The 57671-nt window shown below is 54.8% G+C and carries 51 protein-coding genes and 1 pseudogene (1 of these 52 running past the window's edge); 25 read left to right on the top strand and 27 right to left on the bottom strand.

All coding sequences use genetic code 11. The annotated features are described in order from the left end of the window. Positions 1-145 precede the first annotated feature (145 nt). From AC3WWR_RS05945 to AC3WWR_RS05955, 3 genes are all read left to right on the top strand, one after another. Positions 146-1636, top strand: a complete 1491-nt coding sequence (locus AC3WWR_RS05945) for an aldehyde dehydrogenase (protein ID WP_020798444.1) — start codon at positions 146-148, stop codon at positions 1634-1636. Positions 1637-1692: 56 nt separating this feature from the next. Beyond that, positions 1693-2976: an NAD(P)/FAD-dependent oxidoreductase gene (locus AC3WWR_RS05950; RefSeq protein ID WP_020798445.1), complete on the top strand. Its 1284-nt coding sequence runs from the start codon at positions 1693-1695 to the stop codon at positions 2974-2976. Positions 2977-3250: 274 nt separating this feature from the next. Continuing rightward, on the top strand, positions 3251-3799 hold the full coding sequence (locus AC3WWR_RS05955; RefSeq protein ID WP_007895886.1) for a cupin domain-containing protein: 549 nt from the start codon (positions 3251-3253) through the stop codon (positions 3797-3799). Between the two features lie 30 nt (positions 3800-3829). Here AC3WWR_RS05955 and AC3WWR_RS05960 read toward each other — a convergent pair whose 3' ends face one another. Both AC3WWR_RS05960 and AC3WWR_RS05965 read right to left on the bottom strand, forming a co-directional pair. Next, complete coding sequence (locus AC3WWR_RS05960) at positions 3830-4024, bottom strand: PLDc N-terminal domain-containing protein (protein WP_020798446.1); 195 nt, start codon at positions 4022-4024, stop codon at positions 3830-3832. A 67-nt stretch (positions 4025-4091) separates the two neighbouring features. Beyond that, a complete protein-coding gene (locus AC3WWR_RS05965; protein ID WP_020798447.1) occupies positions 4092-4517 on the bottom strand; it encodes a hypothetical protein in 426 nt (141 codons plus the stop codon). 813 nt (positions 4518-5330) lie between these two features. Here AC3WWR_RS05965 and AC3WWR_RS05970 point away from each other — a divergent pair. The 3 genes from AC3WWR_RS05970 to AC3WWR_RS05980 are packed head-to-tail and all read left to right on the top strand — an operon-like array spanning position 5331 to position 7957. Beyond that, positions 5331-5933 (top strand): dimethylamine monooxygenase subunit DmmA family protein, encoded by a 603-nt coding sequence (locus AC3WWR_RS05970; RefSeq protein ID WP_083349282.1) that lies wholly within the window; start codon positions 5331-5333, stop codon positions 5931-5933. Further along, positions 5930-6898, top strand: coding sequence for a PDR/VanB family oxidoreductase (locus AC3WWR_RS05975; RefSeq protein WP_020801176.1), 969 nt, complete (start codon positions 5930-5932; stop codon positions 6896-6898). The genes AC3WWR_RS05970 and AC3WWR_RS05975 overlap by 4 nt, the downstream gene beginning before the upstream one ends. An 18-nt stretch (positions 6899-6916) precedes the next feature. Continuing rightward, positions 6917-7957 carry a heme-dependent oxidative N-demethylase family protein gene (locus AC3WWR_RS05980; RefSeq protein ID WP_020801175.1) on the top strand — a complete coding sequence of 347 codons (1041 nt, stop codon included), beginning with the start codon at positions 6917-6919 and terminating at the stop codon, positions 7955-7957. A 52-nt stretch (positions 7958-8009) separates the two neighbouring features. Here the strand turns inward: AC3WWR_RS05980 and AC3WWR_RS05985 are convergent, their stop codons facing one another. The 8 genes from AC3WWR_RS05985 to amaB form a co-directional block, all read right to left on the bottom strand. Then, a complete protein-coding gene (locus AC3WWR_RS05985; RefSeq protein WP_033042202.1) occupies positions 8010-8780 on the bottom strand; it encodes an SDR family oxidoreductase in 771 nt (256 codons plus the stop codon). A gap of 837 nt (positions 8781-9617) precedes the next feature. Then, positions 9618-10334, bottom strand: coding sequence for an ABC transporter ATP-binding protein (locus AC3WWR_RS05990; protein ID WP_020797616.1), 717 nt, complete (start codon positions 10332-10334; stop codon positions 9618-9620). After that, complete coding sequence (locus AC3WWR_RS05995) at positions 10331-11203, bottom strand: ABC transporter ATP-binding protein (RefSeq protein ID WP_020797617.1); 873 nt, start codon at positions 11201-11203, stop codon at positions 10331-10333. The genes AC3WWR_RS05990 and AC3WWR_RS05995 overlap by 4 nt, the downstream gene beginning before the upstream one ends. Next, the gene (livM, locus tag AC3WWR_RS06000; RefSeq protein ID WP_020797618.1) at positions 11200-12483 is read right to left on the bottom strand and encodes a high-affinity branched-chain amino acid ABC transporter permease LivM; all 1284 of its coding nucleotides are present in this window, start codon (positions 12481-12483) and stop codon (positions 11200-11202) included. The genes AC3WWR_RS05995 and livM overlap by 4 nt, the downstream gene beginning before the upstream one ends. 3 nt (positions 12484-12486) lie before the next feature. After that, a complete protein-coding gene (locus AC3WWR_RS06005; protein WP_008058951.1) occupies positions 12487-13401 on the bottom strand; it encodes an ABC transporter permease subunit in 915 nt (304 codons plus the stop codon). A 238-nt stretch (positions 13402-13639) separates the two neighbouring features. Beyond that, entirely contained in the window at positions 13640-14773 is a 1134-nt protein-coding gene (locus tag AC3WWR_RS06010) for a branched-chain amino acid ABC transporter substrate-binding protein (RefSeq protein ID WP_020797619.1), read from the bottom strand. Positions 14774-15135: 362 nt separating this feature from the next. Continuing rightward, the gene (gene amaA / locus AC3WWR_RS06015) at positions 15136-16419 is read right to left on the bottom strand and encodes an L-pipecolate oxidase (RefSeq protein ID WP_492598561.1); all 1284 of its coding nucleotides are present in this window, start codon (positions 16417-16419) and stop codon (positions 15136-15138) included. Between the two features lie 155 nt (positions 16420-16574). Further along, positions 16575-18065 carry an L-piperidine-6-carboxylate dehydrogenase gene (gene amaB, locus AC3WWR_RS06020; protein ID WP_020797621.1) on the bottom strand — a complete coding sequence of 497 codons (1491 nt, stop codon included), beginning with the start codon at positions 18063-18065 and terminating at the stop codon, positions 16575-16577. A gap of 175 nt (positions 18066-18240) precedes the next feature. Between amaB and AC3WWR_RS06025 the strand changes: the two genes are divergently transcribed. The 7 genes and pseudogenes from AC3WWR_RS06025 to AC3WWR_RS06055 all read left to right on the top strand — a co-directional run bounded on the left by AC3WWR_RS06025 (position 18241) and on the right by AC3WWR_RS06055 (position 27453). Continuing rightward, positions 18241-19128, top strand: coding sequence for a LysR family transcriptional regulator (locus AC3WWR_RS06025; protein WP_020797622.1), 888 nt, complete (start codon positions 18241-18243; stop codon positions 19126-19128). Between the two features lie 76 nt (positions 19129-19204). Beyond that, complete coding sequence (gene pncB / locus AC3WWR_RS06030) at positions 19205-20410, top strand: nicotinate phosphoribosyltransferase (RefSeq protein WP_020797623.1); 1206 nt, start codon at positions 19205-19207, stop codon at positions 20408-20410. Positions 20411-20424: 14 nt separating this feature from the next. Further along, a pseudogene (gene nadE, locus AC3WWR_RS06035) lies at positions 20425-20949 on the top strand (NAD(+) synthase); the annotation flags it as partial. Between the two features lie 114 nt (positions 20950-21063). After that, positions 21064-22356, top strand: a complete 1293-nt coding sequence (locus tag AC3WWR_RS06040; RefSeq protein ID WP_256586034.1) for a tyrosine-type recombinase/integrase — start codon at positions 21064-21066, stop codon at positions 22354-22356. After that, entirely contained in the window at positions 22353-24803 is a 2451-nt protein-coding gene (locus tag AC3WWR_RS06045; RefSeq protein ID WP_020797626.1) for a tyrosine-type recombinase/integrase, read from the top strand. The genes AC3WWR_RS06040 and AC3WWR_RS06045 overlap by 4 nt, the downstream gene beginning before the upstream one ends. Beyond that, complete coding sequence (locus AC3WWR_RS06050) at positions 24803-26941, top strand: site-specific integrase (RefSeq protein ID WP_020797627.1); 2139 nt, start codon at positions 24803-24805, stop codon at positions 26939-26941. The genes AC3WWR_RS06045 and AC3WWR_RS06050 overlap by 1 nt, the downstream gene beginning before the upstream one ends. Continuing rightward, a complete protein-coding gene (locus AC3WWR_RS06055) occupies positions 26938-27453 on the top strand; it encodes a hypothetical protein (protein ID WP_020797628.1) in 516 nt (171 codons plus the stop codon). Before AC3WWR_RS06050 ends, AC3WWR_RS06055 begins: the two co-directional genes overlap by 4 nt. Before the next feature lie 121 nt (positions 27454-27574). Here the strand turns inward: AC3WWR_RS06055 and AC3WWR_RS06060 are convergent, their stop codons facing one another. Then, positions 27575-28732: a hypothetical protein gene (locus AC3WWR_RS06060; protein ID WP_020797629.1), complete on the bottom strand. Its 1158-nt coding sequence runs from the start codon at positions 28730-28732 to the stop codon at positions 27575-27577. Between the two features lie 771 nt (positions 28733-29503). Between AC3WWR_RS06060 and AC3WWR_RS06065 the strand changes: the two genes are divergently transcribed. Both AC3WWR_RS06065 and AC3WWR_RS06070 read left to right on the top strand, forming a co-directional pair. Beyond that, the gene (locus tag AC3WWR_RS06065; RefSeq protein ID WP_020797630.1) at positions 29504-29674 is read left to right on the top strand and encodes a hypothetical protein; all 171 of its coding nucleotides are present in this window, start codon (positions 29504-29506) and stop codon (positions 29672-29674) included. Between the two features lies 1 nt (position 29675). After that, on the top strand, positions 29676-30350 hold the full coding sequence (locus tag AC3WWR_RS06070; RefSeq protein WP_256228281.1) for a hypothetical protein: 675 nt from the start codon (positions 29676-29678) through the stop codon (positions 30348-30350). A 29-nt stretch (positions 30351-30379) separates the two neighbouring features. Here AC3WWR_RS06070 and AC3WWR_RS06075 read toward each other — a convergent pair whose 3' ends face one another. After that, complete coding sequence (locus AC3WWR_RS06075) at positions 30380-31612, bottom strand: RES family NAD+ phosphorylase (RefSeq protein WP_219736431.1); 1233 nt, start codon at positions 31610-31612, stop codon at positions 30380-30382. A 197-nt stretch (positions 31613-31809) separates the two neighbouring features. On the opposite strand from AC3WWR_RS06075, the gene AC3WWR_RS06080 reads away from it, so the two are divergent. Together AC3WWR_RS06080 and AC3WWR_RS06085 are read left to right on the top strand one after the other, a co-directional pair. After that, entirely contained in the window at positions 31810-32532 is a 723-nt protein-coding gene (locus tag AC3WWR_RS06080) for a HEPN domain-containing protein (protein ID WP_020797633.1), read from the top strand. A gap of 121 nt (positions 32533-32653) precedes the next feature. Further along, a complete protein-coding gene (locus AC3WWR_RS06085; RefSeq protein ID WP_020797634.1) occupies positions 32654-34033 on the top strand; it encodes a DUF6035 family protein in 1380 nt (459 codons plus the stop codon). A gap of 450 nt (positions 34034-34483) precedes the next feature. Here AC3WWR_RS06085 and AC3WWR_RS06090 read toward each other — a convergent pair whose 3' ends face one another. The 5 genes from AC3WWR_RS06090 to AC3WWR_RS06110 all read right to left on the bottom strand — a co-directional run bounded on the left by AC3WWR_RS06090 (position 34484) and on the right by AC3WWR_RS06110 (position 40752). Beyond that, positions 34484-34981: a hypothetical protein gene (locus AC3WWR_RS06090; protein WP_256228284.1), complete on the bottom strand. Its 498-nt coding sequence runs from the start codon at positions 34979-34981 to the stop codon at positions 34484-34486. 168 nt (positions 34982-35149) lie between these two features. Continuing rightward, the gene (locus AC3WWR_RS06095; protein WP_020797636.1) at positions 35150-36535 is read right to left on the bottom strand and encodes a hypothetical protein; all 1386 of its coding nucleotides are present in this window, start codon (positions 36533-36535) and stop codon (positions 35150-35152) included. A 598-nt stretch (positions 36536-37133) separates the two neighbouring features. Further along, positions 37134-39128, bottom strand: a complete 1995-nt coding sequence (locus AC3WWR_RS06100) for a DUF3732 domain-containing protein (RefSeq protein ID WP_042955371.1) — start codon at positions 39126-39128, stop codon at positions 37134-37136. Continuing rightward, the gene (locus AC3WWR_RS06105) at positions 39125-39592 is read right to left on the bottom strand and encodes a three component ABC system middle component (protein WP_042955372.1); all 468 of its coding nucleotides are present in this window, start codon (positions 39590-39592) and stop codon (positions 39125-39127) included. The genes AC3WWR_RS06100 and AC3WWR_RS06105 overlap by 4 nt, the downstream gene beginning before the upstream one ends. Further along, the gene (locus tag AC3WWR_RS06110) at positions 39583-40752 is read right to left on the bottom strand and encodes a hypothetical protein (RefSeq protein WP_020797640.1); all 1170 of its coding nucleotides are present in this window, start codon (positions 40750-40752) and stop codon (positions 39583-39585) included. Before AC3WWR_RS06110 ends, AC3WWR_RS06105 begins: the two co-directional genes overlap by 10 nt. Before the next feature lie 440 nt (positions 40753-41192). On the opposite strand from AC3WWR_RS06110, the gene AC3WWR_RS06115 reads away from it, so the two are divergent. Next, on the top strand, positions 41193-42038 hold the full coding sequence (locus tag AC3WWR_RS06115) for an abortive infection family protein (RefSeq protein ID WP_042955373.1): 846 nt from the start codon (positions 41193-41195) through the stop codon (positions 42036-42038). 155 nt (positions 42039-42193) lie between these two features. On the opposite strand, the gene AC3WWR_RS06120 is transcribed toward AC3WWR_RS06115, so the two are convergent. Beyond that, complete coding sequence (locus AC3WWR_RS06120; protein WP_042955374.1) at positions 42194-42643, bottom strand: antitoxin Xre-like helix-turn-helix domain-containing protein; 450 nt, start codon at positions 42641-42643, stop codon at positions 42194-42196. A 140-nt stretch (positions 42644-42783) separates the two neighbouring features. On the opposite strand from AC3WWR_RS06120, the gene AC3WWR_RS06125 reads away from it, so the two are divergent. Both AC3WWR_RS06125 and AC3WWR_RS06130 read left to right on the top strand, forming a co-directional pair. Continuing rightward, positions 42784-43023, top strand: a complete 240-nt coding sequence (locus AC3WWR_RS06125) for a type II toxin-antitoxin system PrlF family antitoxin (protein ID WP_052024686.1) — start codon at positions 42784-42786, stop codon at positions 43021-43023. 159 nt (positions 43024-43182) lie between these two features. After that, complete coding sequence (locus AC3WWR_RS06130) at positions 43183-43944, top strand: Fic family protein (RefSeq protein WP_146023684.1); 762 nt, start codon at positions 43183-43185, stop codon at positions 43942-43944. A 64-nt stretch (positions 43945-44008) separates the two neighbouring features. Here the strand turns inward: AC3WWR_RS06130 and AC3WWR_RS06135 are convergent, their stop codons facing one another. The 5 genes from AC3WWR_RS06135 to AC3WWR_RS06155 all read right to left on the bottom strand — a co-directional run bounded on the left by AC3WWR_RS06135 (position 44009) and on the right by AC3WWR_RS06155 (position 48119). Then, positions 44009-44335 carry a hypothetical protein gene (locus AC3WWR_RS06135; protein WP_020797643.1) on the bottom strand — a complete coding sequence of 109 codons (327 nt, stop codon included), beginning with the start codon at positions 44333-44335 and terminating at the stop codon, positions 44009-44011. 118 nt (positions 44336-44453) lie between these two features. Then, positions 44454-45107 carry a GNAT family protein gene (locus tag AC3WWR_RS06140; protein WP_146023685.1) on the bottom strand — a complete coding sequence of 218 codons (654 nt, stop codon included), beginning with the start codon at positions 45105-45107 and terminating at the stop codon, positions 44454-44456. Between the two features lie 378 nt (positions 45108-45485). Beyond that, positions 45486-46262 carry a hypothetical protein gene (locus AC3WWR_RS06145; protein ID WP_020797645.1) on the bottom strand — a complete coding sequence of 259 codons (777 nt, stop codon included), beginning with the start codon at positions 46260-46262 and terminating at the stop codon, positions 45486-45488. Between the two features lie 583 nt (positions 46263-46845). Beyond that, complete coding sequence (locus AC3WWR_RS06150; protein WP_042955401.1) at positions 46846-47454, bottom strand: hypothetical protein; 609 nt, start codon at positions 47452-47454, stop codon at positions 46846-46848. A gap of 227 nt (positions 47455-47681) precedes the next feature. Beyond that, positions 47682-48119, bottom strand: a complete 438-nt coding sequence (locus tag AC3WWR_RS06155; RefSeq protein WP_256228286.1) for a GIY-YIG nuclease family protein — start codon at positions 48117-48119, stop codon at positions 47682-47684. 567 nt (positions 48120-48686) lie between these two features. On the opposite strand from AC3WWR_RS06155, the gene AC3WWR_RS06160 reads away from it, so the two are divergent. The 4 genes from AC3WWR_RS06160 to AC3WWR_RS06175 all read left to right on the top strand — a co-directional run bounded on the left by AC3WWR_RS06160 (position 48687) and on the right by AC3WWR_RS06175 (position 51671). Next, entirely contained in the window at positions 48687-49142 is a 456-nt protein-coding gene (locus AC3WWR_RS06160; protein WP_020797646.1) for a VOC family protein, read from the top strand. 293 nt (positions 49143-49435) lie between these two features. Then, on the top strand, positions 49436-49747 hold the full coding sequence (locus tag AC3WWR_RS06165) for a hypothetical protein (RefSeq protein WP_042955377.1): 312 nt from the start codon (positions 49436-49438) through the stop codon (positions 49745-49747). Between the two features lie 139 nt (positions 49748-49886). Continuing rightward, positions 49887-50504, top strand: coding sequence for a 3'-5' exonuclease (locus tag AC3WWR_RS06170; RefSeq protein WP_020797647.1), 618 nt, complete (start codon positions 49887-49889; stop codon positions 50502-50504). A gap of 942 nt (positions 50505-51446) precedes the next feature. After that, positions 51447-51671, top strand: a complete 225-nt coding sequence (locus AC3WWR_RS06175; RefSeq protein WP_146023686.1) for a hypothetical protein — start codon at positions 51447-51449, stop codon at positions 51669-51671. Positions 51672-51956: 285 nt separating this feature from the next. Here the strand turns inward: AC3WWR_RS06175 and AC3WWR_RS06180 are convergent, their stop codons facing one another. Beyond that, positions 51957-53282: an OprD family outer membrane porin gene (locus tag AC3WWR_RS06180; RefSeq protein WP_020797649.1), complete on the bottom strand. Its 1326-nt coding sequence runs from the start codon at positions 53280-53282 to the stop codon at positions 51957-51959. 452 nt (positions 53283-53734) lie between these two features. On the opposite strand from AC3WWR_RS06180, the gene AC3WWR_RS06185 reads away from it, so the two are divergent. Continuing rightward, complete coding sequence (locus AC3WWR_RS06185; protein WP_020797650.1) at positions 53735-55060, top strand: OprD family porin; 1326 nt, start codon at positions 53735-53737, stop codon at positions 55058-55060. A gap of 376 nt (positions 55061-55436) precedes the next feature. Here the strand turns inward: AC3WWR_RS06185 and AC3WWR_RS06190 are convergent, their stop codons facing one another. The 3 genes from AC3WWR_RS06190 to AC3WWR_RS06200 form a co-directional block, all read right to left on the bottom strand. After that, positions 55437-55769 (bottom strand): DUF2790 domain-containing protein, encoded by a 333-nt coding sequence (locus AC3WWR_RS06190; protein WP_042955381.1) that lies wholly within the window; start codon positions 55767-55769, stop codon positions 55437-55439. A 148-nt stretch (positions 55770-55917) separates the two neighbouring features. Continuing rightward, positions 55918-56118: a co-regulatory protein PtrA N-terminal domain-containing protein gene (locus AC3WWR_RS06195; RefSeq protein WP_102669259.1), complete on the bottom strand. Its 201-nt coding sequence runs from the start codon at positions 56116-56118 to the stop codon at positions 55918-55920. A 141-nt stretch (positions 56119-56259) separates the two neighbouring features. Further along, a protein-coding gene (locus tag AC3WWR_RS06200; RefSeq protein ID WP_020797652.1) for a CusA/CzcA family heavy metal efflux RND transporter crosses the window boundary here: on the bottom strand, positions 56260-57671 show its 3' end. 1756 nt of this gene lie beyond the right edge of the window; the window shows 1412 of its 3168 coding nt (coding positions 1757-3168); its start codon lies off the right edge, out of view; it ends in the stop codon at positions 56260-56262.

Genomic DNA, 57671 nt, shown 5'->3' on the forward strand with positions numbered 1-57671 from the left:
CCCCCCCCCCCCCCCCCCCCCCCCCCCCCCCCCCCCCCCCCCCCCCCCCCCCCCCCCCCCCCCCCCCCCCCACAGGGGAGCGTCTTTCAAATCCTTGGATGACCGGTCAGTTCGACTACATATTCCCCTGCGTCGAGTCACAACCATGACAATCACTCGCAGCGACTGGGAGCAACGCTTCCAGTCCCTCAACATCGAAAGCCGCGCCTTCATCGACGGCCAGTACTGCGCGGCCGCCAGCGGCGCCACGTTCGAATGCATCAGCCCGGTGGACGGTCGTTTCCTGGCGAATGTGGCCAGCACCGACGAAGCCGATGCCAACGCCGCCGTCGCCGTTGCCCGTCGCACCTTCGAATCCGGCGTCTGGGCCAGCCTGGCTCCGGCCGAGCGCAAGCGCGTGCTGATCCGCTTCGCCGACTTGATCCTGGCCAACCAGGAAGAGCTCGCGCTGCTTGAAACCCTCGACATGGGCAAGCCGATCAGCGACTCGATGAACGTCGACATTCCGGCGACCGCCAACGCGATTCGCTGGACCGCCGAAGCCATCGACAAGATCTACGACGAAGTCGCTGCCACGCCCCGCGATCAGCTTGGCCTGGTGACGCGCGAACCGGCCGGCGTGGTCGCGGCCATCGTGCCCTGGAACTTCCCGCTGATCATGGCCAGCTGGAAATTCGCCCCGGCCCTGGCGGCAGGTAACTCGTTCATCCTCAAGCCTTCGGAAAAGTCGCCGCTGACGGCCATTCGCATCGCGCAGCTGGCACTGGAAGCGGGCATCCCGAAAGGTGTTTTCAACGTCTTGCCGGGCTACGGTCACACCGTCGGCAAGGCGCTGGCGTTGCACATGGACGTCGACGTGCTGGCCTTCACCGGCTCCACGGCGATCGCCAAGCAACTGATGATCTACGCCGGGCAAAGCAACATGAAACGCGTCTGGGCAGAAGCGGGGGGCAAAAGCCCGAACGTGGTGTTCGCCGATGCACCGGACCTGCGCGCGGCGGCACAAGCGGCAGCCAGCGGCATTGCCTTCAATCAGGGCGAAGTCTGCACCGCCGGTTCGCGCTTGCTGGTGGAGCGTTCGATCCGCGAGCAGTTCTTGCCATTGTTGGTCGAAGCCCTGCAAGCCTGGAAGCCGGGGCATGCGCTTGATCCGTCGACCACCGTCGGCGCGGTCGTCGACCAGCGTCAACTGGACAACGTATTGCGCTACATCGATATCGGCAGGGAGCAGGGCGCCGAGTTGATCGCGGGCGGCCAGCGCACCCTCGAAGAAACCGGTGGCCTGTACGTGGAGCCGGCGGTTTTCGACGGCGTGACCAACGCCATGACCATCGCCCGGGAAGAAATTTTCGGCCCGGTGCTGTCGGTCATCACCTTCGACACCGCTGAAGAAGCCCTGGCGATCGCCAACGACAGCATCTTCGGCCTGGCCGCCGGCGTGTGGACCAGCAACCTGAGCAAGGCCCACACCTTCGCCCGTGGCCTGCGTGCCGGCAGCGTCTGGGTCAACCAGTATGACGGCGGCGACATGACCGCGCCGTTCGGCGGGTTCAAGCAGTCGGGTAACGGTCGGGACAAATCGCTGCACGCGTTCGACAAGTACACCGAACTCAAGGCGACCTGGATCAAGCTCTAAGACCTATAAAAAAGCGACGGTCACCGGCCTCTTGCCGGTGCCCATCGGAGAAACCTATGAAACAAGCACATGTTAATAGCTACTACGCCGCCACCCGCAACTTCACCGGCGATTTCCCGGTACTGGAAGGGGCGGTTGACTGCGACGTCTGCGTGATCGGCGCCGGCTACACCGGCCTGTCCTCGGCGCTGTTCCTCGCCGAAGCGGGCTATAGCGTCACCGTGCTCGAAGCGGCCAAGGTCGGCTTCGGCGCCAGCGGTCGCAACGGCGGGCAACTGGTCAACTCCTACAGCCGCGACGTCGATGTCATCGAAGAGCGTTACGGCGACAAGACCGCCGAAATCCTCGGCAGCATGATCTTCGAAGGTGCGGACATCATTCGTCAGCGCATACAGCACTACGACATCCAGTGCGACTACCGTCCCGGTGGCATCTTCGCGGCGATGAACAAAAAGCAACTCAAGGGCCTGGCCGAGCAGAAGAAGAGCTGGGAACGCTACGGCAACAAGAACCTGACAATGCTCGACGCTGCCGACATCAAGCGCGAAGTGGGTTCCAATGCCTACGTCGGTGGCCTGCTGGACATGCAGGGCGGCCACATTCACCCGCTGAACCTGGCCCTCGGCGAAGCCTCGGCGATCATCGGCCTGGGCGGCAAGATCTACGAGCAGTCGGCGGCGGTGGAAATCACCTACGGCGAGCCGATCACCGTGCGCACCGCCAAAGGCGTGGTAAAGGCCAAGTACCTGCTGATCGCTGGTAACGCCTACCTGCCGCAGGGCCTGGACAATCGCGTGACCAGCAAGAGCATGCCGTGCGGTTCGCAAATCGTCGTGACCGAGCCGCTGCCGGAAAAAGTTGCCCGCAGCCTGATCACCAACAATTACTGCGTCGAAGACTGCAACTACCTGCTCGACTACTACCGCCTGACCCGCGACAACCGCCTGCTCTACGGCGGTGGCGTGGTCTACGGCGCCCGTGAGCCGGACGACATCGAACAACTGATCCGCCCGAAGATCCTCAAGACCTTCCCGCAGTTGAAGGATGTGAAGATCGACTACCGCTGGACCGGCAACTTCCTGCTGACCATGTCGCGCATGCCGCAATTCGGCCGTATCGAGAAAAACGCCTACTACATGCAGGGCTACAGTGGTCACGGCGTTACGTGCTCGCACCTGGCCGGCAAGCTCATCTCGGAAATGATCCGTGGCGACGCCGAGCGTTTCGACGCGTTTGCATCCTTGCCGCACATGCCGATGATCGGCGGGCGCACCTTCTCGGCTCCGTTGACCGCCCTCGGCGCCGTGTACTACTCGCTGCGCGACCGTTTCGGCATCTAGACTTTACCTCACCGGCAGGCACCCCAATCAGGTACTGCCGGCTTTTTTACCTGAAACACCACGTACCCCTGTAGGAGCAGCCGCAGGCTGCGATCGTTTGATCTTGCTTTTGACGATCAAAGATCAAAAGATCGCAGCCTGCGGCAGCTCCTACAGCAACACCCACAAACGTGATTTAATAGCCGCCTTTCACGTTTCCGGGACCGGAAAACGGCGCGATCTACGCCTGCTCTCCACCCCCATTACCCTTGCGTACCAAGCACATAAGGCTGTCATGGACACGGGCTCACGACTCAAATTAGTACGCGAAAGCTACAAACTGTCCCAGCGCGAGCTGGCCCGGCGTAGCGGCGTCACCAATGCCACAATTTCCCTGATCGAACAGAATCGCGTCAGTCCTTCCGTCAGCTCGCTGAAAAAGCTGCTTGAAGGCATTCCCATGTCCCTGGCCGACTTCTTCACCTTCGATCAGCCACCGCGCGAGCATCAATACGTCTTTCGCGCCAACGAACAGCCGGACCTCGGCCGCCACGGCCTGCGGCTGCTGCTGATCGGTGCGTCCGTGCCGAGTCGGCAGATGCGTCTGTTGCGCGAACAATACGCGCCGGGTGCCAGTTCCGGCGAAGAGCCGATCGTGCACTCAGAAGGCGAGGAGTGCGGGCTGGTCACCCGTGGCACCGTCGAGCTGACGGTGGACGGGCAGATCAGCGTGCTCAATGCCGGTGACGGGTACTATTTCCCCACGACCTTGCCGCACCGGTTCAGGAACATCGGCGCGGATGAGGCGGAAATCATCAGTGCGAACACCCCGGCGAACTTCTGACGAACCGGCCCCAGGACGTCAATCGCCGCATTACGCCTGGGCAACGTGCTTGGGCCCCGCCAGGGCCCACAGTACCAGGCCAATCAACGGTACAAACACGATCAGCACCATCCATACCCCTTTGTTGCTGGCGTTCCCTGCGCTTTTGCGCACCCGGTTGATCGCCCACAGTTCAAGCGCCAGCAGCACTGCCGCCGATACGATCCATAGCGTTTCTATTTGCATGAGCCACCTCCTGATAGTCAGTCAGTTAGGTGGCCGTGCAATCGCGGGGTTCATTTAATTTTCGCCGCTACCTGGCTTTCCAGTGTCCGCCACCGGACTCGCAATCGATCCTGGCCTGGTCAATGTGCTGCGCATCGTAGTAATAGGTGGTGACCTTGGCGCTGTCGGGAATGTTCAGCGACGTGCTGTTCTTGTCCTTGCTGGTGGAATGTGGGTTGGCCAGGGATTCCTGGGTCAGCGTAGCGACGCAGGAGGCTTGATAGTGGTCGGCGCACTGTTCGACCTTTTTCTTGGTGCTGGCCAGCATGTCCTTGCTCTCATTGCTGCAGGACCAATCGATGGCATTGACCGGCATGCCTTCGTATTCATAACAGCTGTGGGTTTCGACCACGGGGACGGCAGCGCTTTGCGATCGCGTCAGCACGTCACAGCCTTCGGCAGCGGCCAGGCCGGGAACGAGGCTGGCAATCAGGAGCAGAAGTCGACGGTTCATCGGGATTTCCTCTGCAATGGCGCCTTTGCCTGATCGGGAAGTGGCGCCGATAGAGATTTGAAAACGCGATGAGGTACGGGGTTCCCTTCATTTCAAGGGACCCTGTAGGAGCGAGCATGCTCCGGGCGGCGTTCCGACGATGGACGTCAACGATAACGCGCCCTGTCTGGATGAACGCGTTGTCTGGATATTTTTCGCGAGCAGGCTCGCTCCTACAGAAGGATGAGTACATCCGCGAAATCAGGTCGGCTGTCAGGCCGCCTCGCTTTCGCGTTTGATCTTGATCTGGCTTTTGATTTTCTTGCCCCCTCGACAGGCCGAGTGGAGGTTCTGCGCAGTGGGTAAACCGGCAAGGATGCCGGTTTAGCCGCGCTGGGCCATGGATGGCCCATCGCGGCGACCCACGGAGCAGGACCGGAGCGAGGGTATGCCGAGCCTTAGCGAGGCACCGAACGCCAGGGGCAAGAGCCCTTGGTTACTTGGGGCTTTTCCAAGTGACTCGCTGTAAGAGCGAAACCATAGGTGGCCGTTACCGCAGGAATGGATATGTACGCAGTCAACAAAATTCCCATTGCCCGTCAGGACGCCATCGCCGGCAAGCCGGGCTCCTACAAAAAACCGCTGCAAAAACGCCTACAACCATAGTTATTTCTGCTTACACTTTTCCTCTCGAAAAACTCTTAACCTTTTAAAATCAACACCTTAAAGACTTGGCACGCCCTGTGCTCCTGCTATGCAACCCACCATCGTTGGGCTTTGCATCTGTGCCGACGTTTCACCCGTCGAGCCGATAGCCAGGAGGAATAACAAGAAATGTTGATCACCGGGATCAAAAGTCGACCGGTCTACGACCGGTTGCAACCTCTGCCAGGAGGTCTGCGGCACATCGTTGCCGGGCAAGGCAGTGGCGGGCGCGCCATGTTGCGTTTGCTCGACGAGTTGGCCGGGCTGAAGCGGCCCGTGACCTTGCTGTACTCCCAGGAGTCGTTTTCCGGGCAGGACTTCCTTGCCCAATTACAGCAGCGTCCAGGTCACGATCTACGTGTGTATGCCAGCAACCAGGCCTTGATCGACGCCCTTGATGACCTGCTCGGCAACGCGCGGATGGGCACCCGCCTCTACCTCGCCGGCTCTGAAAGCTTCCTCGGCAGCGCCATGCAGGTGGCCACCCGTTACGACCTCAATCGCGACGAAGTGCTTCGCGAACACTCCGGCACGCTGGTGCGTCGGGTCTGGTGCGTGCACTGCGACACCTACACCGAGAACGTCACCCAACGCGTCTACGAATGTCCCGGATGCAGCCTCACGCTGGTGGTGCGCGACCACTACTCCCGACGCCTGGCGGCTTTCCAGGCGGTCAAGGCCGATGCCGAAGTACCGGGCGAACTGCCCCCAGCCGAGGAGCTCGATACATGAGCCAGAACAATGGGACTTTGAACCTGCGCGTCGCTCGCATTGAAGAGGTGACGCCGGAAATCAGGCGCTTCACCCTGGTTTCGCCGACCGGCGAGCACCTGCCGGCGTTCTCCGGTGGCAGCCACGTGGTGGTACTCATCGCCAACCCGAACAATACGCTGCGCAACCCCTACTCGCTGCTGAGTTCGCCCTATGACACCAGCAGCTACCAGATCGCCGTGCGCCGGGTAGAAAGCGGCCGCGGTGGTTCGATCGCGCTGCACGACAATGTCCGTGAAGGCGACCTGATCGAGGTCACGCCACCGGTCAATCTGTTTCCGCTGATCAAGCAGGCGCGCCTGCACCTGTTCATTGCCGGCGGTGTCGGCATCACCCCGGTAATCTCCCAACTCGAAGAGTTGCGCCTGAGCAAGGTGCCCTTCGAACTGCATTACGCGGTTCGCGGCGATGAACACGCACAGCTGGGCAAAGAGTTGCAGGACACCTACGGCAAGCAGGTCCACCTGTATCGCAAAGGCATCGAAGCGCGCATGGACATCGGGCAGATTCTCGCCAATCGCCCGCTCGGCAGTCACGTTTACGCCTGCGGCCCGGACAGCATGATCGACGCCACCCTGGCCTGTGCCCGCGAGCTGGGCTGGACCGACAGTCACGTGCACTTCGAGCGCTTCCTCGAGCAAAGCAGCGGCGGCGAAGCCTTCAGCTTCACCCTGGGTCGCAGTGGCGCAACCATCGAGGTCTCGCCGGACCAGACCATGCTCGAAGCGGTCGAGGCCGCGGGCTACAGCATGCCTTACCTGTGTCGTGGCGGCGCCTGTGGCCATTGCGAAACCGAGGTCCTGGAGCTCGACGGCGAACTGCTGCACAGCGATGACTGGCTGTCGGACGACGACAAAGCCGCCCGCAAGAAAATCATGCCCTGCGTATCCCGCGCCAAATGCAATCGCCTGGTCATCGACCTCTGATCGACGGAAGACATAACAATGACTATCGAATTCAACCGCGACGAAACCTACCGCGACGACTACACCTTCGCCAACAGCCCGGAAACCATCGCCCGCGCGCCCTTCCCGTTCCCCGATGACGACTACATGTACTCGATGAACCTCGAGCCCCATGTCTCGGTCGGCGACGGCGCCTTCCGCGCAGCGTTCGATATCGACGAGCACTACATCAGCGAATGCCGGGACCGCGCCATCACCCTGGAGAAGGACCCGGGCATGCACTACGTCTCGGCGCCGCACATGATGGAGGCGCAGTGGGACTTGCTGGAACTGATCATGGAGTCCTACGCCCGCGACTACCCGCAGTACTTCACCCTGTCCCGTGAAGGCCGCCAATGGCACTGGACCAACCGCCTGCTGGACATCGACGATCACTTCATCTTCGGCGACCCGGCGACCCTGCCGTATGAGCCGATGGAATACGTGACCCGCCAGGCCCAGGGCGACTGGGTACTGCAGGAAGAACGCGACGGTACGCTGTATTGGGGCGCCGGGATCGCCACCCAACGCGCCGACTATTCGCTGCGCTTCAACCTGGGCATGAGCTGGGAGGAATTCCACGGCCCGGTGCCGCTGGTGAAGGAAATCGGCATGCTCGACCGCGCCCTGAAATTCCTCCTGCGCCTGCGCACCGGCCACCCGGTGCGTCGCCTTAACTGGTCGCTGACGGTCAACCCGCGCCTTGAAGTATCGGCCGAAAGCCTGCCCGAATGGGCACCAGACCGAACCATCGTGACGGCCGAAAACGCCGGCAAGCTGGTGTACCTGCGCATCGAGTTGCAACCGCTGCACCGCTTGCCGCGCAGTAACGCGATTGTCTTTCCGATCCGCACCTACCTGCTCAGCCTCGAAGACATCGCCACCAACCCGGCATGGGCGCGGCGCATGCATCGGGTGCTGCGTGATTTGAATCAGCAATTGGTCGATTACAAGGGATTCAGCCGGTATCGCGATGCTGCCGTGGAGTGGCTGTCGCAGTACGACGATGGGCGTGAGAGCGAGACAAAAAAACAAGCCTGAACCTTCAGTCCCTGTGGGAGCGAGCCTGCTCGCGAAGGGCCGTAACGCGGTCTTACGCCTTGCCACCACTGCGATCAATCGCAAACCCGGCCCAGGTCTGGCTCACCGGCATCAGCTCGACGCTGTTGATGTTGATGTGCGCCGGGGCATTGAGGACCCAGAAAATGGTCTCGGCAATGTCTTGCGGCTGGATCGGGTCGGCACCCGCATAGGTGGCGTTGTAACGCTCCTGGTCACCGGCAAAGCGCACCAGAGAGAACTCGCTTTCGCACAGGCCCGGTTCGATGTTGCTGACCCGCACGCCGGTGCCCTGGAGGTCACAGCGCAGGTTCAGGGAGAACTGTTTGACGAACGCCTTGCTCGCGCCATACACATGGCTGCCCGGGTAGGGGTAGTTGCCGGCAATGGAGCCGAGGTTGACGATACCGGCGCCGCGACCATGAGCGATCAGGCGTGGCAGCAGCAGGCGGGTGCTGTACATCAGGCCTTTGACGTTGGTATCGACCATGGTGTCCCAATCGTCCAGGTCGCATTTGGGCGCCGGATCGACCCCCAAGGCCAGGCCAGCATTGTTGATAAGTCCACGCAGCTTGGCGAAGGATGGCGGCAGGTTCGCAATGGCTTCTTCCATGGCCTGGCGGTCACGCACATCAAGCACCAGCCCGTGCACCTCGGTCTGCTTCGACAGTTCGGCGCACAGGGCGTTAAGGCGCTCTTCACGACGCCCTGTCAGCACCAGTTTCCAGCCAGCCTCGGCAAAACGACGGGCACAGGCTTCACCGAAACCGGAAGTCGCGCCGGTAATAAACAGGGTGTTGGACATGGTGTTCTCCTTGCTACGGCTGATCGGCAGCCATTGGAATAGAAAATCAGCAGGCAGCATGCCCGGCCTTGCGCACAGCGGCAACCGGCGCGCTATCTGTACAAAAAACGAACAAAACTTGCAACGCCTTGCCGGCCGTGGCTTGCAGCCATATGCACGCACCTTATCCACAGCCCCATCCACACATTCCGGGGGCAAGTGGAAAAGCTGAAAGCCGCTATCCACAAGGCTTTGCGGGCCGATTTGAAACTTTTTTGCTTGACCCCAATCGGCCTGCTGTGTAGCCCAGGGTCATTTTCCCGACCGCGCGGTCAATCCAGCGATGGCGCCAAGCCAGTAACTACGGCCCTCAGCCAAGTCTTTCCAGAGTTTAACCACAGACTTATCCACAGGCTTGTTCACTGCATTCAGGCGCTCTTTTCACCCTAAGAAAAAGGTTGACAACGCTGCCTTGAAGACAAGAAAAAGCGCCTGATCAAAAAACAACCATCGCGCTGCAAGCCACGGATTCAAAGGCGCTCAGCCAGCTACTCCCACGTTATTCACAGCCAGTTCCACAGCAAACGGGGACAAGTCAAAACCATGATAAAACAACAATTTGCAGCGGCTTTATGTCGCGCTTTCAGAGGTCGACAATTTTGTTTTCCACAATTTCACTTTACCTCACACCACCGCTCTTGTAGGAGCTGCCGCAGGCTGCGATCTTTTGATCTTGATTCTTAAAAAACAAGATCAAAAGGTCGCAGCCTCGTTTCACTCGACAGCTCCTACCAGCTTTTACAGGGGCGAAAAAAAACGCCCTGATCTCGTCAGGGCGTTTTCATTGGACGCTAAGGTTTAGTGCCCGCCAAGATAGGCGTTGCGCACATCCTCGTTGACCAACAACTCCTTCCCTGTACCGCTCATGCGAATCTCGCCGTTGACCATCACATAGGCTCGGTCCGACAGGCGCAGCGCGTGGTTGGCGTTCTGCTCGACCAGGAAAATGGTCATGCCGGTCTTGGCCAGCTCCCGCAGCGTCGCGAAGATCTGCTTGACCACAATGGGCGCCAACCCAAGGCTCGGCTCATCGAGCAACAGCAATTTCGGCCGGCTCATCAGGGCTCGTGCGATGGCCAGCATCTGCTGCTCGCCACCCGACATGGTCATCGCCCGCTGGGTGCGTCGCTCCTCAAGGCGCGGGAACAGCTTGAACATGCGTTGCATGTCTTCCTTGGCGTACTTGTCGCCGATGGGGATGGTGCCCATCAACAGGTTTTCCTCGACGGTCATGTCGGGGAACACCCGCCGTCCTTCCGGCGACTGGGCAATGCCGTTGGAGGCGATGTAGTGCGACGACTTGTGGGTGATGTCCACGCCCTGGTAAAGGATCTGTCCGTCCGCCGCGCGTGGCTGACCGAAGATCGACATCAGCAGGGTCGACTTGCCGGCGCCGTTGGAGCCAATCAGGCTGACGGTCTCCCCTTCGTTTATGTGCAGCGAGACATTCTTCAGGGCCTGGATGGGCCCGTAGAACACGTCCAGGTCCTTGAGTTCGAGGATGGGTTTGCTCATACCACCTCCTCTTCATCGGCACCCAGGTAGGCGGCAATCACTTTCGGGTCGTTGCGAATCGCATCGGGACCGCCCTCGGCGATCACGACGCCGTGGTCCAGCACCACAATGTGGTCGGAAATACTCATTACCATGCCCATGTCGTGTTCGATCAGCACTACGGTCAGATCATGCTCGTCGCGCAGCAGCCGGATCATCGCGCTCAGCGCTTCGGTTTCCTGAGGGTTGAGGCCGGCGGCCGGTTCGTCGAGGCAGATGATCTGCGGACGGGTGCACATGGCCCGGGCGATTTCCAGACGACGTTGCTGGCCGTAGGACAGCTCACCGGCCAGGCGGTTGGCGCAGTCCACCAGGTCCACCACTTCCAGCCAATAGAAGGCGTGGTCCAGCGCATCGCTTTCGGCCTTGCGGTAGCCCTTGGTGTTGAGGATGCCCGCCAGCAGATTGCGGTTGACCCACATGTGCTGGGCCACCAGCAGGTTTTCCAGCACCGACATTTCCTTGAACAGGCGAATGTTCTGGAACGTCCGCGCCAGCCCGGCGCGGTTCACCAGGTGGGTGCCGCCGAACATCTTGTAGCGCAGGCGACTGATAAAGCTTTTTGGCGAGACGAAATCGGTAGGCTTGAACGGTTCGCCGAGCATTTTGATGACGTTGGTTCGCTGCCCCCGCACGTTCAGTTCGATCTTGCCACCGGAGGCCTTGTAGAACCCGGTCAGGCAGTTGAACACTGTGGTCTTGCCGGCGCCGTTCGGGCCGATCAGGGCGAAGATCGAGTTGCGCTTGACCTTCAGGCTGACATCATTCAACGCCTTGATGCCGCCGAAGTGCATCATCAGCTTCTCTACGGAGAGTACGACTTCGCTCATGGCGCTACTCCTTTACGCGGGGTCACACCGGTACGGCTGATTCGAATCAGGCCGCGCGGTCGCCATATCATCATCAACACCATCAGGATGCCGAACAGCAACACGCGGTATTCGGCGAAGCCACGCAGCAGTTCCGGAGCAACGGTCAATACGAAGGCCGCAATCACCACGCCGATGGTCGAGCCCATGCCGCCGAGCACCACGATGGCGAGGATCAGGGCCGATTCGAAGAAGGTGAACGAGGTCGGGTTGACGAAGCCCTGGTAGGTGGCGAAGAACACGCCAGCCAGGCCGGCCGTCGATGCGCCGATGGTGAATGCCGAGAGCTTGACCAGCACGTGGTTCAGGCCCATGGAACGGCAGGCGATTTCATCCTCGCGCAGCGCTTCCCAGGCACGGCCGACGGGCATGCGGGTCAGGCGATGCTTGATGTACAACACAGCCAGTACCACCAGGAACAGTACCGCGTAGATGAAGTAGTACTTCACGTCCGGGTTGTAGGCGATGCCGAAGAACTCATGGAACGGCACGCCCCCGTCCTTCGCGCGCTTGCCGAATTCCAGTCCGAAGAAGGTCGGCAGTGGTGCCGGCATACCGTTCGGACCACCGGTCAGGGACAGCCAGTTGTTGAGGATCAGGCGAATGATTTCACCGAAGCCCAGGGTCACGATCGCCAGATAGTCGCCGTGCAGGCGCAGCACCGGGAAACCGAGGATGCAACCGGCCAGCCCAGCGGTGATCGCCGCCAGCGGCAGCACCGTCCAGAAGCCCAGCCCCAGGTACTGATAACCGAGCGCAAGGCCATAGGCGCCGATGGCGTAGAACGCCACGTAACCCAGGTCGAGCAAGCCGGCCAGGCCCACTACGATGTTCAGCCCAAGCCCCAACAGCACATAGATCAGCCCGAGAATGACCACGCCCAGCAGGTAGGAGTTGGAGAAAAACGGGAACACCACGGCGATGACGATCACCAACGGGATGATCCAGCGCAACCGCGATTTGTAATCCGGCGCCAGCACATGCACCCCGGAACCCGTGCTTTCAAAACCTTCGAGGATGCTCAAGCCCCTGGGGGTTTGCAGGAACATGCTCAAGGCAAAGCGACCGGCCATGACAATGGCGACAATCCACGCCACGCGGGTGGTTTCCAGGTTGAAGCCGTAGCCATCGAGAACGACACCGACAATCGGCCCGAACACGATCAGGGCAATGAGGCCGGCAAGAATCGCGTCAACCAGACTTTTTTTGATATCAATGGTTTTTTTAGTGGTTGAGGACATCGCTTACACCTTCGACACAAGAGGACGGCCGAGCAGGCCTTGGGGCCGAAAGACCAGAACGAGAACCAGCAGCGAGAAGCTGAAAACGTCTTTGTAGTCCGAGTTCACCAGGCCAGAGAACAGCGACTCGGAAATCCCGAGGATGATCCCGCCCAGCATGGCGCCTGGCAGTGAGCCGATCCCGCCGAGCACCGCGGCGGTGAACGCCTTGATGCCGATGATGAAGCCAGCATAGAAGTCGAACGTGCCATAGTTCATGGTGATCAGCACGCCGGCCAGGGCCGCCATCGCTGCACCGATGATGAACACATAGGAAATCACCCGGTCGGTGTTGATCCCCAGGATCGAAGCCATCTTGCGGTCTTGCTGGGTTGCACGGCACATGCGGCCGAGCTTGGTGTACTTGATGACGTAGGTCAGCAGGGCCATCCCGACAAACGCTGCGACCAGGATGAACACCTTGGTGTAGGTCAACTGCACGAAACCTGTGCCGACTTCCACGCGCCACGCCCCGCTGAGCAAGGTTGGAACACCTTGTTGCTTGGCGCCCTGGGCGATCTGCGCATAGTTTTGCAGGATCAGCGAAATACCGATGGCGCTGATCAGCGGTGCCAGTCGGGTGGAGTTACGCAGGGGTTTGTAGGCGACGCGCTCGATGACCCAGCCATACACCGCCGTGACGACGATGGTGAAGATCAGGGTGCCGAGCATCAGCAGAGGGAAGGATTCAATACCGAAGTATGCCAGCAGAGCCAGACTGATTGCCGCGAGGTAAGCGGAAATCATGTAAACCTCGCCGTGGGCGAAGTTGATCATGCCGATGATGCCATAGACCATTGTGTAGCCGATGGCGATCAGGCCATAGACCGACCCGAGGGTCAGGCCGTTGACCAGTTGCTGCAGGAAAATACCATCCATAACGCAATCTCACGCAATGAGAACCTGTCCACCTGCCGGTGCGGTTCTTCTAAGGAAAATACAGATATACGTCGGAGCAATGTCAGCCACGATCAGCCCGGCCCACACCGTCCCCTGTGGGAGCTGGCTTGCCAGCGATAGCGGTAGAACATTCGACAAAATTGTCTCCTGCAAGTCCGCCATCGCGGGCAAGCCCGCTCCCACGAGGATCTGTGGGTTCAGGTGATTGAGTCAGCCCTTACTTCTGTTTTTCCAGCTGGTGGTATTTGCCATCCTTGTCCCACTGGTAAACCACGTAGTCGGAGACTTTCAGGTCGCCCTTGCTGTCCCAGGTCTTCTCGCCCATGACGGTCTTGACCGGATTTTTCTTCAGCCACGCAGCCGCTTCTTCGCCCTTGTTGGATTTGGCGCCGTTGAAGGCAGCCGCCAGGGTCTGCACCGAAGCGTAGGCGTACAGGGTGTAGCCTTCAGGCTCGGTACCGGCCTTGCGGAAGGCGTCTACCACGGTCTTGCTGTCTGGGAGCAGGCGTGGGTCGGCACCGAAGGTCATCAGCACGCCATCCACGAATTGCGGACCGCCTGCGGTGGTCACCAGTTCGTCGGTCACGATGCCGTCGTCGGACATGAACTTGACGTCTTTCAGGCCTTGTTCACGCAACTGGCGAACCAGAGGACCGGCTTCCGGGTGCAGGCCACCGAAGTAGACGACGTCAGCGCCGGCACCACGGATCTTGGTCACGATGGTGCTGAAGTCTTTCTCGCCACGGGTCAGGCCTTCATACAGCACTGGCGTTACGCCGCGCTTGACCAACTGGGCCTTGGTGGCGTCAGCCAGGCCTTGGCCGTAGGTGTCCTTGTCGTGCAGAACCACGACCTTCTTGCCCTTGAGCACGTCGACGATGTAGTCGCCGGCCACGATGCCTTGCTGGTCGTCACGACCGCACATGCGGAACATGGCGCTCAGGCCGCGTTCGGTCACCTGTGGGTTGGTGGAGCCTGGAGTGATGGCGATGATGCCCGCTTCGTCGTAGATCTCGGAAGCCGGGATGGTCGAGGAGGAGCAGAAGTGGCCAACCACGCCGGCGACTTTCTGGTTGGTCAGGTCCTTGGCGACCGTCACAGCCTGTTTCGGTTCGCAGGCGTCATCGCCCTTGACCAGTACGATTTTTTCCCCGTTCACGCCGCCCGCTGCGTTGACCGCATCGGCTGCTGCCTGTGCACCCTTCATGTACTGCTCGCCAAATGCCGCATTGGCGCCCGTCATTGGACCCGCTACGCCGATCTTGATGTCAGCCTGAGCAAACGCAGAAACACCCAAAGCAGCTGCCACTGCGAGGGCCAGAAAGCCTTTCTTGTAAAACGTCTGGGACATGAGGTGGTGCTCCATGGTTTTTTTAATTGGCACTGCGACTTCACTGATTGCTCAGAGCAAGGGCCGTGCCATCGGTTTTTTATTCTTAAAAAAGTCGCTGCTTTATTCTTATTTCGACTATCTCGGGCCCATTTTCATTGGGCGTGCAACCGTCTAAACCGCGGAAGGTAAAACCATTATTTTTTTGAGGCGCAACCCGCCCGCGCCATCATTGCAACCGCGGCACTAAACGACGTGCAACCAGCCTGTAACAACGTGCGTCACCGAAGTGCACACTGCTGGTGCGGGACTGCTACAACCCGCACCACTACAGGCTAGCTGCTGATCAAAAAAGCGCCGCTTTCAACAGCAAAAATCAACATTCAGATCACGATCCGCAGGCACTGGCCTGCGTGATACAGCGAAAAACCGGCCTCGTATAAACAACTACGCAATCCCACCCCTGCCAGTGGCTGCATTGGAGCGAAGGGAATGGGTAGCGCTTGAGGATTTCCGTTACACAAATAATCGGCGAATGCCTTGCCAACCACCGTCCCGGTGGTCACGCCCCGACCGTTGTAGCCGGTCACTGCCACTATTCCGGCTGCCGGTTCGAACAGGCGCATCAAGTGATCCGGGGTGAAGGCGATGCGCCCCGTCCAGGTGCACTCCCACTCCACCGGCTTGAGGTAAGGAAAGTAATGTTGCTGCACGCGATCGGCCCAGGCCTTGAGAAACCAGGCCGGTTTCTGATTGCCATTGCCGAGACTGCCAAGCAGCAGGCGCCCGTCCTTGTCCCGGCGAATGCTGCTGAGCACCTGGCGGGTGTCCCAGGAACCCTGGCCACCGGGCAAGATTTGCCGGGCCGCGTCTTCGGTCAGCGGGACCGAGGCCACCTGATAGTAATAACCGGGGAAGAAATTGCGTCGCAACTCGGTCCAGTCACCTTCGGTGTAGGCATTGGAAGCGATCACCACTTGCTCGGCCAGGACCGACCCCTGCGCAGTTTGCACCGACCAGCGTTGCCCCTGCCGTTCGAGGCGGGTCACCGGGGAATGATCGAACAACTGACCGCCCAGGCCCATTGCCGCCTTGGCCAAGCCGGTGGTGTAAGCCATCGGGTTGAGCGTGCCAGCACGACGATCGAGCAATGCCGCGGCGATTTTCTTGGTGCCTGTCGCTTGCTCACACGCTTTACCGGTCAGCAATTCGACGGGGGCGCCACGGCGCTTCCATTGTTCTTCACGACTGCGCAAGTCAGCTTCGCCACGGGCGTTGTGCCCCATGTGCAATGTGCCTTCGCGGCGCAACTGGCAATCGATGTTGTACTTGTCCACAAGGCTGAACACCAATGAAGGTGCTGCGCCGAGCATTCGGTTGAGCTGACTGCCGACGGCCTCGCCAAACCCGGCTTCGATCTCGTCCGGGGGAATCCACATGCCGGCATTGACCAGCCCGACGTTGCGCCCCGAACCGCCGTGGCCTGCGCGGTGTGCTTCGAGCACGCACACCGTTTTGCCCTGCTCCAACAAATGCACCGCCGCCGACAGCCCGGTAAAACCTGCGCCAATGACGCAGACATCGACTTTCACCTCACCCTTGAGCGCCGAGTTGTCGGGCCTTTGCGGCGTCAGTTTTTCCCACAGACACTCTTCGCGTAACGGCATTGCCAGACTCCAACGGAAACCTAACCAACACACACAAATCAGTGTGGGAGCGAGCCTGCTCGCGAAAGCGGTTTATCAGTCACCGTTGATGTCGACTGACAGATTGCATTCGCGAGCAGGCTCGCTCCCACAGGGATCACTGCCTCGCTGAAATATCAGTCAAAGGTAATGCCCTGCGCCAACGGCAACTCCAGCGAATAGTTCACGGTGTTGGTCTGACGACGCATGTACCCGCGCCATGCATCAGAACCGGACTCACGACCACCGCCCGTTTCTTTCTCACCACCAAACGCACCGCCGATTTCCGCGCCGCTCGGGCCGATGTTGACGTTGGCGATGCCACAGTCACTGCCCACCGCCGACATGAACTGCTCGGCTTCACGCACGTCGGTGGTGAAGATGCACGAGGACAGGCCTTGCGGTACAGCGTTGTTCAAACGCAGGGCTTCGTTGAAATCGTTGTAGCCGACCACGTAGAGGATCGGTGCGAACGTTTCATGGCAGACCACATCGCTCTGCTCCGGCATTTCGACGATGGCCGGCGAAACGTAGTAGGCATTCGGGAATTTGTCTTCAAGCTGACGCTTGCCGCCGAACACCCGACCGCCTTCGCTCAGCGCCTGCTCCAGTGCGTCCTGCATGTTGTCGAAGCTTTGCTTGTCGATCAGCGGACCGATCAGGTTACCTTCCAGCGGGTGGCCGATACGCACTTTGGAGTAGGCGGCCTTGAGGCGGGTGACAATTTCTTCCTTCACCGACTCATGGGCGATCAGGCGGCGCAGCGTGGTGCAGCGCTGACCGGCGGTGCCGACGGCGCTGAACAGGATCGCGCGAACGGCCATGTCCAGATCGGCGCTTGGGCCAAGGATCATCGCGTTGTTGCCGCCCAGTTCGAGAATGCTGCGGGCAAAACGCGCAGCGATTTTTGGCGCCACTTCACGGCCCATGCGGGTGCTGCCGGTAGCGCTGACCAGCGCGACACGCGGGTCATCGACCAAGGCTTCACCGGCATCGCGACCGCCAATGACCACCTGGCTCAAGTGCGGTGGCGCATCGCTGAAATTCTTCAGCACGCGGTCGAACAGTGCCTGGCAGGCCAATGCGGTCAGTGGGGTTTTTTCCGACGGCTTCCAGATCACCGGGTTGCCGCAAACCAGCGCCAACGTGGCGTTCCAGGCCCAGACCGCCACCGGGAAGTTAAAGGCGCTGATCACGCCGACGATGCCCAGCGGGTGCCAGGTTTCGCGCATGTGGTGGCCAGGACGCTCGGAGGCGATGGTCAAGCCGTACAGTTGGCGGGACAGGCCGACGGCGAAATCGCAGATGTCGATCATTTCCTGAACTTCACCCAGGCCTTCCTGGGTGATCTTGCCCGCTTCCCAGGACACCAACTCGCCGAGATCGGCCTTGTATTCACGCAGGATGTCACCCAGTTGCCGCACCAGCTCACCACGACGCGGCGCCGGCACCTTGCGCCACAATTCGAATGCATGATCTGCACGACTGATGTGCTGCTCGACTTCAGCGGCACCTTCCCAGTTGACGGCGGCAATCGTGCTGCCATCGATTGGCGAATGCACCGGCACTTTGCCGTTCTGGTACAGGGCCGGGTTCACACCAAGACGATCAAGCAATGCGGCAACCATGGGTCACTCCTCAAGCAAAAAACGGAACGTGTGCAGCCGCCGAATCACGACTGATCAGACCTGTAGTTTTAGCGCTACCGAGGTTACTCAACAAACGACCATTAAGAGAGATATCATTCCGTTTATTCATGCTGTGCATTGTTGGCAATAAAGAGACAAGTACAAAGGACCGCCCATGCTGAACAAACGCTATTTGCCCTCGATCGCTGCACTGCAGTGTTTCGAAGCCGTGACCCGCCACCTGAGCTTTACCCGGGCCGCGGAAGAGCTAAACCTGACCCAGAGCGCCGTCAGTAAACAGGTGGCGCAACTTGAAGAGCTGTTGCAGCACCTGCTGTTTCGCCGGGTTCGCCGACGCCTGCAAATGACGCCAGCGGGCGATCTGTACCTGGTGGAGGTACGAAAAATCCTCACCCAGGTCGAGATGTCGACCCATTACCTGCGTTCCTACGGTGGTGAAACCGAAGTCTTGCGCGTCTCGACACCCTCGACCTTCGGCGCTCGCTGGCTGGTGCCACGCCTCAAGGGCTGGCGCCTGCGCCATCCGTCGATCCACCTGGACCTGTGCAATGAGCAGGAAGCCGACGACCTGCTACAGGGGCGCAGCGACCTGGCGTTCTACTTCGGCCAGGGTTCTCGCCCTGGTACCGAATGCCTGAAGTTGTTCAGCGAAGAGCTGGTGCCAGTCTGTGCGCCAGGCAGCCTGCCCGATACGCCATTCACCGACCCGACGCAACTCACCGACCTGGTCCTGCTGCAAAACGCCTCCCGTCCCCAGGCCTGGCACGACTGGTTCGACAGCCAGGGCTACCACACCGAACACAGCTACCACGGTCCGCGCTTCGAAACCTTCTACATGTGCATCCGCGCGGCGCAAGTCGGCTGCGGCGTGGCATTGCTGCCACGGTTTCTGGTGGAAGAGGAACTGGCTGACGGCAAACTGGTCATTCCCTGGCAGCATGCAATGCCCAGCACCGATGCCTATTACCTGGCGTACCCGGAACATTCGGCGGAAGTGCCCAAGGTGCGCGATTTCGTCAAGTGGATGCTGGAGCAGGTGTAGGGCGGTGCAAAAATCGCTGGCAATACCCACCACCGATATGCGCCACTAGCCTTATTCCATGTGGAGAACCCCCGTTATGAGCGAGAGTGTGTTTGCCGATCGCATCGTGCAGAACCTGCTCGACACCGACTTCTACAAACTGACGATGATGCAGGCGGTGCTGCACAACTACCCGAACGTAGAGGTCGAATGGGAATTTCGTTGCCGTAACAGCGAAGATTTGCGCCCCTATCTGGCAGAGATCCGCTTCCAGATCGAACGGCTGGCCGAATTGAGCCTGAGCGCCGATCAATTGAGTTTTCTGGAGCGCATCAGCTTCCTGAAGCCGGATTTCCTGCGTTTTCTCGGGCTGTTTCGCTTCAACCTGCGCTATATCCACACCGGCATCGAAAACGGCGAATTGTTCATCCGTTTGCGGGGGCCGTGGTTGCACGTGATCCTGTTCGAGGTACCGATTCTGGCAATCGTCAGTGAGGTGCGTAACCGATATCGCTATCGGGAGATTGTCCTAGAACAGGCCCGCGAGCAGCTCTATCGCAAGTTCGACTGGCTGACCGCCAACGCCAGCAGCGACGAATTGTCCGAATTGCAGGTAGCCGATTTCGGCACCCGTCGTCGTTTTTCCTACCGCGTGCAGGAAGAAGTGGTGAACGTGCTCAAGCATGATTTCCCCGGGCGCTTCGTTGGTACCAGCAATGTGCACCTGTCCCGGGAACTGGACATGAAACCGCTGGGCACCATGGCCCACGAATGGATCATGGCCCACCAGCAACTCGGCCCGCGGCTGATCGACAGCCAGATCGCCGCCCTCGATTGCTGGGTCCGCGAATACCGTGGCCTGCTCGGGATTGCGCTGACCGACTGCATCACCATCGATGCATTCCTGGGTGATTTCGACCTGTTTTTCGCCAAACTGTTCGACGGTTTGCGCCACGATTCGGGCGATCCGGTGGTATGGGCGGAAAAAGCCATCGCGCACTACCACAAGCTCGGCATCGACCCCATGAGCAAGACGCTGACCTTTTCCGACAGCCTGACGCTGCCCAAGTCCCTGGAGATTTTTCGGGCGTTGCGGGGTCGAATCAACGTCAGCTTCGGTATCGGCACCAACCTGACGTGTGATATTCCGGGTGTCGAACCGATGAGCATCGTGCTTAAAATGACCGCCTGCAACGGCGCGCCGGTGGCGAAGATCTCCGACGAGCCCGGCAAGACTCACTGCAAAGACCCGAATTTCGTCGCTTATCTGCGACACGTTTTCCAAGTTCCTGCCCCCCTCTAGCAAGGAGTGAATTCATGCAAGCCGTACAGCGTGAGATTGCTGAACAGCTCAAGGTTCAACCGCCGTTCGCCGACGAAGCCGCCCTCGAAGCGGAAGTCGCCCGGCGGGTTACCTTCATCCAGGATTGCCTGGTCAATTCCGGGCTCAAGACACTGGTGCTGGGCATCAGTGGCGGCGTCGACTCGCTGACTGCCGGGCTGCTGGCCCAGCGTGCGGTCCGTGAACTGCGTCAGCGCAGCGGTGATGCCGCCTACAAATTCATCGCCGTGCGGTTGCCGTACGAAACCCAGTTCGATGAACATGACGCCCAGGCCTCCGTGGATTTCATCAAGCCGGATGAGCGCCACACGGTGAACATCGGCCCGGCGGTCAAATCCCTGGCCAACGAAGTCGCGGCGTTCGAAGGCAAACACGCGGTGTCGGTGGACTTCGTGCTCGGCAACACCAAGGCGCGCATGCGCATGGTCGCCCAGTACACCATCGCCGGCGCGGCCCATGGCCTGGTGATCGGCACCGATCATGCCGCGGAAGCGGTGATTTCTACCCCCCTACACTAAACTGCACAACACCCTCTGTACCCCCCGTCCTACCCACTTCCCCTTACCTTATCTCCCCACTCATAATGCACACCGCTGGTTCCTCAACTGATTGAAATGGAAACCGAAGGTGGTGCGTTGATGAAGATGGTTGCAGTCAAGGGAAAGCTCCTAGACCTAAGAAATTCTGTCCTGACTGAAGGCAAGTATCGGGAGCAGTTCTTGTCCCAACCTGAAGCTCAACATCTCGAAGTGAAGGTCACCGGGTGCGTGTTGATAGGGAGTGGCGAGCAACTCCAACCCCTGACCTCGGAATATCTCTGCCGCAACTACCGGAATAACCTACTGGCTGATGCCAGCACCAAGTCCTACGCGTACCGTATTGGGTACCTTCTGGATGACCTGAAGACCCAGGTGGAGTTTGAGAGCAGTGACCGAGACGAAGCGTTGTTGAGCGTCACTATAGGTAGGCTTGAGAGTTATCTGGCCGGCCTGAACACTGCAGGCCTTGCGCCCAAAACAATTAAAGGAAGGGACTCAGCCCATCATCACCTGTTCACAACGTTTCTATGCAAGCAGTTTGATGAGAGCCCGGCGCTCCGAGAGGACAATCCCTACGAGACAGGCCTAATTTGGAGTGGCAAAGCAAACACCCTGGGTATCGTTCAACCCTGCAGCATGGATGAGCTGGAGCAGTTGATCCTACACGCTGAATCGGAGCGTGAGCGGTGCCTGATCCAGGCCGTATACGACACTGGAATGCGGGAGTCAGAAGTACCTCGCGTTACGCTGCAGGCGGTACGAGATGCGCTCGACTTTCAGAAGCTGCAGTTCATCACCGCAGGATTGTCTCACGCAAGACCGTTGAAGGCGGAGTACTGCCCGCTCCATATCCAAGGGAGCAAGGGCAGAAAGAATCAGATCAAGCCGCGTGTGACGCTGGTCAGCCGGACGACGCTGGAACGCATCGAGAACTACCACAGGACTCCTCTATACCGGCGCTCTGCTAATCGATACCCGACTCCAGAAGAAACACCCGCGTTCTTCAACTCACATGGTGAGCCCTACAAGACCAAGAGCATCGAGAAGCTCTTTGACCGCGTCGCCAAGCGGGCCAGGAATGCGAGGAAAACCAGGCGGCTCATCTCGCCGCACAAGCTGCGCCACGGCGGCGCATACGCGATTCTCAACAGCCCTGACCTAGGCAATGATTACGTCGATCGTCTCGTTACGCTCACGAAGTCGTATGGGCACAATCGGGAGACGACATCTGAGGGTTACACGCTGATCCCTCATGATTTGTATAAAAAGCTCGCCGACCCTAATTCCGTGGAAAAGACCAAAGCCAGCGAGATGGAACTACTCCGTGAAAGAACTACCAAGCGAATCCGTACAGGAGACAAAAAATGAAATATGAATCTCCTGAAGGCGAACTTACAGAGGCCGCCCAAGAGCCGATAAAGCGCAAGAAGCGCTTGGAGGCCGATATCACGAAAGAGATCGACTCGTGGGCCGAAAAGATCAAATCCAGCCGGTCAAGCCTTCTTAATGTGCAGCTTAATCAAAAGGGCGAGCCGGCTATCGCACCCACTTATTTAGAGACCCAGCTGGACACATCCTATGGCGTCTTCAAAACGAGAACCGCAATCCTAAATTCAGTCATCCAAAGAATGATTGATGAGGAAATTATTATCCCCGGGCATAATTCGATTGCCAATGAATGGCGTCGCAAGCTGCTGTGCTGGTATGAAGGTATGACGGATGCCGAGAAGCAAGCCATCCCGATTGTAAGCAATACCATTTCAGTCCGCAGATGCCTCCAGAATGTACCGGGAATGGGAAATCTCAAGTGGGCACGTTTGAATATCCCACTTGTAGAGCAAACCTTCAGCGACATCTTGTTAGATCTAGAAAAACGCGGTGTCGTAGACGCCAATTACAAAACAGTTGCTGAGCGAAATCTTGAGATCGACGAAAAGAAAGAGCAATTCCCAAAAGGTGAGACTTGGGAAAAGCAGCTGAATACGCTGCGATCAATCCCGCTCTCGCATGTCGAAGACCTGGTACCGGTTGACCCCGCACGCCCATTCATTCAAATCTTCCACATGTTTGCCGCAGCATCGATGGCTACCAGGTCTGAGTCTGGGCAGCGCAATTTTGTCGAAGGCTTCAGGTATGTCAGTCAACACTTGCAAGAAGTTGGCTACACCGGCACTGAGCATGCATTGCAATGCATCACGCCAAACTACTTGACTCGGCTTCGAAACTACATGGTAGAGCAACTTAGCATTGGGGCAACGACATCGCATATAGCTGACAATGCCATTTCATGCACACGCAAAATGTTAAAGCGCTCGTTGAAAATCAAAGGAATTGGCTTCAGTAGTTTTGTGGACACTCAAGGGTTCGAAACAAGCAGAAGCACCGATGAGTATCGCCCCTATACTTCTCCAGAGCGAATCAGAATCAAAGAGGCCTGCGAGTTAGAAATCCAGGAAACCAATCGACTCGCGGCGGATTACCAGCAGTTTAATGGCGGCTGCGACCCCGTCAATGCTAAAGGTCATATTCAGAGCGGCCTTGGCACACTAGAAAATGCCAGATGGATTTTTGAAAACAAACTCAACTGCCAACGCCTTAGCCGTGCATTTGCTGACCAAAATAACTTCTACGAGAAAGCTTTTTGCAAAATCCTGGATTATTCAGAATTTGGCATCATCGATATCTATAAGAGCTGGGGTGTCATCTACGAATATACATCCAGATTACTCGCCCCCTATTTAATCCGCTTAGCACAAGTAACAGGACTCAATGCCGACTCTGTGAAATCTCTGGATGTGGATGACTTCATCAAATGCCATGAAATCACCAAGCGGCCCTACCTGCGCTACTGGAAGGAGCGATCAGGCGGAGAAAAACTCTACCACCTTGATCTCATGAATGCTGGCCTTGATCTCATGGATGCTGACGTCACTTGGCTTAGTGTTGCTCAGAGCGTTGAAGTCGAGAAGATCTTCAACGATGTGATCTACTTAACTCGTCACATCCGTGACCGCGCTGCCCCTCCCGTTAGAGAGAAGCTTTTTATTTATGAATCCTTGAAAAGATCCGAGTATCGCGAGATCAAATCGATTGAGAACTCCAACATCATCAACCTGGTGATGAATCGGTTTGCTAAAGATCATAACTTGAAGAAAGACAATGGTGACGACATGGCAATCTCTGCTTCAAGGTTAAGGCCTAGCCTTGTAGCAGAACTGGTCGATCAGGGTGTTTCTCTGCGTGAGATTCAAATGATTCTCGGCCATCGAAGCATCTCCACCACGATCAACTACCTCGACCAGTTAGAGTTCAGCAAAACCGCGCAGAAAGTGGTTGATGAAGCTTTGCTGAAGATACACAAGGAATTCGTGCTGGATGAAGCGAGCAGCGTAAACGCTCCCAAGACCAACATCGATACCCCAAACGACCTCAGCTCCCCAGCAGTCACCATCAGCACTGGACTGGTCGAGTGTCGAAATGTCTACGATCCCCCACCAGAGATCAGGAAATCGCCAAGCTATAAGGAAGGGAACCCATGCTCGCTTCTGAACAAATGCCTTTCCTGCCGAAACAGCATCATTACGGTCTCTAACCTGCCTGACCTGTTCGCTATGCGAAGGGACTATAACGCGATGATGGAGACCAGCGCCGTCGCGCAAACTCCCTATGGGCGAATCATCCGGGAGAACCTAGAAACGCTGAACTCCATCCTGACACCGTCGGCGCAGGGTTTCGATATCGAGCAACTGGAGTATGCCGAGCGACTATCTGAACACATCATTACAAGCACCCTGGTAGAAGGTATGACCCTTTGATGACTTCGCTCGATACCCTTATCTACCAGATTAAACCGGCAAGAGATCAATTCCTGTGCCTACTCAGTGCTCAGAACGTTCTTGCCGAAGGACTTAGTAGCTCCGGCCAACTCAGCCATGGTGAGCCCAGCGTCGGCTACGACCCTGTTGCGATCCACAATGCACTTATGAATCTTCCCGTGAGTAAGCTCAGCGTCATCAGGGACTTGGTATGGGACTTCAATGACGAACCGCATCTTCTGGCGAGAAATATTCAGGGCTCAAAGTCTAGGATTGACTTTGGGAACTACAAAAACCTTAACTCAACGATTCTCTTCGAGTTGAAAATTGCATTCGTCTGCGCACTTCAAATGCCAGGGGCCATTCGAACTGGAGAAAGGCTTAAAACTTTAAAGCCGCACACCATCATCGATATTTTCAAGTCAGTCATCCCGTTCATTGATAAAATGTGTGCTCGCAAACGTTGTGAACAGGGCGATGAATATTTCGAGCTTTCTTACTACAGCCTCGCAGACTTCGGTGAAGATGATTATGCTGTAGAAGCCAAAGTATACGATCGTGCTTTTCGGAACGTCACGAATTTAGGATTCACACTCCTACGCTCACATTTTTTACTCGAAAATCTGTTTGCGAAGCCACTGCCTTTTGTAGAAATGCATACTCTGGAGTGGCCACAAAACAGCATTACTGATCCTAAAATCCGTAAAAAACAAAAACATTTTGACAACCACATCTTTGAGAAATGCTCACGCAAAGCCACTTTCGCGGTTGTCGACTTCCTGAAAGCGTTGAAGGAACCTGTTTGTGACAAAGATGGCCTTGAACGAGTAAAGGTTAGTGGTTACGACGCTGCAGCCATAGCCAAACTCACCAAGAAAAATTTTGACATCTATGTAGCCATTCGTCTGACTTCTAGAGGATATACAGGAAAAGAAATCGAACCGTTCCTTTACTACAGCGACCCAGAATACTGGTCTCTCCAACGTGAAGGAATGTTTAAGGATAAGGAAGCCATCTGCAAATTGACCAAGGCTAAGATGGATGAGGACTTTTATCAGTACATTACACACATCAGCAACAGCGCATATTACATAATCGCTCAATACACTGGCATGAGGCCATCCGAGCTCTCAGGCATAATGGCGCAAGGATGCCTAACGACAAGTGAGTTTGGTCACAATTTAATCCTGAGCACAGTCATTAAAAATCGCGAGGCGTTTGGAAAACTTTTTGGCGATAAATGGGCAGCGATTCCTATCGTCATGGATGCCGTAAGGACACTACAAATACTAAACCGGTTCAAGCAGAACCCGTACTTGATAGCCAATATGAATACCGTGGCCCCTGGGCAACAGGGAAGCGCAAATTCGATCGGAAATTTTGACCACACTTTGTGGGCGTTCCTATCAGAAGTCTTAGATTTCGAAGAACTAGAAACTCTTGATGTCTCCGCTTATACCCTGCGTCACTCCCTGGCGCATCAAATGTTTCGTGCTTCCGTAGGACTTCCTTTCATCTCCTACCAACTGAAGCATTTTGGAAATCTTGTGAGTGGCATTGGGCAAAACCGCCTAAGCGCCGTCACGATTGACTATGGCAATATCGGCTCAGCACTCACCTCCGACGCGGGGCGCGACGCCGCAAATGCCATTCGGCACGATGCCGAAAAAGAATTCATCATGAATGCCTGCGATCCCGATGGCGGCTACGTGGGTGAAAATGCCGGAGCCCATCGGGAGCGATTGAAGAAATACTTCCAAGGCTATCTTGAGGCAGGCTACACCAGAGACGAAATCTTTGATCGGATGGTTGAGCTCGGCTTTGCGATCATCAACGTGGGTCAAGGCTACTGCTATGGCGACGCTACAGAGGACTTCGACGCATCGCTCCCTTGTATCGGTTCGCTTCGGTGCAACCCATATCGCTGCAAAAACGCTGTGGTCACCAAGGCCAATGCACCCAAGTGGCGCGAGATTTATGTGCAAAACACGATTGCAGTCAGAAAGCTCGAGTCGGAGGTCAAGTCATCCGATCAGCTTATTTATGGTGGCTTTGCGAAATCGATTGCGCAGATGAAGGCGGCAATCGCTGAGGCTGAGGCGGTACTGCAAGGATTGGGCGAGGAGTTGGTAGTATGAGCTCTTCTCCATACGATGAAAAGAACGAAGAATTATTTGAGGCAGTAACGCGACAACTTAATGAGGCGCTGCGTAAATTAGAAAAGGATTCTTCACTATCTGCGTCTGTTTCATCGCTGGCCAAGCTATCTGGTGTGCATCGAAATACCATTTATAACCGCAAATGGCCACTAGAGAAACTTAACGTAATCAAAGAAAATCGCGTTCAGCAAAAGAAAGATGACGCTATTATCAAGGCTGGCCAAAAAACACCAGAGGAGCTTCTGGAGCTAAGTCGGCTTGAGGTTATTTATTGGTTCACACAGCTTCAGGACGCTCGCAATAGCAATAACTCGCTGATCAAAAAGCTTAAAGAAACCGAAGCGAGCAGAAATTTCTACATGAAACAATCACGAGAACACTTAGAAAATATCAATAAGCAAACATATGAAATCAGTAAGCTGCAGGACGCGCTCGCCTTGCAGGAAGAAGAACTCACATTCTTGAAGCGAAATCTGTCGCCAGCTAAATGATATTGCGACTTCAGCCCCCCGCCCTCAAGCAAAATCGAGCGGTGGGGGCGGGCACTGCCAAAAAACACATTCCAAAGGCTAATTTAACACCGACTACACCATTAGATACCTAGGTGGGCCCTCAACTAAAAGAAGTGAGATACCTTATCCCCTTGACAATTTTCCCAGTCAGCTTAATTACTTCCTTTGGATCAGTGTAAGCTATTCCATAGTATGTACTTTCCTTTTTGGTAAAGTTGAATCGTAACTGAGTTACGCCGTCCACCACATGCTGATCTCCACATTCGTCAATGACTTCTTCAGGCTCCCACATATAGCACTCAGGTCGAGTCAAGCACCAACGGAGAGCTTGGCAAGCAAATAGAATCCTTCGCAGGTATGGATACGCAGAAATCCGCGCCTTCTGTCTAGCCAAATCATTAAGTAACGAATACCCCTGCTCTACTACTATCAAGTCTCTTTTATCGATTTTTCTGATGGCTTCGGGATATGTGCGGATGACTCTATAGGTTTCAGCCAGTTCATTTATAAAGGTACCGATTCCATTAACTACCTTTACGTCAATCAGCGGGCCAGCACCTATAGTAAGAATTCGTTCAATGTCGATTGTTGAGAGTAAGCTTTCAATTGCATCAATCGCTTCTTGAGAGAGAGGTGTTTCAGCGGGATCAATTTCATCCTTGAATCTTCTAACTTCCCGATCAAGACCATTAATATCTAAACCATCCAGATGAAAGTTTTGACCGACTGGTATTGACACCTGCCACTTCCACAGCAGGAATGTGCTTTGACCAAGGTAGCTCCTGATTTCATCCCAACCTAGTATGTGCAGCTCTGGCAATGCAACAGAAGGAAGGCAGGGAAAAGGTGTGGAGTCATCACGCTCTGCTTTCGCCTTGGTATTTTTCTTTTCCACCCAATCAGACAATGACTTTTTGACATCCGAATGACTAATCAAGAAAAAATAGTGCGAAACGTCCTTTTCGTACTCCATGAGCAGCTTAAGCTCACGCTGAAGCGTGGTTGTAGTTATGTCAACCTGCCTCTTACACTGCGCCACAGCCATAGTGGCCGGATCTCTTACATCAACACCATACTGCTTGTCCCCGGTAGTCCCATACGCGTGCACGCGATTGTGCAACTTACTTAATATTTTAATATTTCGCGCCTTGAGGATAAACTCAAAGACGTCTACGCATAACCTTTCAAATTCCTTATGGTCTACTGGTGGCTGGAACTTACTCAACCTATTTTCTACTGACGATGAGAGCCCACTCATTTCCGCTCCTAGACATCAAAACACAAAGCCGAATCATTCAGCTCAACGGTCAAAATTCCTGCCCCAATAGATCTGGAGAAGACAAGCTGCAGGCTTAGGACAATACGCTTCAATTTCTGATAAGCGCTGCCCGGAACGGAATGATGGCACAAGCGCGTCCCCCAAAAAAGATTTGTGCCACTATCATTCAGGAGGGGGAATTTTCGATAGTTTACATGCCCTAGGCTGTTTGCTCAGGAGCAAAATAGAGATCGATTGATATGCTTCCGCACAGTACGTGCGATGGGCTCTAGAAGGGTCAGCGTCGTGGGTAGATGATTTTAGAATCATCCATCAAGTCATCGACATACACCAAAGGTACGGACGAGCGAACACGCCCAGAGATTCTCTGGCTACGTCCTGTGGAGATTTAGGATCTGGTCAAATAACCATCAGCCTCCATCCCGCCTACCCGCTTGCCACTCTGAGGACATGAAGATCTCGTGAATCCGCTCCGGGGTGGCTCCGCAGAAATCGGCTTTGCTGCGATACGCCCCGCCCGCCGTATATTCTGGGCGGTGCATTGATTCTTATTGGCCAGCTCTACCAGACGCAGTTCGTGGAGCTTTCCATCAGCGCACCGGGTAGCAGACGTTGATAAGAGATAGCGCTTCACCTAATCTACCTGCGTGGCAGCCACTGAACGGTCGTCTGCAGAGGGCGCAGCGTTCCTCCGCTCCGTTGGTAGGCTGCGGGGTTTGGTGTACAATGCCCTATGAATCAGGAGGATTTATGACTGCTTTCCTCAAAAGCCTTATGGGCAAAAACGACCTTGTGTCCAAAGTCTTGAAACGCCACAGCTCTAAAAAGGCTGTGAGTGCCTTTGCGCGCGGTCTGAGCACAGAGAGTGCAGCCACCATCAACGCTCGCTTCGCGAAGGTCAAGCGTGTGGCTTCTCGATAGGATGCGTAAGAAAGGCCCCAAAAAAGCGCCTCCCAAGCCCTTCCTACCCAAGCCCTCCGCCAACGACGACGAGTCGGTGGTGGAGCACAATGTCATGTACGAAAAGCTGGTCGAGAACCCCGATGACATCGTGGGGCAGCTCGCCTATTGTATGTACAAGCAGAGCAAGCAGCAGTATCTCCAGCAATTCGCGTCGCGAAACAAAAGGCAGCCCAGCGACGCGGAAGTCCGCAACCACGTCCATTGTGCAGAATTACCTGCCGTGGATATGTACAAAGACACCGCCAACAACCTGTTCAACGATTATCTGGCTCAGGCTATCCAGGACAAGCTGGATGAGATGGAGGAGCAGTACAAGGCTGAGCTTTGGCTTTTCATCAAGCGGCACAAGCCTGAGTCGAAATTCGAGCAGTTCTTACATGGCTCCAAAGCGCTGTTCTTTGGAGGCATCGGCGGTGTCGTAGGCAATGCACTCACGACCCTTATCGTCATCCTTGTTCTGTTCGGGGCGGCGTCCAGCGTCACCCGCGACGACTTCGCACAGAGTACGAAGGAACGGATCATTTCCGGTTTGGCCGAAACCTTCGGCGTCGGCATCTTGATCAGACCCGCCCCGAAAGCCGACCTGCCAGTCGAGTCGGCGTCAGCATCGACGCCAGTAACCTCAACCCGCTAAGCAGCCGCCTGGCTGCTGCAACGCCCCGGCTAAATACTCTCGCAGCCCTGAGCCCTCTCCGAGAGGGCTTTATCGATGGGGCGGTACTCCACTGCTTTGATAGAGTGCTGAACGAGGCTTGCGTTTACATACGCAATGCGAGGGGGGTCAGATTGTCTCGGCCCCCGCACTCCATGGCTGCCGTCGAACTCCCACTGCAATGCCGTTTCTACGCAGACGACATGCGAGAACAGGGTGATGTTACTTCCCGAGGGATCCTGAACCGACTTGAAGATGACGCCATCGATACGAGGCTCTACGCAGGTGGCCAGGTATTCGGCGATGAACTGAGATACCAGATAATTTCTCTCCGATCCTGGGAGCACTGGTGCGGTGATCTTATCGTGCAGGTACTTGAGGAATTCCCTGCGCCCGGACTTTCGGAAGTAGTCGGGATCGAAGACGCTCGGCTCGAGCCCAAGATCGGCATTTTCGAATCGTTCGAAGTCCAGCACGCTAACCGATTTGTTCAATCTGAACTCCCCGCTGACGACAGTCCCACCTACCGGAGGTCGAAGTTCAGCCACGCAGGTTATTCGCTTGAAGGCACCATAAAATGCCGGTACGCCATTGGGGTTCATTCGCCCCTCGCCTGCCAGCGCCTTAGGCGGCGCCGCGAGCTTGGTCGCGGGATCGGCGCTGATTTCATCAACGCTTGACGACGTCATGCAGGTGCGGGCGCGGTAAATTGGTGGAGCGTTTTCAGGAGTCAGCACGCGCACCACAGACAGAGCCTCTGACTCTTCTGAGTACTTATGCAGCCCTTCGAATAGCCAGTCTAAGTATTCTCTGGCTTGCTGATTGAAAAAGCGACTGCCGTGCTTTACACCTTCCTCAAACTCTCCCCATTTCAAGCCAATATGATCATGTGTGGAAGACCTCTTCAGGTATTCGTCGTCGCGCCGGAAGGACGTCAGGTTGCTGCAAACCGCGCCCACGATTGGCTCACTAGCTGAACAACCAAACATCGAGATGATCCAGTGCTCGATGTTATCGCCATGCGTTACGAAGAAGTCGCCGTCGCCACCAACGTGACGGTGAGTTCCTACACAAACGTGTTTACCGAGGGCGTCCTCCACGCAGGTAACGATCTCGCTGAGCGGTGAGCACGTACGCGTCGAGTTACAGAGCCCACACACAACGGCGCTACCTTTGAGCCGGATCTGCTCGCCAAGAAAAGAATCGAATGCACACTCGGAACACACATTTACATTTTCAGCCATCGCGTGCTCATCGTCCTTTTGCATAATGGTGGCAAAGTACAAGTACGTGGAAGCTCGGCATGATCGCTGATGATCATCCGCAGACCAACACCTGATTTGCCGATCCGTTGCGTGAGCTTCCACGCACAGCGACACCCCTCCATGAACGTCACAGGACAGGACATCGTATTAGCAGCGTCAAGGAACACTTCTTCGAGTTGCAACAGCAAGGCTGCATTGAGGGGATCAAACAGGTATATGGAATCGACATCGACAAGGATGATGAGCGCTGGGCGGAGCTGGCCGCCGAGTACTCAGCCATGCTTGACGGAGAAGAGGAAGAAGCTGAGTTCCAATGGCTGAACCGGCATACGCATAGCGAGTTTTTCCTCAACTTTCCCGAAGACCTTGCGACCGCATCCAGCCTATTGACGCTTGGCGATAGTGAGCAGCACACCGATACACTGAACAAGCTTGTGTATGCCCATGCCGTGACCTTGATGGAGGCGCTTATCAGTTCTGTCGTTTGCAAGCTCGTCGTTAGTGACAAGGGGCTGCTGATCAATCTGGTGGCTGGGTACCGGAAGCTGAGTACGCGCACGATCAACCTCAAGGAGGTTGCCGAGCAGCCCAAGCTCGTGGAGAGCATCGTCCTCACCACACTGAAGGAGCTGACGCTGCACAACGTCGGAACGGTGAAAGAGGTGCTGGGTGCGATGTTTGGCAAACACATGGACAGCTTGGAGGTGGGCGAGATCGGTCGCATCTGCAGCAAGCGCCATGACATCGTCCACCGCAATGGTAAGACTGTCGACGATCAGCCGATCGAGCTCACTACGGAAGAGGTTAAACAGGCAATACGCACCATTCGTGAATTTGCTGAAGAGCTGAAATCCAGGATCGATAATGCCGCCTGCGAACGAGAGTCCGCTGATTTCTAGATGGCGCACCAGTGGACGCTGACCGTGTGCAAATCAGGGTGTGAGTAAGTGTAAAGGGTTCGGTGGCAGCGGGCCGCTGATTTCCGGAGGCTGGTTAGGAGACCCCACGAAAGGAAGCCGTATGTTCACCCATGAAATCGCACAGCCCACCGACACCATGCTCCTGACCGAGATCCTCGACATGGAGAACGGCGAAAACGTCGACCTGCAGGTTTTCCTGAGCCGCGAGCTGAGCCTGGTCATCAAAGACCGGGGCGAGCTGGCCAGCAGGTATGCACGCAATCCCGAAGAACCCTGGCTGGTCTGCCAGTTATGCTCGGCGCCGGTCATCCTGGTACGCACCAAAGGTCGGCGTTTTCACTTCCGCCACCACCCGCGAGAGGAGGTCGAGCAGAAGTGTTCGATTTCCACGCGTGGCCAACTCAGTGCTGAGCAGATCAACTGCATTAAGTACAACGCAGCCAAGGAAAGCTCTGCTCACCTCAGGCTCAAGAGCATCATTCGAGACAGCTTGATTGCCGATGAAAACTGCAGCGAGCCGCAAGTGGAAGCTGTCTGGAAGGGCATGCGGCTTGCTGACCGAGCGCAGTGGCGCAAGCCGGATGTGCAGGTAGAACACGCCGGCCAGCGACTGGCATTCGAGGTGCAGCTCTCGACCACCTATCTAACCGAGATCGTAGGCCGGCGCGAATTCTACCGAATGAACAACGGCGGCATGGTCTGGGTATTCCAGAGCTTCGATCCAAGCATCACTCGAACCTCCGAGGAAGACATCTTCTACCTGAACAACCACAACGTCTTCATCGTGAATGAGGCAACACTGGAGCGATCGCGACACGCGAAACACATGGCCATGGATTGCTGGTATGCGGTACCGCACCTGAGGGGCAAGACGATCATCAACGAGTGGGTGATGGAGGAGGTTTTCCTCTACCAGCTAACTGTAGATACCAAGGCACAGAAGGTGTTCTTCAAGGACTACGATGCCATTCGTGCCGAGTTGGAAAGCTCATTGGATATCTCGAAAGCCCGCCAGGCGTTTTATGACTTCTGGTTCGAACATGCCCCAAATGATTGCCGGGAAACGGATGCCGCCTGGGTTATTCTGCGGGAAAAGATGCGCGTTGCTTTACCGCGCTTGCACCTGCCAACGGACTACCGCACGGGCAAATTTCATGGAGCGATTTCACTGATGCTGAGCGCCCGCTTTGGCCGGCCTGTCGGTTACAACCTGCCGCGCTTACTGAACGTTGCCAACACTGCGTTCGACCACTACAAGCAGTACCTCTACCCGTTTGGCTGGGCGCTCAAACTATGCGATACCGAGCATCTGCTGAAGGAGCAGGACACCAAAGGTACGTGGCTTCGGCGCATTGAGGTCATCAAGGACGGTATGAGGAATCATGACGAGGCGTTCCGGCAAGATCCCAGCCTCAACCGACTGATCGCATTCCTCGTTCCCGAGATTACCGAGAAGCTCGCCCAAGCCAGGGATTGGTAACCCGCGAAGAGCACTGCGAACCGGGGGCGCATGGAAGGGTTCTAGAGTATCTTGGCCGAACGTCGACTTCGCTGCCGCATCCTGCGGGGGAAGCGTTATGATAGATGGTTGCCGATAGCCTGCGAGCGCTCTGCAGCGTGATCCTCGTCAAGCAGCTTGACGGGGGCGCTCCAGCCCAAAACCTGGGCGGTTGCCGAAGTAATTTCCACTTTCTGTGTTGACATAGTGACCCTCGTTGCTCAAGAATGATCACGAGGGCTCAATAAGAGCAGGGCTGATCTGGATCATGGCGATATTGGCAGATCAGTGTGGATTGCGCAGGTCGCCACCTGTGCGGTAGCGGTAACCGGCAACAATGGTTAGCTTCCGACCCCTTTCAGGCAGCTCTGCCTGGACGTGCTAAGCAAGCGCTGCGACTACCAGCCCTCAATGAATTCTCTAAAAAGGCGCCTACGGCGCCTTTTTTGCTTTCAGCGTGCCGACCTTCATCGCGCTCTGCTTCTTCAGAACCTTGTAAGCGGTCACTACAGAATAGAAATTCTCGCCTTCGGCATCCAGCTGTGGGGAGAGGATCACAACCCCCTTCGCGCCCCTCACAATCGTCAAACGGTAACCATCACGGGTTTGATACCCCTCGCAAAGAATCTGCGCCCCCTGCGACAGAATTGCCGCTACGAAAGCCGGGACATCTTCGATCTTCGGGCAGCCAGCACCGACCAGTTCATGACCGTGACCTTCCCAGATATGGCGAACACCAAAGCCTTTACTGAAACCATGATGCTTGCCTACCCGCAGGTAGATCTCGCCACCGGGCAACGTGAGGTTACGACTACTGTAGGGTTCGATATAGCCATAGCTGAGCAAACCAGTGACTGGGTGCGGTACGCAAACCTCTTTGTCCAGGGTCGCGTAATCAAACAGCGGCACAAGGGGCATCAATGCTGACAAGTGTTCTTCATCCAGTGGTGGCTAGTCCCTGAGGGCGTCGCCATTCTGCCACAGATTTTAATGGTCATTCTGACCGCCCTGCCCTGCTCTGCCAGACCTTACAACGACCTCGGGTTGGCGACGCTGGGGGTAGGTGTCACTACCTTAAGCCAAAGCTCTATTACAGCACTATCGCGGCTTTTTAGAGGCTTTGTCCTGCCGCCAATGGGTATCACCCTCGACTTCACGCGCAGCCCCAGAGGAGAGCATCAAGGTTTGCACAGGGTAAATATCCATGAAATTAGGGACGCGGGCGAAGTCCTGCGTGGTTTCAGCCCACTGGTAACCATTTTCCAAGGGGTAATAGTTCACGGCGTGCATGAGCACGCCCGCCACAGTTGTACCGGACGCATCGTAGTTCGCGATGTTGTCGATGTTTTTCGCTCTTCTCATCTCCTCAATCGCAATGCCATCGCGGGTTTCATAGAACACGTGAACGACTCCAGGTTTGTCCGGTGGAATCTGAGTCACCGCGTCGTTGATTAGGCTTTTGAAGTGCTTCGAACGTAGCCCGAGCGATATCTCATGATCACAGCGCCACTGAGCAGCCACGCAGTTAGCAACGTCCTGGACAAAGATGTTGAGAATGCTATCGGGAGTGCCGGCGCGCACGATGCTTTCTGCGATCGTTGCAATGCTGCGCTTTTCATTGCTGTCTACGTCACCGAACACCAAAAACTCATGCTGTGGGCAGTTGGGTCGGACTGAGAAGCGACGGTAATGACGCTCAAGAGGCCCCCGATCAACCCAGCGCAATTCGACACTGATCGATCCGTTTCTTACCCGGCCTCCGCCCTTCTGAAGTACCAAATCCACAACCCTGATCACTTCCTCTGCCGACGCATGTTTGACCTGGTCATGGAAAGTGATATCAACAATGCTCCATGGCGCGACCCTCAACATGTGAAGGCTCAGTACCGCCCAGATTTGAGCCCAAGCATTCCGCTCATCCAGCGAGTATCTAGTTTGCTGAGCAGCTCGCTTGCACTCGACATAAAAGCCTTCTTCACCTGTTTGAACGAGTAGATCGGGTGTCTTCTTGGTCTTTCCGTCCGGCCAGGTGATGCTCAGTTCCGGAAGAAAGGAAACCTTGTATCCATTTTTCAGGTAGAACGAGGCGGTCAACAGCTCAAAGAGCTGGGTGTCGGGCTGGTTGTTGTTCGCCAACATTTTGTCCATAACGCTATCTACGTTCGGAATGTTGCGGACTTGCTCAGCGACAGAGCCAATCGCCAGGGCATAAGGATAAACGCGCTTACTGCTATAGGCGGAATCGCTTTGCTGCACGTCATAGGCCAGCTCGCATGCCAAGATGTACCAGTCCACATCACCGTCTTCAGGCTCGAAGAGCTGAGGCTCGATCGGAAGTGCAAGATTCAGGTTATATTCCTTCTCACGTACGCGCGCCTCATAGGCAGCCTTGCGCTTAGCCCAGGCCTGCTCGCCAAGCCTGTCGACCAGCAGCCTGTAGAACGCCTTGATACGCGAGTACTCCATTTGACGAATCAGATCCATAGTCGTTTCCTCCATGCATTGCACGGAGGGTAAGCGCTGCACAATCAAACTGCCACCAGCCTTTGCAGGCCAATCTCCATGGCCGAGCACGCCTCCAACAATGGCTCTATTTCCTTGCCTCGCCAGATGAGCAAGGAGTGCAGAAACAACAAAGCCCAGTTGTGAGGCCGGGCTTTGTAGATGGGGTACAACGGAAACGTTACGAGGTCTTGCGACGAACGAAGATCGAGTGGGTCACCTGAGCCTTTCACCACCCGCGAAGTTGGGGTTGTGGGCTTGCCCGTACACGAACGTGCTGCTGGTACGATCCCAGCGGGACACTTTCACATCGTAGACCTCAAAACCTACAGGCCGAACTCGAATTGGTCATAGTCGGCCTTTTGGCTCTCGAAGATCTCTGCATCGCTGACCGAGATCGCCAACGAGCACCGACTCACCAGGTTGATGATGTCTAGGATTCGTGCTTCTTCCTAAAGGCAAACCAAACTGATGAATCTCAAAAAGTATTAGAGGCTTCATAACACGCAATTTACTTGCGCATTACGTACCTGAAGCCTCTAAACCTTCGGTTTGTGAGCAAACATTTCAAAGCCGCAAGTCAGTCAGCGATAAAACCACGCGTACGCCACTGCTGCCTCACAAAATCACCGAAGTTATAACCTTCCCCAAGGTCGAGTCCGTCGGCGTGATCACAAACGATAATCTGCGGCCTCACACCAGTTTGCTCTGCAGTATCATCACAAAACTTAGCAAGTTGAGTAAACATGTTCGACACCGCATCGATGTCGTCGTGCAATGCGACACCCTTGGTGTCATCAGGCCTTAAATTATCAGCTACAAAAGTCTTGCCATCGTCCTTGGCAGGAAAATAAACCTGTGTAGGTTGGTCAAGGAATAGAATCGGCGGAATCTTGCACTTATCGGCCCTGGCTGCAAATTGATAATGTAGCGCCATGAACAAAGTAAGGTGCGAATAAACCCAGTTTGCACCACTCCCCATAGACCTGAGAAATACCTTTTTGAAGGCTTCTTTCTCATGCCACAAGTCGAAGCTGTTTACGTCAAACTTTAGAGAACCCGTCTTGTACGTTTCTTCGAAGTGGAATTTCTTACCAAGCTCTTTCATTTTCTTGTTGATGTCTCTCGCCAGCCTGTCCAGCTCGATATCAACATCATACTCATCAAGTTGGGCCTGGTATTTCTTAACCTCCGCCTCCCAATGATCCTTCATCTTCTTCAAGTCAGAAGGCGGGTTCTCGATGAACCTGTCGATTTCGATCTCAAGCAGCAGCTTCGTTTTCTTCGGAGCATCCTCCAACGAGCTGGCCTGGGCCAGTCGCTTTTCCTGCTCTTCAAAAGGCTTGAGGGAGGTCTGGACTTCTTTGAGCTTCTGACGAAATTCCTTGATATCTTTCCTCAGATCGCGACTCTCCTGCCCCAGGCTCTCCCGCGCAAACGACGAAAGCTTCAGTTCAGTGTTCAGCCACTCGATGGCCTGTGTCAGCTTGTTGGCCTGATCCTCCGGGATATCGGAGTGTGACTCGCACACCGGGCAGAACGTGTGCTCAAGGTCAGTGGAGCGGGGAATCGTCAGCGAGGCATACGAGACACCAATTCCCTTCGCCTGCTCGACAGAACGCTCAAGTAGATTGAGACGACCGATCGCCGAACGCAGGTCGGCAACGTGTTTGGCCTTTTGGTCACGCAACGAGTTGAGCCTCTTCTCGTAATCATCGGCCAGCCCATCCACAGAGACTGGGGTGCTGTTCATCAGCCTGAGCGCCTGACTTGGCTTGATGAAAATCTCATCAGCCGTCATCTCGAATAGGGGGACTCCAGCGAGCGCTTGGTACTCCGAGAGAAGCTTGCCGAACTTCCCAACTGTTTCTTCCCTGACTTTCTCGTCTTTGGGGATTTTCAGCTCAACCCGACGAAGCTCATAGGCTGCTTCGGTAAGATCCTTGGCGATATCAAAATACTCTTCCTTCACGATACCCATGAATATCTTGAAGTGATCGATGGCCTGATCCCGTTTAACCTTCTCATCGAATCGGTAAAAAATGGCGTGCTTGTTCGCGACCAGGTTCTGGTGTTGAAGCATAAACGAAGGGAAGCTGCGCACAGATGGCGTGGCACCCTTGCTACCCGTGACCTCTTTGTACATCGGGTCTTTATCAATGTTCTCCAGCGTTACGCCAAAGTACTTTCCGAGACTCTTTAGGAATGCATCTTTATGGATGTAATATCGATCGTCAAAGAAACACTCAACATGCCCCATGAGTTCTAGGACATTCTCTCCTTCTGACCCGGTGACCTCGCGTAGGAAGCAACGTTTGGATGCCGCTGCTCGCGCCAGCACAAGCGTCAGACTCGGGAACTGCAGAACGGTGAAGAACGTATCGCCACGCTCAGTCAGCTTACCATCCGGAATAGTGTCTTCACTGCTACCCAAGCAGTAGTCAAAGATCTCCAGAATAGCGCTTTTCCCGGTAGACGACTTACCGGTGATGATATTGAGGCCACGGGAAAACTCCACAGTGTGAAGTCTTTTATCCTTGTCTACGACGCCGATATATCTTACATAGCAGTTCATAGCGATTTCAGCCCCAATGACCTATAAACAGAAACGACATTTTCACCCGTAAACACCACTGCGAGTTTCCGAGCGTACTTCAACAACTGTGCATCGGCATTTTCCGCTCTGATTTTGCCTTGCGGAGCCACCGACATATCCTCATTGATCTTTATGCTCCGCTCCGAGTTAAGGATGAGTAGGGAAGCATTCGTGATCGGCTTGTATTCTTCGATCCGCGACTCCAAACCGAGAATCCGGCTGGGTTCCTGCATCAAGGTACGGATCGAGCTATTTTTCCCCGCGTAATGGAGAAACTTGTGGATAGGCTTGTAGGTGATCAAGGGCAAAACCAAGTAGCTCAGTAGGATATCTTTCTCGGTCGGATCCCAGTGATCGTAAAAGGAGTGGATTATCGGCGCGAGGGCAAATGGCGTTCGGCGCAACGTGTAAATATGATCTGCGGCATTCATACTCACGGCCATAACCTCCAGTAAAACTCTCTTTCCTCGTCATCGGACTTCACGTCAGCAAGCATGTGATAAATGCCATTTCGGAAATCGGTCGTGGTGTCTTCGAAAGTATTCAGCTGCACCACCTCTGCAGAGTGCTGCTTGAAGAAAAACTTCAGTGACTGACGCTTCAGCTGGATGGGGCATGTCTCGTCCATCCAGTCGACCATCGCACTTAGCCGACCATCCAGATGACGATCCAGATGGTTTTTCTGATAGCGTTTGATATCAAAATCCGAGGCCAGGTTGTCTTGGTACAGCTCATCAATGACCTCACCGGCAATCAAAAGCTGCAGAGCAGCGTGCCTGACGCGTGACTCGCCATCGATCTCGCGGATCTTCTGCACGAAAGGCCGATTGGCAATCTCATCAAGCACAATCGTCTGCTTCAGCGCTTCAGCATCCACCTCTGGGAAGACGCTCGAATGTTTCATGTACCGCTTGGTCAGCTCAACAGTCTTGGCGGTGAACTCCTCACAGGTGATTTCCCAGCCGGTATCGATATACCGGGTGCTGCCAATGAAGCCCAGGATGTCATCGATGTAGGATTGACGCTTCGACTCTCGTATCACCCTCAGATGATCAAGCTCGTAAGCATCGAGCCTTTCTTTGAGCGAAGGCGAGCCAGTGATGAACACCGCCCTCTCCAACACCTCAAGCAGATCATCCCTCAGCTCTGGAGCCATCACGGATCGTAAGAGCTCCAAGGTCTCTGAAGGCTTTTTCGCCTTGGAAGCGACAAACCGCTGCTCGGCACCGTCGTAGATCGCAGTGAGCAAGGCGAGCTTATTGGCAGCGGCACAGCTGTTCCAATCGGTCAGCGTCGACTTTGGCGAGTACTCCTGGTTCGTCACCAATATCAGGCTTTCGTACGCCGTATGGTCAAACGCCTTGTTCAGCCAGTTGTTGAGGGTGTTCCAGATGTTCTGGTGGCCATCCCTCAAAGCATCGGCGTAGAGCTTGACCTCAACCTGGGCCTCGTCTTCCAGAGTCACATCCCCGAAAACCTCGACCCACAAGCGCTTTCCCTTCTTCAGCTTGTGGCAGTACTCAAGCGCGACCACAAGCTGATACGTGAGTGCTTCGAAAAGCTTCGTAGCATCAAACGGTAACTTATCTGGCAATTTATCCATAAAAATTCCACGACCGCATTCGGAGCACGAGCAGATGAGTTGACTGCACTGATGGCGAGATGATCAGCGTTTTCCACAGCACTTGGCGGCGGAAAATAACTGTACGAATAGACAGTAAAACATTACCCAAATTCGACACTTGACTGTATATAAATACAGCTTTTCATATTGAATCCACTGGATGGTAGCACTTCAAACTCGATGATCGCAAAGGGCTATCAAGCAATTGAGCCGAGCCAATTTCATCGAACTATCAAAGGGATATCCATTGGATACCCGAAGGCTATTTGGAGAGTATCTTTAAGGTATCCCTTGTATCCGAAGGGGTAACAAGAAATGCGTGGCGCACTGGCTGATGGGCGAGGCCAAGAGAGTAGCCAGAGTTCAAAAGAAGCGCTGATACACTCAGTGCATGCTCATTAGGAATGTCAGGACAACATATGGAAACTTACACTATTCCTCAATACTTAATATCTGCAGTTGCCGACTCCGTTTCAACCTTTGAAACTCATGCCAGTTTGGACAGCTTGTTCATGTACGCCAACGCTCCAGGCGATCCCCCGGAGGGTAGCAAGGCCGTCAAAGCGCAGGAGTGGCTGCGCAGGATCAGCAAGGAATGCGGCGCGGATGCACTACCCATCGTCGGTCGCATTATCGAGAAGTATATGGAAGATGAGGAAGACACCTCTGGGCGCTTCTGGATAAATCCGCAGCAAGCCAAAGAGCGGAAGGCAAAAATCAACAGGATCAAGGATGGATTGGAGCGTGCCGGACTCACCTACAACCCAGGAGGAATGCTCACCAAGGGCGAGGGGCTAGCGACCAAGACGCTGTCCGAGCTCATCAAGAGCCGCAATATCGGCGCCATCGACTTTGAATTCGAGCGTGCCATCAAGAACATAGAGTCGAGCCCACGGGAGGCCGTGTCGGCAGCGTGCAACATCCTCGAATCGGTGTTCAAGGTGTACATCGAAGAGCATGACCACCTCATCATGCCCGCCAAGCAGGATCTGCAGGCTGTCTGGAAGATCGTCAGGGCTGATCTGGGGTTAGACGCATCAATACTTGAGGAGCGAGACCTGCAGGAGATCGTGACGGGGGTGGTGGCGACTGTCCATGGCATTGGTGCACTGCGCACTCACGCCAGCTCGGCGCACGGTGCGGGAAAACGACCCTACAAGCTCAAACCACGACATGCTCGGCTGGCGATCCATGCGGCTCATACCATCGCTGCATTCGTTCTGGAGACGTGGGACGAAAAGAGCGGTCGATCCCAGACAATCTGATCGCACTGCCACAGATCCGTTGCATCGACTCTGGTCGCACACTCAGTCGTCTGCCGGTTCAGTCACGCGCGCAGATCCGAAGGGATTGGCGCTGTTTTTTACGTCTGTGAGCAGCCGCGCATAAGGAGATGCGTTAAGCCCGGGCCTGAGGAACGTCACACAAGAACTCCCTGCTCCAGCCGACCGATAAGATCGAGCACGGCATCAGTTTCTACTCTAGTCCCCACCATCTCCAAAGGTCGCTTCGATCCAAGCCCAAGAATCGGCGAGTTCATCCATTGCGCAACAGCAACAGCATCGTTTTCGAATAGGAGAAGGCCTTGCACAAAGACAGCTATCAGTGCAACCAAGCGGTCGCTTTCTAACGTAGTAAATCGCCCTGTCTTCGCCCTACGCGCCAACGTTACGGGCGACAAGCCAATGGATCTGGAGATCACTCCTCGCTGCATATGCAGTAGGGTCGCAATCTTATCTAGGTGCTCGAAAGGCAGGCCTTGGTGTATGTGCTCATGCAGTCTGGTTCCGCGCGAAGGCAGTCCTAAAGCAGACCATATGCAATCAGAGGCGGGCGAGCCAGGTTGATATTCCTTGATCGATAACAGCATCTAAATGTCCCTCTGACAGACCTCAGACAAGCCGGGCCGAGGGCCCGAATCAGCGACATCCCCCTCGGCAGCAGGCACCACTTTGCGACTTACGAAACCAGAGCATGACAAGAGCTTCAAGCGTAGATAATGTCACTGCCATGAACAACTCAAAGCCCTCACCTGTTACCAGGTACCTTGCTCGCAATGAATCAGAGCGCGCAGATGCCTTCAAGGATGACCAGGATATTTGTGATTTTCTGACTCTGTTGGAAGACGACATTCTGAGCAACCCTGAGGGTCTAATCGCTCTGGACTCGTCGTTCATTGCTCGACTCGAATCTTTGATCGGCGGTATGGATGTTGACATCAACTCTCCGCTTTCGGCGGATGATGAGTGAAGCAATGCCCTTTTACAGATACTCGCGCAGATGACTGAGCACCGGCTCCACCCCATCACTCCCAGTTCAATTCCTACAGCGACACTGGCTCGAGCAGATGAGCTTGTAAGGAAGACTGCCTTCCTCGCTGGCCTGGTCGCACCAGAGACAGCTGCATGCTTGAGTGAACTGCTGAAAATCACCAACGCCCATTATTCAAGCCTGATTGATGGGAACCCTTCTGAGCCAGAATCGCTGGAGCGTGAATTCGTACTTGAGCACCATCAGCGCGCCTTCAGTGACATCCCGGAGCTGCGTCGACGCATCGTCGTGGCCGTGTGTCAGCACTACAAGCTTCTCCATAGGCGAACATCCCGTAATGGCATCGGAGCTTTCGCTCGGGCTCTTACGTTCGAGCATTTCGCGCTGCTTGGACTTCACCCGCATCTGTGGTCGCTTTCGCGCGGCTTGGGCCGTAGGCTGGGCGAGTACCAGTCTGCTACTGCTATGAATGAGCCCATTGGTGAAGATGGACTCGAGGGTGCTCAAAAACGCACAGACGGAAGGCAGCTAGCCTTCATCGACTTCATGCTTGATGTCTGCCATGACGAAGTAAATTACATGACAACCGCTCTGAGTCGTCACCAGCTTCGTGAGTCCGTTACCCATGCGTACAGAACAGACTCGCGATTGACGAAAGCTGGCGTCAGCCCAGACACGATGCCTGCGCTCCTAGCGCTGTTAATCCAAGGCACACTACCCCGCGCCGAATTCGTAACCTTCACCGGCCTTCCACGTGCAACAGCGAATGATCAACTCAACCGGCTACTCAAGCTCGGGATAGTGGTGATCCCGCCATCTAACCTACATGGGCTGGAGATTGGTTTACCGGCCTGGTTTGCACTCGATCTACTTCATGATTTTCATTTAGCAGGTGCTTGAGCCCGAATGGCCGATAAGGGTTCCGGGAACGCACCTCTCGAACTCCAGCATTAAGGACTATGGCCTACATCCCAAGATACAAATCAGGCTTCTTGTTACTGACGTAAGACCGGCCTTTCTTCAGAACCCGTTGCGCCTCAGGAATATCCAGCTGAATGACAAGGGGAGCCACGCCCTTCGTAACCTTGAGCGCAGGTTCATGTCCGCCTCCGAGGTCTTCCATGACCTCCAACACGCGCTCGGTCTCAGTCGCATCAGGATTAGCCGCCAGCTCACGCGCCAACGCACGGAGCTCCTCCAGACCCAGGTCACTGCCAGTGTCGAATTTCCGCCCCAGTACCATGCTCACGGCCTTGGCAAAAAGGTTCATGCTGCCGTCATCGCTGTTCATTAATTCTTCTCCCGTGTTCCTTCAGCCTAGCATGTGCGGTCTAGCCGACGTAAAGGGGTCTGGCATCAATCAAATGCCTCCGCACATCTGATACTGGGTTTCTGTATCGCCCATGCACTCAGTCAGCAACGTAGCCCTTACGACGATACAAGTCGTTGTCCTTGATGATCTTCGCTGCCCCCTCAGCTTTGAGCAGCATGTACCCCTTTCTGTTTAGCCAGCGATATAGGGTAATTGGCAAGACCTTGAAGCCGATCGACTCAAATCCCAATTTCTCGTAAAGCCTTGTCAAACCCTTACCACCTCCCGGCGAAGCATGCAGGAGCAGCGAACCATCTAAGCCAGCCCGATATGATGCAATGATGGCCGCGTCAAAAAGCACCTTACCCACCCCTTCTAGCTTCAGTTCCCCGAAGTACTCCTTGTAAAAGCCTTCAGGAGCAGAGGAAATGAACCACGTATAGGTCTTGGAACCATACTGGTTTGAATTGCACAGGTAGCGTGGCACCAGGGTCATCATGCCAACGGGCACGCGCTCGCCAAGCGCGTTACGTGTAACCATCGTGAGACCAAAAGCTCGGTGCGCATTACGTGTACTGAAATGCCCATGGTTGTGCACGTCCAGCAACCAGAAATTAGTCTTCCAATTCCAATTCACATCAGCACGGATCTTTTTTGCAGGATCAGCAGCTCGGTCAACAGCGGTGCGAAAACTCGCTTTGATCATGGGCTGCATCGTGTCATGCCACCAGGCAACGTGGTCGGCAGTCATAGGCACGATCTCAACCTCGACCTGGCCCAACGGTTTACCCTCGAAGGAAGAGGCTTCTACAGCGGTAACGTATGGAGGGACTCGGGCCGGATCCGGGTAGAGAGCTTCGGATGTGACGTGGTCTGACTCGAGCTCAGACGAAGGGTCGAGCTCAGACATAGGCGGGGTGACGATTGATGATGGCAAACGACTCATTCCTATTCAGCAGCTAGGTGGCAGTCGGCCATTCTGTTAATGACCAACTGGATGCGTCAAGGCACGCATATCTCTAGGACGGTCATCTCCGGTGCGACCATCATCTGCAGGGATCGAATCCGCTTACTACCAGCGGGTTTGCGAGAACGACTGAAATCGCGATCAGCGTCAGTACTTGCGCTGTTACCGCGAGCGCATGGCTTTCATCTTGGCCTGGATGGACGCCTTATTGGCATCGATCTTGTCAGCGTCGGTTTTCGGTGAGAGCAAAGCCCGCTCTTTCTTGCCCAGGAAGTAGTGCACTCGCTCAATACTCCGATTCGATGGGTGTGGAAGACCGTTCAGCACCTGAGCTGGGTTTACCAGGCCCTTCGACTCAAGGTGGGTGAACACCTTCGACACCTCGTCGCCAAGGGGCACGTAGAGGCAATCCGGGCCCAATTGTCGGATCTCCTCGACCAGTGTCAGCTCGATCTGCTTCAGCAAGGCTGGCTGCTTGACCATGGATGGCTTGCCACCGTAGTCATCACCATCGAAGAAGACAGGGTTGCGTAATGCCGAGGTGTAATGGGCAAGATGGCTGTAGGCCCCAAACAAGTCTGAGCAGTTGGTAATCCCCAGCAGATCGTCAAGTCCAATGTGGTTGAGCATCGCGACCAGGTTGGGACGCATACCACCTGAAAAGCTGCCAATTTTTTTCGCCTTCTCCTTGGCCACCTCAACGCTGTCCCCGTTGAGTAGCGACTTCCGCGCTTCCTCCAGCGCATTGAGCGCCTGCTGTTTGCCGGGGGTGATTCCACAGATCACGACCTTGGCGTCGCGGTTGATATGGTCGAAGGGGGCGTAAAAGGTCTGGAAGCGTCCATCCGTGGAGACAAGCAGCTTGTTGGACATGGGATTCCCGTAGAACGAGGCCTTCGGGTTGCTGATCAGGTCGTGGTAACGCTCAAATGTGCTCATGCTCAAATCTTTGGCTCGGCTGAAAACAAGAGACTAGTCGAGGGATTTAACTGTGCCTATACAGCAAACCCGAAACGCCGCGTTTTGCCATACTTTCGCCGCGTTTAGCCGTGACTCGTCGAGAGAGATCAACTCGCTGCAGAAACCGCAAATAAAGATGATTTAATCAGAAATATTTTCGTTACTGCTACTAGAGATGCAAAGACGTGCTCGGAGAAGGTGTTTTGAAAGCGGCAAGGGACATATCATTGACGTATCGATAACGTCCGAAACGTTGTTCAAGCGACGACTCGAGCGCAGAGCACTTTGAATACAACCTCTCCTCTCACTGCCGCGAAGTTTGGCACTAAGGGGCATGTCACTCGGCAAACGCATCATGGCGGAAGCACTCTCCACTACAGTGAGCTACAAATCCTGAAGGATGCATCAAGCTTACCGGCCTAGATTGCACTCGATCTCCTTCCTAACTTCCATTAGGTATGCAGGCGGTGCGCGCAGGAATTTCAACCAGATCGACCACACCGTGTAATCACCAGGTCAAGCCGCAACAGCGCATGGGTTGCCTAGCTAGGATCCTAGCGGACTACCTACCATTCAAACAGAGTTCAGCAGGATAGAAACCAGCCATCGGCCTGCAACTTTTACTTGTTGTCTCCAAGGTATCCAAAGGCTCACGTCCCATGGCCTCCATCAAAGCGTTAGAAAGCCACACTGCGTCGTGCATGCTGAACGAATAGCACATGAAATCGAAAACAAGCTCTACTCCACCGTCCTCAACCGTGTAGACCCTCACCCGCTCAGTTTTGTCGCTCTCCTCCATCGCGAGCTCAACAACATAGATTTCATCTTCTGTCTCGTGGCAGTTAAACCTGCCATTGGCGCAGTAACTCCACTCTCCGGACACTCTTTTACGATATGTCCTCTCAAACATACATTCGCGATCTGCTGGCGTTGGCACAAACCCTGCGAGATTTCCTACGGTAATGAGCACAGCATCGTAAAGACAGCGTGCGATATCCTCTGCTACGGCGTCGACGAACCTAATAGGCATGATGTCTAAATTTACCCTGACGTAGTGATCTCCCTGTCTGGATACCTGGCACGAATACAGTTCGTCATATTCCCGTCCACGCCAACAGATGAATTCGCGTTCTGCAAAAAACACTGCTGGTTGCGCCCTATCTTCACTCATAAATGTCACCATCACTAATGTTCTTAAACATCTAATCGGACGGGTCGAGGGCAGGCTTTAACGTAGAAGAGAAATATTTTTTTCGTAAGATCAGATTATGATCAATACCGCTGTAGATTAACGATGTTTTCATTACTGGCTGAGCCAGGCCAGATAAGCCCGAACCAGCAGTCGCCTCCGCCCGCGAAACATATTTGGCGTAACTGAAAGCTGAACAGGGATGGGAGTCAGCACGACAGGAAACTGTTGGTTATACCCATGAAACGATATGTAGCGCTCTGCTCCATGTCCCGTTCCAACTCGCGAGCCTCCTCCCGAGTCGAAGTTACTTTCACCAGGATATGACACCGCTGCTCTAGAAAGGCCTGCCTACCAGCTTCTGTTTTCAAATCGAAGCCAGTGGCTGGTGAATAGAAGAACAAATGCTTCGCTAGTATCGACTGCTTGCTCATCACGTCACTCGGGTTGCTCCAATCCCCTCCTTCCTTAAGCTTGAGACGAGACTGCCGGGATTGCCTGTGCTGAGACAGTCGTCTGCGCAGGTTGCCGCTGATACCCACCTTCAGCAGCCCGCCTTCATCAGTCACGATCTCATAAAGCCCTGGTGCCGTAGGCACAGTGGTTTCGATCTCGGAAAATCGAATTCTAAAACTCCGTTCAATCACGTTGATATTCCGAATGGCCTCTACTGCTTAAATCAAAACACAGCTGGACGATGGGCCGCGATGATTGGAACGCAAAAAATCACATCCACACCTTCGCCCACAAGACCTACCGCTTGGCATGGTCGGCAATGCCTTTCTCGTTGGACTTGTCCAGACGCCTCACCAGCAAGGCCGCGTGGCGTCAGAAAAGGATTGAGATGGCTTCCTCGGCACACGCGGGACGATCAAAGGCGACAACACGAAGAGGTTGAACTGGTCGAGTTTGTTGCCTACAGCTATGGCCCGATAAACACGCTGTCGGAGCCAGTCACGTCAGCCCGCTGTGAAGCTATATGTTGATTGCCTACGTGATTGCCGGCTAGAAAAACAAAGCCCCGGAGGTTCGCGGCTCCAGGGCTTCTATTTTCGCCTCCATCCCTTAATGGTTTGACGAACGTAGCCAAGACATTATCAGCGTCGCTTTGGTATTTCACTACGACTTTGGATAAACGTGTTCGATCAGCGAAGCAACGAGGAAAACGTTATGTCGTGTTTATCATGGACGCCGTTTCAACAGGAGGACTGCAAATGGATCTGAAATTCAGTCACGTAGATGTACTGGTCAAGAATCTCGACGAAGCCTGTGCTTACTACGCGCAGATATTTAACGCCAGGATCTCTAAAACGCTCGTCTGGGAACGAGGTGGTCTGCATGTGCGCTACGCGATTGCGTTGATGGGCCAAGAGCGCTTCATGTTGGTACAGCCGTTGGCGGGGAACCTGAAAGAGCTATTGGATACGTCGGGTGAAGGGATGATTTACCGCCACTGCTACTCGACACCGGACATCGAGAAAGCCTATGACGAATTGATGGCCGCAGGTGTTCAGCCAGAAGACGAAAATGGAAAGCCATTGGCTCGTGCGAACCTGCAATCCCCGTCTGGGGCACGCATCATTTGGTTGCCCAAACGATTCGGGCACTTCTCTATTGAGATACTGGAAGATAAAGCGCTAGAGGCATTTATCGAGTCTGCGTTTTCCTAAGAAAATTCAGCAGTGGGTTTGGGCGTCGTGGGTAGGCCAAATGACGTGAGGACGTCGAGCCGGGCTTAAGCCCGAAGGAACGACAGGCATCATCGTTTTAGCTTCCCAGAACAAAGGACTCTGGCTTCGCTGGCTGCTGGATTCAAAAAGACTTTATAGTCGACTATAGAGCGTGCCCGGAGCCATCCGTGTCTTCAGCACCCAAAAACCTATTGATCGAATCTGTTCTTACCACTGCCCCATTTTGCCCGACCATTTGCTGGAGGATCTGGGCGACCGAAAGGAGTATGAAAATGCTAAACCGTCCTGACAAAGACTCGCTTCGTGCGATGCTCGAATCTCAGGTTCAACAAAAGCTACTGGACGATCCGGACGCGCTAACGACTTATGCAGCGCAGCGAGACCCTGAGCGGAAGCCCTACGTTAGTAAACGCACAGTCCAGGATAAGGCTTTTGACAAAGAGCTTGATCAGATGCGAGCCGATGCTGAAGCCGGAGTAGTACGTAACCCAGAGCGTCTGCAGACGGGGAAAGGAGAGCCTAATCTTGCACTTGATGATTATCCCGGTTTGAAGCCAGCGGCCACTGTACCGAATGAATGGTGATCTCCAACGCTTGTGATGATGTGATCTGTAGCATCTGCGCCGGAGTAAAAGAAACACGCCCCTTACCAATGTCTTCAGAATGAGGCTGTGTGCATGTGTCGATGAACCTTGGACAGATCAAAATTAGGGCATCCATGCCATGAGCATTCAAGCAAAGCTTCTTCACCTTCAAGCGATCCAAAACCTCCTCGCGCCATACCGCTACCTCTATTGCGTAGACCTTGAGGCAACCTGTGATGAGATTGATGAGTCGGAATCGCCAAGGCCGCTCGCAGTCGTTCCCGATCAGATGGAAACGATTGAGATTGGCCTGGTGATGATTGATTTGGAGTCACTTGAGATCGTCGATGAATTCCAGCGATTCGTCCGGCCTCTGATCAATCCCACCCTCACCGATTTCTGCAGAAAGCTTACGTCCATTCAACAAGCAGACGTGGACGGTGCCCGAACCTATCGAGAGGTTGGCGAAGAGCTACGACCGTTCGCTGCGTGTTATCCAAATGCAGCCTGGGTGTCATGGGGTGACTATGATGCAAGACAGCTTGAGCGTGATGCTGGTTTAGCTGGGTGCCCTTCCCTGCTCGAAGGCTTGCCACATTTCAATGCCAGGAAATGGCATGCCGGCTTATATGACGATCGACCGAAATCACTTAAGCAAACGGTAGAGTCGTTGGGCTTGGTTTGGCTGGGTACCTATCACCGAGGGATCGACGATGCTAGGAACGTTGCATCCATCATCAAGGAGATGCTCGGCTGATTAGGTCAGCCGAGCCCATTGGGCCGAAGGAGCGACTTCCCATTTAGGTCACCCCTCAGCTTAGCTCTAGGCATGCTATGACTCGCACACAGAATGATTTGAACACAACCTTCCTTCCCAGCTCCCGAGAGGTCTCTGCTCTCAAGCAGAGGATCACAGCGCCCTGTCATAAATTGTCGCAGCTCAGTCCAGCATAAATGTTGGAATTATGGAGTCATACCGGTACTCCTAGAACACCATTCTTTAGCAGGGAACGCACCATGCAACCAAGATTCAAGGTGATCGAGACCACCAGACTGGACGATGGCGTTAAGCAATATCGGATTGTAGATCTCGTCGAGGGAGGCTCAGCTAGCAAGCATGGGGTGTTCAAGATCAGGGGAGAGGCAGACGCCGTCTGTTCGATTCTGAATGCAGAGCATCCACGTCAGAATAGTGTAGGTCGTGCGTCCCTGAGCCTATGATCCACTCGAGTCGGAACGCCAAGCGCTGATGTTTTGTAGAACTGCTAATGCCTAGAGCGCAGTCATGGACTCGCGTTCGGAAAGGATGTTTTCAAGGCATTCTTGATTCAGTCGCTGACACTCATTTTCGGCTTCTTCTCGAGCTTGGTAGGTAGCCGTCAGTCGTAGCTTCTCTTCGTTGTCATAGATGTTGAAACCTATGGGTGCAGTCTTGCAGTAGAAGCGTGCTCCGTTACGCATTGATCCCGTTTCTGTTGGTATTGCAGGGACAACAACAAATCTCGAAATCATCTTCAAGCCCTCTCCAATTCCCCTTAACTATTAGCGGCTGTTAGCCACCATAGCAAGGATGGAACATCGGTTTCCGATGAGGGGCACGACCGGCCACTGGCGCTGGCTAAAGTCGTTTAAGGGTTCGAGAATTGTGTTTCTAAAACTCACCCACTGGTACGCTGAGCTCTTCCACGGAGGAATCACCATGTCGAACGCAGTCCTGCTCCCTTCCCTACTGCTCAGGATCAATCAGAACCAATTGGCCCTCGAAGCCGTAAACATGGAGTTGACGCTGTGGGTCGAACAGCGTGGCGCTTGCGGTGCTGATGACGCCGGATTGACTCTTCATGACAGACAGCTAACGGCTTGGGATTCAACCGGTCGATGCAACAGCATTGGTTCAATCTTTCAGCGGGTGTTTCGTAGTTAGGAGCTTGCCGGAGAAAATGTCCGGGGGCGAGACTCGCTCGCCCTGCAGCCCTGCCATACTGTTCAACATGACCATGAGGGAAACTATACGCAGCCTATGCACGTTGCTGCTTACAGCCATCACACGGGTTTAGTGTACAAAATCTCCGTTTTCTGCATCCTCCCCTGTATAGGACAGGGCGGCACCTTACCGGAGGGTGAGGTGTTGCGCTCAGTCTTCGCGGCCGCCCGGGATAAAAACCAACTCACAATAAAAAGGTCTCATCGAGCACTTTTTTACGCGTGATTACAGGAAACTATACGTGTAGTTGAAAATTAGGCGAGTCTGGTCTTGGTCGGCAATGCTTTCACCGCTGCCACGGTAAGTACCGTGACGCACAGTGGCCCCGAAGCCTTTGAGCACACCTGTTTGGAATAAGTAGTCGACACGCATGTCGCGTTCCCACTCAGAGTAATCGCCGTTGCCACTCTTGTTCTTGATGTCGTCGCCGCTCAGATAGGCGATCGACGCTTTCAAGCCTGGCACGCCGAGGCGGGCGAAGTCATAGGAGTACTGGCCGAAAGTGGTGTTCTCACCAGCGCGGGCGAACTGGTTGACCATGCTGTCGGTGAAAAGGTAGAAGCTAGAACCACCGGCGCCTTCAGGGCGGTTGTTACTGTCGCGTACGCTACCCTGGTTAAGCCAGACAAAACCTCCATCGTCGCCAACTTGCTGGTGGCCCAGCAAGAACGCGTGACCAACCAGGGTGTAGGTGAACATGGCGCTCCAGGTCTTGTTGGCGACCTCGCCAGTGTCCGTGGCAAAACCACCATTGTTGTCGAAGGCATAACCGGCTTGGCCGTTCTTACCATCGGAACGGCTGTCGAAGTAGCGCAGGTCGGTCTTGAACGATTGGTCAGTGCCGATGGGGAAGACGTGAACCAGGCCCAGGAAATTTTGCGTGTAGTAGTTTTCCAGGTTCGAGTAGTAGTACTGAAGGGTCAGGTCTTTGGTGACCTTCCAGTCTACACCGCCAAAACGGAACTGGTTGCTGTCCTGGGTACCACCGGAAACGGCAAGGCCGGTGCGGTTGCTCGAAGCACGACCATAGGCGTGTTCCAGCTGGCCGGCAGTAATGGTCAGGTTGTCGATTTCCTTGGAGGTGACGATGCCACCATCAAAGGTTTGCGGCAGCAGGCGACCGTCGTTCGCGATCAGGATCGGTAGGTTTGGCGCGAGGGCACTGCCAAGGTGACCTTCAGTTTTGGAGATGCGTGCCTTGACGTTGCCGCCGACACGGCTCCACTCATCTACCGCCGAACCATCGGTGTCACTTGGGAAGAAGGTGTTGCTGTCCGGGTGGTGCCCCTTTCCGCCATCGAGGTGAATACCCCACAACGCTTGAGCGTCGAAACCGAAACCTATGGTACCTGGCGTAAAGCCGGACACGTAATCGAGCTTAAAGCCCTGGGCCGATTCGCGCTGGTCAGCACCGCCTTCACGGTTGTCGGCGTTAAAATACATGGTTCGGGAACTGAGCGCGGCTTTACTGTCTTCAATAAAGCCGGCAGCGCCGGCTTGCTGGGCCAATACCCCGGAGGCCACGGCAAACGCCAAGCTGGATTTGTACATGTATTGCTCCTGTGGTTTCTAATTCTTGTGTTCATAGGCCGGGGTCTTATTGCCGCCTGGCCGCTGATGCGCGATTAGCACCAGTGTCCTGTCTCGCAAATAAGTTGCCTCTTGACGACTGCCTGTCGCCGCCATGCTGCGTTGCGACTCCTCGCCATAGCCCGGCCATGACTCGTCGCGGTGCCTTGCCTGACAGCAGGCGGTCGTCAAAAGGCAACTTGTTTTTTTCGAGACAAGCCACTACGGCATCCACGTATCGGCTGGGTGCATGCTACGCAAGTCAATTAAAAGCGGTTGAACATTACGAAATTGTAATCATCTGATCATGTCCCCGTTATCTCCAGATTGCCACGATATAAATCGGCAACCGTATGGGAGGGCAATTCACTTCCTGTAGAAAATAAAATTAAGCCGATGAACGTTCTCGTTCTGCCGAACCTAAGGAGTGATGGATGAATAACAACACAAAATTTTCGATGGCCGCGTTGGCAGTGGTTGTGAGTACCGGGCCATCCATGGTTTTTGCTGAGGAAAAATCTGGGGGCTTTATAGAAGATAGCAGCCTAACTGTGCTCAACCGAAATTTCTACTTCAACCGCGATAATCGCAACGGTCAATCAAGCGCGACAGGCAACGGTTATTCCGAAGCATGGGCGCACGCCATTATCAGTAAATTTGAGTCTGGATTTACACAAGGCACTGTGGGTGTGGGCGTCGACGCGTTCGCTATGTTAGGGTTGAAACTCGACACGGGTGACGGCCGTAATGGCGGCCGTAGTTCGTTCGATGTACTCCCCGTCAATAGTGAAGGGCAGGCTAGTGACGAATACACCAAAGTTGGTGGCGCGGCAAAAGTTCGCGCCTTTGACACTGTAGTAAAGGTCGGCGACGTATTCCCATCTAACCCAGTTGTTGCCGCGGGTGACTCCAGACTTCTGCCAGAAAGCTTCACTGGTGTAACGGCGACCAACACCAGCATTGACGGATTGACCGTTCAGGGCGGTCGCTTGCACGCCATGAGCCAGCCAACTTCCAGCAATATGCGCGATAACTTCGCGACATTCTATGCCGGGCCTGTTAACTCGCCGTGGGTCGGTTACTTTGGCGGTGACTACAATCTGAACAAGAACGTGATTGTAAGCCTCTATTCCAGCCGTCTCAAAGACGCATGGAATCAATATTATGCCGGCACGGGATTGAACTACTCGCTGTCGGATGAACTCTCCGTATTCGGCGGTGCGAACTACTACAAAGCCGTCGACGAAGGCAAAAAACTGCTGGGTGAGTTCAACAACAATATTTGGAGTGCTAAAGTCGGCGTGAAGTATGGCGCACACTCTGTCGCACTGTCTCACCAACGAAATAATGGTAACGACGACTTCGACTATCTGCGTCAATCGGATTCCATCTTTCTTGACAACTCAATCCAGTATAGCGACTTCAACTCGCCGAAAGAACGCTCATGGATGGTTCGTTACGACCTCGACATGAGTTCCTATGGCGTGCCTGGCTTGACGTTTATGACACGCTACGGTCGCGGCACTGACGCTGATTACTCAAACGCTAACGCAACCTACATGCGACGTGATGCTGAGGGGAACCCGTTGACTGAACAGAAACGTTGGGAGCGCGACATCGAAGTAAAATACGTCGTTCAGACAGGTTCCTTGAAAGACATGTCTTTCCGCCTGCGTCAAATGAACACTCGTGCAACCGCGTTTGAGTCTGACCTGGATGAAGTACGTGTGATCGTTGAGTATCCATTAGCGATCCTGTGATATCGAACGGGGCGACTCGTGTTGCGAGCGTCCCGCTCCTCCGAAAAGTTACAGAAATGTCATTTTTCAATCACCTTCATGTTAGGTTGCGTTTTTTATACTTACCGTGAGTTGATAGAGTTCTAGCTAGCGCATCTGGCTGGGATTCTATAGACAAGTAGCTAGTCTGTGAAAGTCTGAACTCAATGCTGTTCAGTTGTAACATCCGTTCACCTTTGGAAGCTCCTTTGCTCCTTTGGAAAAGGTGAATTTTTAAGACGTCCTCCGGGACGTCTTTTTTTGGCCTGTCGAAACTTGAGCAAATAAAAAACGCCCGACACCCTTAAATAACGAAGTTGGTCGCGCGTTAATGATTCGTACGATAGCAACGCAGCTATTAACCGCCTCGTTTGCGACAGTCTCCAGCGACCGTGTAAGTGATCGTATTGAGCTGTCCTTCGGAATCTTCATAAGTCATTGCGGCGGGCACTACTGCGCAGACTTTCGCAGGGCGCACCACACTGATCACCTTCACCACATCCACCTTCATCCCGTATTCGTATGGCCTCGGCACAGGAGCGCTCTTTCCCTGGCTGATCGCGTACTGCTCCATAGCTTTAGTATTGGCAGCCATCATTTTCTCAAATGTTTTATCTCCCCCACCCTCAGCAAGCAAGTTTGAGGAAATAACTAAACCTCCGACTACAGCGAAGATGCTCATAAATTTCATATTCTGTACCTCATCTAATAACAGTTACGAGAATATCAACCTAAACATTGCGACGGCGTGGCACGAAAATTACAAGTATGTAAGCTAGCTATCCATAAAAAAACCCGCCACCAGCAATCTGGAGACGGGTTCTTCCCAACGTGCATCACTACATTTCTTTTGCCGTCTCATTTTTTGCATCACTTGACACCACTGGGGCACTCCTCCCTTCTCTGGCTAAATATTTCTCCATTGCCAAGTCATTCGCCGCCATCATTTTTTCGAAGGTTCTATCTCCGCCACCCTCCGCCAACGCAACCGAAGAAAAGACTAAAGCACCTGCAAGAGCACATATTTGAGTAAAATTCATTCTGACACCTCATATAGATAACGCTATTAGGGTATCAATCCGAACCTATCACCACGGTGGCGTCGAGATTACATATTCGTAATTTAACTCTCGTAAAAAAGCCCACTACCGAAACTCGTAGTGGGCTTTGAAATCAAAGAGCTATACGGTTGCTTTTTTGTCTTCCTCTGCTTCATCCTCATCTCGACGGTGTGCCCAGTGATACAGCGCAGGCAGTATCAGTAGGGTCAACGCAGTTGAAGACAGGATACCTCCGATCACAACGGTAGCTAATGGCCGCTGGACTTCCGCCCCGGTTCCAGTAGCGAGTGCCATGGGAATAAAGCCCAGGGAGGCTACCAGTGCTGTCATTAACACTGGGCGTAACCGTGTAAGTGCCCCTTCATTGATCGCGGAACTCAACGAATATCCCTCCTCTCGAAGATTGCGGATGAACGCAATCATCACGAGACCGTTCAGCACCGCCACCCCCGATAACGCGATGAAACCAACTCCCGCTGAAATCGACAGCGGGATATCGCGCAGCCACAAAGCCATCACTCCGCCCGTTAACGCAAAGGGAATCCCCGTGAATACCAAAAGGCCATCCTTAAGATTGTTGAACATCATAAACAGTAGGGCGAATACAAGGAGCAGGGCTACCGGGACGACAATCTGTAAGCGTTTGGCGGCTGATTGGAGTTGCTCGAACTGCCCACCCCAGTTTATCCAGTAGCCGGCCGGGATTTGCACCTGCTGATCAATGACGCTGCTGGCTTCCTGTACAAATGAGCCGATATCCCGTCCACGCACGTTGGCGCTCACAATTACCAGACGCTTACCGTTTTCACGACTGACCTGGTTCGGCCCCAGCACCAGATCCAGGGTTGCCACCTCTGAGAGCGCAATGAAAGCGATCTGATCGGCGTTGCCGTTAAGCAGCGCCGGCACCGGAATCAGCAGCGTGGCCAATTCCTCGAGGTCTTTGCGCATGGCGTCGGATAAACGCACCACCATATCGAAGCGACGGTCTCCTTCGTACATAGTGCCGGCCTGGCGGCCACCCACCGCCACCGCAATGGTGTCTTGTACGTCGCCAACATTCAAACCGTAACGTGCGGCTTTGTCACGATCGATGTTGATGGTCAGCACCGGCAGCCCCGTTGTCTGCTCAACTTTGACTTCGGAAGCACCATCGACCTTTTGCATGGACGAGGCAATTTTGGCAGCGGTGCTATTCAGCACAGCCATGTCATCGCCAAAGACCTTGACCGCCACATCACTACGTACGCCTGAAATCAACTCGTTAAAACGTAATTGAATGGGCTGGGAAAGCTCATAGTTGCTACCGGGCATAGCGGACGTAGCTTTTTGGATATCGGCTATCAAAGCTTCTCGGGATTTATTGGGATCAGGCCATTGATCCTTGGGCTTGAGCATTACGTAGCTATCAGAGATGTTGGGCGGCATTGGATCAGAAGCGATCTCTGCGGTACCTGTACGAGCAAACATCCGTTCAACTTCAGGCACCTTTGTCAGTACAAGTTTTTCGAGACTCTGCTGCATTTCTACCG

The organism is Pseudomonas sp. EB271-G4-1 (assembly GCF_058791355.1).

Coding starts and splice junctions, on each gene's coding strand:
- AC3WWR_RS06100 (WP_042955371.1), bottom strand. CDS start 39,128: ATGAACTGCTATGTAAGATATATCGGCGTCGTAGACAAGGATAAAAGA.
- AC3WWR_RS05990 (WP_020797616.1), bottom strand. CDS start 10,334: ATGAGCAAACCCATCCTCGAACTCAAGGACCTGGACGTGTTCTACGGG.
- AC3WWR_RS06115 (WP_042955373.1), top strand. CDS start 41,193: ATGGAAACTTACACTATTCCTCAATACTTAATATCTGCAGTTGCCGAC.
- AC3WWR_RS06065 (WP_020797630.1), top strand. CDS start 29,504: ATGACTGCTTTCCTCAAAAGCCTTATGGGCAAAAACGACCTTGTGTCC.
- AC3WWR_RS06180 (WP_020797649.1), bottom strand. CDS start 53,282: ATGTACAAATCCAGCTTGGCGTTTGCCGTGGCCTCCGGGGTATTGGCC.
- pncB (WP_020797623.1), top strand. CDS start 19,205: ATGAGCGAGAGTGTGTTTGCCGATCGCATCGTGCAGAACCTGCTCGAC.
- AC3WWR_RS05980 (WP_020801175.1), top strand. CDS start 6,917: ATGACTATCGAATTCAACCGCGACGAAACCTACCGCGACGACTACACC.
- AC3WWR_RS06150 (WP_042955401.1), bottom strand. CDS start 47,454: ATGAGTGAAGATAGGGCGCAACCAGCAGTGTTTTTTGCAGAACGCGAA.
- AC3WWR_RS06040 (WP_256586034.1), top strand. CDS start 21,064: ATGGAAACCGAAGGTGGTGCGTTGATGAAGATGGTTGCAGTCAAGGGA.
- AC3WWR_RS05955 (WP_007895886.1), top strand. CDS start 3,251: ATGGACACGGGCTCACGACTCAAATTAGTACGCGAAAGCTACAAACTG.
- AC3WWR_RS05995 (WP_020797617.1), bottom strand. CDS start 11,203: ATGAGCGAAGTCGTACTCTCCGTAGAGAAGCTGATGATGCACTTCGGC.
- AC3WWR_RS05975 (WP_020801176.1), top strand. CDS start 5,930: ATGAGCCAGAACAATGGGACTTTGAACCTGCGCGTCGCTCGCATTGAA.
- AC3WWR_RS06135 (WP_020797643.1), bottom strand. CDS start 44,335: ATGAACAGCGATGACGGCAGCATGAACCTTTTTGCCAAGGCCGTGAGC.
- amaB (WP_020797621.1), bottom strand. CDS start 18,065: ATGGTTGCCGCATTGCTTGATCGTCTTGGTGTGAACCCGGCCCTGTAC.
- AC3WWR_RS06060 (WP_020797629.1), bottom strand. CDS start 28,732: ATGAGTGGGCTCTCATCGTCAGTAGAAAATAGGTTGAGTAAGTTCCAG.
- AC3WWR_RS06110 (WP_020797640.1), bottom strand. CDS start 40,752: ATGGATAAATTGCCAGATAAGTTACCGTTTGATGCTACGAAGCTTTTC.
- AC3WWR_RS06125 (WP_052024686.1), top strand. CDS start 42,784: ATGAACAACTCAAAGCCCTCACCTGTTACCAGGTACCTTGCTCGCAAT.
- AC3WWR_RS06085 (WP_020797634.1), top strand. CDS start 32,654: ATGTTCACCCATGAAATCGCACAGCCCACCGACACCATGCTCCTGACC.
- AC3WWR_RS05965 (WP_020798447.1), bottom strand. CDS start 4,517: ATGAACCGTCGACTTCTGCTCCTGATTGCCAGCCTCGTTCCCGGCCTG.
- AC3WWR_RS05985 (WP_033042202.1), bottom strand. CDS start 8,780: ATGTCCAACACCCTGTTTATTACCGGCGCGACTTCCGGTTTCGGTGAA.
- AC3WWR_RS06070 (WP_256228281.1), top strand. CDS start 29,676: ATGCGTAAGAAAGGCCCCAAAAAAGCGCCTCCCAAGCCCTTCCTACCC.
- AC3WWR_RS05950 (WP_020798445.1), top strand. CDS start 1,693: ATGAAACAAGCACATGTTAATAGCTACTACGCCGCCACCCGCAACTTC.
- AC3WWR_RS06190 (WP_042955381.1), bottom strand. CDS start 55,769: ATGAAATTTATGAGCATCTTCGCTGTAGTCGGAGGTTTAGTTATTTCC.
- AC3WWR_RS06075 (WP_219736431.1), bottom strand. CDS start 31,612: ATGGCTGAAAATGTAAATGTGTGTTCCGAGTGTGCATTCGATTCTTTT.
- AC3WWR_RS05945 (WP_020798444.1), top strand. CDS start 146: ATGACAATCACTCGCAGCGACTGGGAGCAACGCTTCCAGTCCCTCAAC.
- AC3WWR_RS06055 (WP_020797628.1), top strand. CDS start 26,938: ATGAGCTCTTCTCCATACGATGAAAAGAACGAAGAATTATTTGAGGCA.
- AC3WWR_RS05970 (WP_083349282.1), top strand. CDS start 5,331: ATGTTGATCACCGGGATCAAAAGTCGACCGGTCTACGACCGGTTGCAA.
- AC3WWR_RS06045 (WP_020797626.1), top strand. CDS start 22,353: ATGAAATATGAATCTCCTGAAGGCGAACTTACAGAGGCCGCCCAAGAG.
- livM (WP_020797618.1), bottom strand. CDS start 12,483: ATGTCCTCAACCACTAAAAAAACCATTGATATCAAAAAAAGTCTGGTT.
- AC3WWR_RS06105 (WP_042955372.1), bottom strand. CDS start 39,592: ATGGCCGTGAGTATGAATGCCGCAGATCATATTTACACGTTGCGCCGA.
- AC3WWR_RS06170 (WP_020797647.1), top strand. CDS start 49,887: ATGAGCATTCAAGCAAAGCTTCTTCACCTTCAAGCGATCCAAAACCTC.
- AC3WWR_RS06140 (WP_146023685.1), bottom strand. CDS start 45,107: ATGACTGCCGACCACGTTGCCTGGTGGCATGACACGATGCAGCCCATG.
- AC3WWR_RS06095 (WP_020797636.1), bottom strand. CDS start 36,535: ATGGATCTGATTCGTCAAATGGAGTACTCGCGTATCAAGGCGTTCTAC.
- AC3WWR_RS06165 (WP_042955377.1), top strand. CDS start 49,436: ATGCTAAACCGTCCTGACAAAGACTCGCTTCGTGCGATGCTCGAATCT.
- AC3WWR_RS06050 (WP_020797627.1), top strand. CDS start 24,803: ATGACTTCGCTCGATACCCTTATCTACCAGATTAAACCGGCAAGAGAT.
- AC3WWR_RS06005 (WP_008058951.1), bottom strand. CDS start 13,401: ATGGATGGTATTTTCCTGCAGCAACTGGTCAACGGCCTGACCCTCGGG.
- AC3WWR_RS06175 (WP_146023686.1), top strand. CDS start 51,447: ATGTCGAACGCAGTCCTGCTCCCTTCCCTACTGCTCAGGATCAATCAG.
- AC3WWR_RS06010 (WP_020797619.1), bottom strand. CDS start 14,773: ATGTCCCAGACGTTTTACAAGAAAGGCTTTCTGGCCCTCGCAGTGGCA.
- AC3WWR_RS06160 (WP_020797646.1), top strand. CDS start 48,687: ATGGATCTGAAATTCAGTCACGTAGATGTACTGGTCAAGAATCTCGAC.
- AC3WWR_RS05960 (WP_020798446.1), bottom strand. CDS start 4,024: ATGCAAATAGAAACGCTATGGATCGTATCGGCGGCAGTGCTGCTGGCG.
- AC3WWR_RS06195 (WP_102669259.1), bottom strand. CDS start 56,118: ATGAATTTTACTCAAATATGTGCTCTTGCAGGTGCTTTAGTCTTTTCT.
- amaA (WP_492598561.1), bottom strand. CDS start 16,419: ATGCCGTTACGCGAAGAGTGTCTGTGGGAAAAACTGACGCCGCAAAGG.
- AC3WWR_RS06120 (WP_042955374.1), bottom strand. CDS start 42,643: ATGCTGTTATCGATCAAGGAATATCAACCTGGCTCGCCCGCCTCTGAT.
- AC3WWR_RS06185 (WP_020797650.1), top strand. CDS start 53,735: ATGAATAACAACACAAAATTTTCGATGGCCGCGTTGGCAGTGGTTGTG.
- AC3WWR_RS06145 (WP_020797645.1), bottom strand. CDS start 46,262: ATGAGCACATTTGAGCGTTACCACGACCTGATCAGCAACCCGAAGGCC.
- AC3WWR_RS06025 (WP_020797622.1), top strand. CDS start 18,241: ATGCTGAACAAACGCTATTTGCCCTCGATCGCTGCACTGCAGTGTTTC.